Origin of the sequence: Carboxylicivirga mesophila (genome assembly GCF_018271975.1) — a bacterium.
Taxonomy (GTDB): Bacteria; Bacteroidota; Bacteroidia; order Bacteroidales; family Marinilabiliaceae; genus Carboxylicivirga; species Carboxylicivirga mesophila.
Genome location: NZ_JAGUCN010000024.1, coordinates 1 through 57,671 on the forward strand (window position 1 = coordinate 1; position 57,671 = coordinate 57,671).

General features: G+C 40.7%; 50 protein-coding genes and 1 riboswitch (1 of these 51 running past the window's edge). Of the genes, 25 read left to right on the forward strand and 25 right to left on the reverse strand.

What is annotated here, in order from left to right; translation table 11 throughout:
• Positions 1-255: 255 nt before the first annotated feature.
• From cobC to cobT, 3 genes are all read right to left on the reverse strand, one after another.
• Entirely contained in the window at positions 256-828 is a 573-nt protein-coding gene (gene cobC, locus KEM09_RS17565; RefSeq protein WP_212230273.1) for an alpha-ribazole phosphatase, read from the reverse strand.
• A gap of 6 nt (positions 829-834) precedes the next feature.
• The gene (locus KEM09_RS17570; protein WP_212230275.1) at positions 835-1,626 is read right to left on the reverse strand and encodes an adenosylcobinamide-GDP ribazoletransferase; all 792 of its coding nucleotides are present in this window, start codon (positions 1,624-1,626) and stop codon (positions 835-837) included.
• Between the two features lie 82 nt (positions 1,627-1,708).
• Entirely contained in the window at positions 1,709-2,746 is a 1,038-nt protein-coding gene (gene cobT / locus KEM09_RS17575) for a nicotinate-nucleotide--dimethylbenzimidazole phosphoribosyltransferase (RefSeq protein WP_212230277.1), read from the reverse strand.
• A gap of 84 nt (positions 2,747-2,830) precedes the next feature.
• Positions 2,831-3,030: riboswitch (cobalamin riboswitch) on the reverse strand.
• Positions 3,031-3,227: 197 nt separating this feature from the next.
• Here cobT and KEM09_RS17580 point away from each other — a divergent pair.
• Entirely contained in the window at positions 3,228-4,409 is a 1,182-nt protein-coding gene (locus tag KEM09_RS17580) for an outer membrane protein assembly factor BamB family protein (protein WP_212230279.1), read from the forward strand.
• Positions 4,410-4,530: 121 nt separating this feature from the next.
• Here KEM09_RS17580 and KEM09_RS17585 read toward each other — a convergent pair whose 3' ends face one another.
• From KEM09_RS17585 to KEM09_RS17605, 5 genes are all read right to left on the reverse strand, one after another.
• A complete protein-coding gene (locus tag KEM09_RS17585; protein ID WP_212230281.1) occupies positions 4,531-5,283 on the reverse strand; it encodes a hypothetical protein in 753 nt (250 codons plus the stop codon).
• Between the two features lie 23 nt (positions 5,284-5,306).
• Entirely contained in the window at positions 5,307-6,008 is a 702-nt protein-coding gene (locus KEM09_RS17590; protein ID WP_212230282.1) for a YkgJ family cysteine cluster protein, read from the reverse strand.
• Between the two features lie 91 nt (positions 6,009-6,099).
• Positions 6,100-6,648, reverse strand: a complete 549-nt coding sequence (locus tag KEM09_RS17595) for a DUF4136 domain-containing protein (protein ID WP_212230283.1) — start codon at positions 6,646-6,648, stop codon at positions 6,100-6,102.
• Between the two features lie 142 nt (positions 6,649-6,790).
• Entirely contained in the window at positions 6,791-8,095 is a 1,305-nt protein-coding gene (locus tag KEM09_RS17600; protein WP_212230284.1) for a M18 family aminopeptidase, read from the reverse strand.
• 155 nt (positions 8,096-8,250) lie between these two features.
• Entirely contained in the window at positions 8,251-8,442 is a 192-nt protein-coding gene (locus KEM09_RS17605) for a cold-shock protein (protein ID WP_212189250.1), read from the reverse strand.
• Positions 8,443-8,734: 292 nt separating this feature from the next.
• On the opposite strand from KEM09_RS17605, the gene KEM09_RS17610 reads away from it, so the two are divergent.
• The 7 genes from KEM09_RS17610 (at position 8,735) to KEM09_RS17640 (ending at position 21,141) form a co-directional block, all read left to right on the forward strand.
• A complete protein-coding gene (locus KEM09_RS17610) occupies positions 8,735-11,086 on the forward strand; it encodes a type IA DNA topoisomerase (RefSeq protein WP_212230285.1) in 2,352 nt (783 codons plus the stop codon).
• A gap of 109 nt (positions 11,087-11,195) precedes the next feature.
• The gene (locus KEM09_RS17615; protein ID WP_212230286.1) at positions 11,196-12,671 is read left to right on the forward strand and encodes an arylsulfatase; all 1,476 of its coding nucleotides are present in this window, start codon (positions 11,196-11,198) and stop codon (positions 12,669-12,671) included.
• A gap of 153 nt (positions 12,672-12,824) precedes the next feature.
• Positions 12,825-15,191 carry a LysM peptidoglycan-binding domain-containing protein gene (locus tag KEM09_RS17620; RefSeq protein ID WP_212230287.1) on the forward strand — a complete coding sequence of 789 codons (2,367 nt, stop codon included), beginning with the start codon at positions 12,825-12,827 and terminating at the stop codon, positions 15,189-15,191.
• Positions 15,192-15,281: 90 nt separating this feature from the next.
• Positions 15,282-17,231 (forward strand): ABC-F family ATP-binding cassette domain-containing protein, encoded by a 1,950-nt coding sequence (locus tag KEM09_RS17625; protein ID WP_212230288.1) that lies wholly within the window; start codon positions 15,282-15,284, stop codon positions 17,229-17,231.
• A 1-nt stretch (position 17,232) separates the two neighbouring features.
• The gene (gene rlmB, locus KEM09_RS17630) at positions 17,233-17,979 is read left to right on the forward strand and encodes a 23S rRNA (guanosine(2251)-2'-O)-methyltransferase RlmB (protein WP_212189255.1); all 747 of its coding nucleotides are present in this window, start codon (positions 17,233-17,235) and stop codon (positions 17,977-17,979) included.
• A gap of 328 nt (positions 17,980-18,307) precedes the next feature.
• Positions 18,308-19,369, forward strand: a complete 1,062-nt coding sequence (locus KEM09_RS17635) for a uroporphyrinogen decarboxylase family protein (RefSeq protein WP_212230289.1) — start codon at positions 18,308-18,310, stop codon at positions 19,367-19,369.
• A 236-nt stretch (positions 19,370-19,605) separates the two neighbouring features.
• Positions 19,606-21,141: a SulP family inorganic anion transporter gene (locus tag KEM09_RS17640; RefSeq protein WP_212230290.1), complete on the forward strand. Its 1,536-nt coding sequence runs from the start codon at positions 19,606-19,608 to the stop codon at positions 21,139-21,141.
• A 189-nt stretch (positions 21,142-21,330) separates the two neighbouring features.
• Here the strand turns inward: KEM09_RS17640 and KEM09_RS17645 are convergent, their stop codons facing one another.
• The 6 genes from KEM09_RS17645 to KEM09_RS17670 form a co-directional block, all read right to left on the reverse strand.
• Positions 21,331-22,125: a TPM domain-containing protein gene (locus KEM09_RS17645; RefSeq protein ID WP_212230291.1), complete on the reverse strand. Its 795-nt coding sequence runs from the start codon at positions 22,123-22,125 to the stop codon at positions 21,331-21,333.
• A gap of 14 nt (positions 22,126-22,139) precedes the next feature.
• Entirely contained in the window at positions 22,140-22,574 is a 435-nt protein-coding gene (locus tag KEM09_RS17650; protein ID WP_212230292.1) for a TPM domain-containing protein, read from the reverse strand.
• A gap of 11 nt (positions 22,575-22,585) precedes the next feature.
• Positions 22,586-23,164 carry a LemA family protein gene (locus tag KEM09_RS17655; RefSeq protein WP_212230293.1) on the reverse strand — a complete coding sequence of 193 codons (579 nt, stop codon included), beginning with the start codon at positions 23,162-23,164 and terminating at the stop codon, positions 22,586-22,588.
• A 61-nt stretch (positions 23,165-23,225) separates the two neighbouring features.
• The gene (locus KEM09_RS17660; protein WP_212230294.1) at positions 23,226-23,837 is read right to left on the reverse strand and encodes a fumarylacetoacetate hydrolase family protein; all 612 of its coding nucleotides are present in this window, start codon (positions 23,835-23,837) and stop codon (positions 23,226-23,228) included.
• Between the two features lie 6 nt (positions 23,838-23,843).
• On the reverse strand, positions 23,844-24,611 hold the full coding sequence (locus tag KEM09_RS17665) for a 3'-5' exonuclease (protein ID WP_212230296.1): 768 nt from the start codon (positions 24,609-24,611) through the stop codon (positions 23,844-23,846).
• A gap of 61 nt (positions 24,612-24,672) precedes the next feature.
• Positions 24,673-26,226, reverse strand: coding sequence for a CDC27 family protein (locus tag KEM09_RS17670; protein ID WP_212230298.1), 1,554 nt, complete (start codon positions 26,224-26,226; stop codon positions 24,673-24,675).
• Between the two features lie 157 nt (positions 26,227-26,383).
• Between KEM09_RS17670 and KEM09_RS17675 the strand changes: the two genes are divergently transcribed.
• The 3 genes from KEM09_RS17675 to KEM09_RS17685 all read left to right on the forward strand — a co-directional run bounded on the left by KEM09_RS17675 (position 26,384) and on the right by KEM09_RS17685 (position 29,716).
• The gene (locus KEM09_RS17675; protein WP_212230300.1) at positions 26,384-27,127 is read left to right on the forward strand and encodes a superoxide dismutase; all 744 of its coding nucleotides are present in this window, start codon (positions 26,384-26,386) and stop codon (positions 27,125-27,127) included.
• Between the two features lie 78 nt (positions 27,128-27,205).
• Positions 27,206-27,796 (forward strand): glutathione-regulated potassium-efflux system oxidoreductase KefF, encoded by a 591-nt coding sequence (gene kefF, locus KEM09_RS17680; RefSeq protein ID WP_212230302.1) that lies wholly within the window; start codon positions 27,206-27,208, stop codon positions 27,794-27,796.
• A 30-nt stretch (positions 27,797-27,826) separates the two neighbouring features.
• The gene (locus KEM09_RS17685; RefSeq protein ID WP_212230304.1) at positions 27,827-29,716 is read left to right on the forward strand and encodes a monovalent cation:proton antiporter-2 (CPA2) family protein; all 1,890 of its coding nucleotides are present in this window, start codon (positions 27,827-27,829) and stop codon (positions 29,714-29,716) included.
• A gap of 249 nt (positions 29,717-29,965) precedes the next feature.
• Here KEM09_RS17685 and KEM09_RS17690 read toward each other — a convergent pair whose 3' ends face one another.
• A complete protein-coding gene (locus tag KEM09_RS17690; RefSeq protein ID WP_212230306.1) occupies positions 29,966-31,135 on the reverse strand; it encodes a DUF418 domain-containing protein in 1,170 nt (389 codons plus the stop codon).
• 201 nt (positions 31,136-31,336) lie between these two features.
• Here KEM09_RS17690 and KEM09_RS17695 point away from each other — a divergent pair, with 201 nt between their 5' ends.
• Positions 31,337-32,125 (forward strand): DUF4382 domain-containing protein, encoded by a 789-nt coding sequence (locus KEM09_RS17695; RefSeq protein WP_212230308.1) that lies wholly within the window; start codon positions 31,337-31,339, stop codon positions 32,123-32,125.
• Between the two features lie 85 nt (positions 32,126-32,210).
• Here KEM09_RS17695 and tpiA read toward each other — a convergent pair whose 3' ends face one another.
• The 4 genes from tpiA to KEM09_RS17715 form a co-directional block, all read right to left on the reverse strand.
• On the reverse strand, positions 32,211-32,966 hold the full coding sequence (tpiA, locus tag KEM09_RS17700; protein ID WP_212230310.1) for a triose-phosphate isomerase: 756 nt from the start codon (positions 32,964-32,966) through the stop codon (positions 32,211-32,213).
• Between the two features lie 16 nt (positions 32,967-32,982).
• Positions 32,983-34,191 (reverse strand): BT_3928 family protein, encoded by a 1,209-nt coding sequence (locus tag KEM09_RS17705; protein ID WP_212230312.1) that lies wholly within the window; start codon positions 34,189-34,191, stop codon positions 32,983-32,985.
• A gap of 13 nt (positions 34,192-34,204) precedes the next feature.
• Positions 34,205-34,762 (reverse strand): DUF1599 domain-containing protein, encoded by a 558-nt coding sequence (locus KEM09_RS17710; protein WP_342344011.1) that lies wholly within the window; start codon positions 34,760-34,762, stop codon positions 34,205-34,207.
• 279 nt (positions 34,763-35,041) lie between these two features.
• Entirely contained in the window at positions 35,042-35,284 is a 243-nt protein-coding gene (locus KEM09_RS17715) for a hypothetical protein (protein WP_212230314.1), read from the reverse strand.
• Positions 35,285-35,444: 160 nt separating this feature from the next.
• Between KEM09_RS17715 and KEM09_RS22100 the strand changes: the two genes are divergently transcribed.
• Positions 35,445-36,086, forward strand: a complete 642-nt coding sequence (locus KEM09_RS22100; protein WP_212230316.1) for an energy transducer TonB — start codon at positions 35,445-35,447, stop codon at positions 36,084-36,086.
• 9 nt (positions 36,087-36,095) lie between these two features.
• Here KEM09_RS22100 and KEM09_RS17725 read toward each other — a convergent pair whose 3' ends face one another.
• The gene (locus tag KEM09_RS17725) at positions 36,096-38,090 is read right to left on the reverse strand and encodes a PAS domain-containing sensor histidine kinase (RefSeq protein ID WP_212230318.1); all 1,995 of its coding nucleotides are present in this window, start codon (positions 38,088-38,090) and stop codon (positions 36,096-36,098) included.
• A gap of 200 nt (positions 38,091-38,290) precedes the next feature.
• Here KEM09_RS17725 and argS point away from each other — a divergent pair, with 200 nt between their 5' ends.
• Together argS and KEM09_RS17735 are read left to right on the forward strand one after the other, a co-directional pair.
• Positions 38,291-40,084 (forward strand): arginine--tRNA ligase, encoded by a 1,794-nt coding sequence (gene argS / locus KEM09_RS17730; RefSeq protein WP_212230320.1) that lies wholly within the window; start codon positions 38,291-38,293, stop codon positions 40,082-40,084.
• Positions 40,085-40,270: 186 nt separating this feature from the next.
• Positions 40,271-40,864 carry a hypothetical protein gene (locus KEM09_RS17735; protein ID WP_212230322.1) on the forward strand — a complete coding sequence of 198 codons (594 nt, stop codon included), beginning with the start codon at positions 40,271-40,273 and terminating at the stop codon, positions 40,862-40,864.
• A 361-nt stretch (positions 40,865-41,225) separates the two neighbouring features.
• On the opposite strand, the gene KEM09_RS17740 is transcribed toward KEM09_RS17735, so the two are convergent.
• From KEM09_RS17740 to KEM09_RS17750, 3 genes are all read right to left on the reverse strand, one after another.
• A complete protein-coding gene (locus KEM09_RS17740; RefSeq protein ID WP_212230324.1) occupies positions 41,226-43,169 on the reverse strand; it encodes an LTA synthase family protein in 1,944 nt (647 codons plus the stop codon).
• Between the two features lie 92 nt (positions 43,170-43,261).
• On the reverse strand, positions 43,262-43,666 hold the full coding sequence (locus KEM09_RS17745; RefSeq protein ID WP_212230326.1) for a hypothetical protein: 405 nt from the start codon (positions 43,664-43,666) through the stop codon (positions 43,262-43,264).
• The gene (locus tag KEM09_RS17750) at positions 43,651-44,163 is read right to left on the reverse strand and encodes a hypothetical protein (protein WP_212230328.1); all 513 of its coding nucleotides are present in this window, start codon (positions 44,161-44,163) and stop codon (positions 43,651-43,653) included. Before KEM09_RS17750 ends, KEM09_RS17745 begins: the two co-directional genes overlap by 16 nt.
• Positions 44,164-44,219: 56 nt before the next feature.
• On the opposite strand from KEM09_RS17750, the gene KEM09_RS17755 reads away from it, so the two are divergent.
• Positions 44,220-44,636, forward strand: a complete 417-nt coding sequence (locus KEM09_RS17755; RefSeq protein WP_244825088.1) for a DsrE family protein — start codon at positions 44,220-44,222, stop codon at positions 44,634-44,636.
• Between the two features lie 41 nt (positions 44,637-44,677).
• On the opposite strand, the gene rocD is transcribed toward KEM09_RS17755, so the two are convergent.
• A complete protein-coding gene (gene rocD, locus KEM09_RS17760; RefSeq protein WP_280516755.1) occupies positions 44,678-45,904 on the reverse strand; it encodes an ornithine--oxo-acid transaminase in 1,227 nt (408 codons plus the stop codon).
• 213 nt (positions 45,905-46,117) lie between these two features.
• Between rocD and KEM09_RS17765 the strand changes: the two genes are divergently transcribed.
• From KEM09_RS17765 to KEM09_RS17785, 5 genes are all read left to right on the forward strand, one after another.
• Entirely contained in the window at positions 46,118-46,807 is a 690-nt protein-coding gene (locus KEM09_RS17765) for a DUF554 domain-containing protein (RefSeq protein ID WP_212230330.1), read from the forward strand.
• A gap of 23 nt (positions 46,808-46,830) precedes the next feature.
• The gene (locus KEM09_RS17770; RefSeq protein ID WP_244825089.1) at positions 46,831-48,267 is read left to right on the forward strand and encodes a RapZ C-terminal domain-containing protein; all 1,437 of its coding nucleotides are present in this window, start codon (positions 46,831-46,833) and stop codon (positions 48,265-48,267) included.
• Positions 48,268-48,423: 156 nt separating this feature from the next.
• The gene (locus KEM09_RS17775) at positions 48,424-49,140 is read left to right on the forward strand and encodes a nucleotidyltransferase family protein (RefSeq protein WP_244825097.1); all 717 of its coding nucleotides are present in this window, start codon (positions 48,424-48,426) and stop codon (positions 49,138-49,140) included.
• 10 nt (positions 49,141-49,150) lie between these two features.
• On the forward strand, positions 49,151-50,530 hold the full coding sequence (gene nhaA, locus KEM09_RS17780; RefSeq protein ID WP_212230334.1) for a Na+/H+ antiporter NhaA: 1,380 nt from the start codon (positions 49,151-49,153) through the stop codon (positions 50,528-50,530).
• Positions 50,531-50,617: 87 nt separating this feature from the next.
• On the forward strand, positions 50,618-51,526 hold the full coding sequence (locus tag KEM09_RS17785) for a DMT family transporter (RefSeq protein WP_212230336.1): 909 nt from the start codon (positions 50,618-50,620) through the stop codon (positions 51,524-51,526).
• Here the strand turns inward: KEM09_RS17785 and KEM09_RS17790 are convergent.
• Positions 51,523-52,233, reverse strand: a complete 711-nt coding sequence (locus KEM09_RS17790; RefSeq protein ID WP_244825090.1) for a phosphatase PAP2 family protein — start codon at positions 52,231-52,233, stop codon at positions 51,523-51,525. The genes KEM09_RS17785 and KEM09_RS17790 overlap by 4 nt on opposite strands.
• A 158-nt stretch (positions 52,234-52,391) precedes the next feature.
• On the opposite strand from KEM09_RS17790, the gene KEM09_RS17795 reads away from it, so the two are divergent.
• The 4 genes from KEM09_RS17795 to KEM09_RS17810 all read left to right on the forward strand — a co-directional run.
• Entirely contained in the window at positions 52,392-52,829 is a 438-nt protein-coding gene (locus KEM09_RS17795; RefSeq protein WP_212230338.1) for a hypothetical protein, read from the forward strand.
• Positions 52,830-52,912: 83 nt separating this feature from the next.
• Positions 52,913-53,185 carry a hypothetical protein gene (locus tag KEM09_RS17800; RefSeq protein WP_212230340.1) on the forward strand — a complete coding sequence of 91 codons (273 nt, stop codon included), beginning with the start codon at positions 52,913-52,915 and terminating at the stop codon, positions 53,183-53,185.
• A gap of 84 nt (positions 53,186-53,269) precedes the next feature.
• Complete coding sequence (locus tag KEM09_RS17805) at positions 53,270-54,775, forward strand: efflux RND transporter periplasmic adaptor subunit (protein WP_212230342.1); 1,506 nt, start codon at positions 53,270-53,272, stop codon at positions 54,773-54,775.
• Positions 54,776-54,786: 11 nt separating this feature from the next.
• Positions 54,787-57,671: the 5' portion of an efflux RND transporter permease subunit gene (locus tag KEM09_RS17810; protein ID WP_212230344.1), read on the forward strand. Its footprint extends 226 nt past the window's final position; the window shows 2,885 of its 3,111 coding nt (coding positions 1-2,885); it begins with the start codon at positions 54,787-54,789; its stop codon lies beyond the right edge, outside the window.

Genomic DNA, 57,671 nt, shown 5'->3' on the forward strand with positions numbered 1-57,671 from the left:
TATCTACAAATATTTATCTCCGCTGGAGATAATAAAACAACTTCGGAGAAGTTGAATATTTATAGAAATAATAAGCCTACCCTATTAATAACAATACCGGCGGGATTGCATATCATATAGGCGTTTCAATGTTTTTTACATTTTTAATCGGTCTGTAATGCTTTTAAAAATTAACGTTTGGTATTATGCCGATATATTAATGAAGAGCGTTAAGAAGTATGCGCACTTAACGCTAAGTTCATTAAATAATCGGTGTTACCCTTTTATAAATTTTACTTGTTGATAATCCGTTGTGTGAATAATGATTTTTACCACGGCTCCGTAGCTGAGTTCGAGGCTAAACACTTTACTGGCCGGTATGGACAGGAAACGCGACAGCAAGGCCCTGATGACACCGGAGTGTGTTACCACTGCTACTTTGGGGTGTTGCTTGAGCAATAATTCATCCATAAAACTATTGACGCGCATCAATAGCTGGTTGAAGTGCTCACCATCGGGTGGTGCTTGTGTCAGAAAATTATCACCCCATTGTTTAAGCAGGTCAGCGTTTATTGATTCCCATGCCTGACCTTCCCATTGGCCAAAGTTGAGCTCCATTATGCGTTGGTCAGTCACGGCTTCCTGCGAGGTAAAAAGTAGTTTGGTAAGCCTTGTGCATCTGCTTAAAGGGCTGGTGTATACAGCATCAAACAGTCCACCTGGCAACTGCTTTCTGATGGCTTCAGCCTCATCAATAAAACGGTCTGTTAAGGGCACATCCAGCTGACCGTAGCAGGTGCCCTTATTAACTCTGGGCGTTGTGTGTCTGATTAACCAAATCTCCGTCATGCCTCTTTATTTAAACAGATGAAAAGTAGCCTCATTGGCCTGGTAGGTGAATATAGCCAGCAGTCCGAGGTAGATAACTATTTCGCTCACCTGCTGGATAGTGCCCAGGCAATCGCCTGTATAGCCACCAATCCATTTTTTGAAGTAATGCTCCAGCCACACTTTGGCTATAAAAGCCGGGATGAGTATCAAAAAGACCATCCAATCGGCGAATAGCACCAGTGACAGCAAGGCGATGCACATGGCAATTACCAGGTCGGGGCTTTGCAGCGACTTAGTGATGGGTTTTGATTTACTCTTTTCATCGTCGCGCACATAGGCCAGCGAGTGCATGGTCCATACAGCCATCATACGACTGAGCATATGACCAGCTATCAGCACCTTAGCCATTGCAGCAGCCGGCATTTCATTCAGCGTTGTAAATTTCAGAAGTAACAACAGCAAGATGCCAATTGCACCATAGGCACCCACCCGTGAATCCTTCATGATATCGAGGATTTTCTCCTTTGTCCAGCCGCCACCAAAGGCATCACACACATCAGCAACCCCATCCTCATGAAAAGCGCCGGTGAGCAGTACCGAGGTAATCATCGATAATATCACAGCCACTGCATGGGGTAGTAACAATGATGACAGGTAAAAAATCAATCCGCTTATGCCACCAACTACCAGACCCACCAAAGGCAGGTAACGGTTACATTTATTGAGGTTCTCCTGCGAAAACGCAACGTTAAAAGGCACCGGTATGCGGGTGAAAAAGCCAAAGGCAGTTAGCAGGAGATTGAGTTGTTGTTTCATGTGTTTTGGTTTATGAGGAAATGCCTGGAATAGAAATAAGCTATTAGCCAATAGCCAATAGCCATCAGCTAATAGCTTTATTTTACTCTTTATTACTCACGCCGGCATCCTCAAAGCTACTCATTTCATTCATAAAGCACACGGCCGATTGAACAAGCGGATAGGCAACAGCCGAGCCGGTACCTTCGCCCAATCGCAATCCCAGGTGCAGGATGGGTTCGGCCTTCAGGTGTTTAAGCATCAGTTTATGTCCCTGCTCGTTCGACTCATGGGCAAACAGGCAATAATCCGTTACATTCGGATTGATGGCATGAGCTGCTATTAGGGCTGAAGTGGCAATAAAGCCGTCGGAAAGGATGACCATTTTTAGCTCGGCTGCTTTAAGTATGGCACCGCAAATGGTGGCAATTTCATAACCGCCAAAGGTAGTCAGTATATCAAGCGGATGGCTTATTTCAGCATGTAGCTGCAGTGCCTTATCAATCACACTGGCTTTGTGTAGTATGCCCTCGGCATCAAGCCCTGTGCCGGCTCCGCTGGCCTCATTCGCCGAAATGCCTGCGTATTTACACAGCAATGCCGTAGCGGCCGTGGTGTTGCCAATGCCCATCTCTCCAAAGCCAACAATATTGGTGCCTTCCAGGTGCAGTTGTTCTATCACTTTAGCACCATTCATCATGGCTGTTTGGCACTCTTCGCGAGTCATGGCTGGCTCAACCGCAAAGTTACGGGTACCCTTTCTTACTTTCAGATCCAACAATTGCTCATTGGCTTCAAAATCAAAGTTAACGCCCGTATCGGCTACCAGCAGTTGAATATTGTTCTGACGGCAGAATACATTGATGGCAGCTCCGCCACCTAAAAAGTTCATGACCATCTGAAAGGTCACCTCCTGCGGAAAGGGGCTCACCTTCTCCTGTGTGATGCCATGATCACCGGCACATACAAGTATGGCAGGTTTCGATAATTGTGGTGCGGTGGTTTGTTGAATCTGGCATACTTTGAATGCAATTTTTTCAAGCATTCCCAGTGCCCCAAGCGGTTTGGTTTTAAGATCGATTTTTTGCTGTATCGCCTGGTTTAGTTCGGTCGAAACAGCATTGATTTGTAGCTCCTGCATTGTTTAAATAATTAATTGTTCAACAAGCTTCAGGAGGATCGATGAAAGGTATCTGCATCCAGCAAATAGTTTTCACTTTACCCCGAAGTATTTCATGTTAAGGCAGGTCTTCTGGCTTACCTCGGTATGGCTGCCTTCCCATCCCAAACAGGGATAGTGGCATTTAGCAATACCTGCTTTATTCAAGCAAGAGGCTTACAGCTACGGGGATAGCTCCGGAATTTATATGGCTATAGCACCGGATTCCCATTTTAAGCATGAGCACCTTAACGGCTGCAAAAGTATAAATAATCAAGCGAGAAAGTGTGCGAATATCGAATTCTTTCCGTTTGTGACAAAAATATCAAAACGACTCTATACGTATGTTTTTGCTATTTTAAACGGTTTTATTGCTTATTTCTGAGAACCGAAAGGTATAATAGGATAAGGGTAAATGGCCAGTTTAACTGTCCTATTAGCATAATTCAATTAAATCCAAATTATGAGAATTGTTATTGCTTTGTTTTTATTATGTATTTCACATTATATCAGTGCGCAGGATACTCTGTTGTGGCAATTTAAAGCTGAGTCTGGTATTTATTCATCCCCTGTGGTTGAGGATTATATTTATTTTGGGGATAATGCCTCCAACTTATATGCGCTGAGCAAACAAACAGGAAAGCCTATTTGGACAGCACGCGTAAAAGGAGCGATTAAATCCAAACCATGTGTTTATAATGAGCTTATTATTATTAACGATGCCAGTGGTTCCATTCAGGCGTTTGACCGGTTGAGCGGTAGCGAGATATGGACGTTTACTATGGATGATGAGAAAACGGTGGATATGTGGGATTATTATTTGTCGTCACCTGTCGTTCATAAGGGGATAGTTTACATCGGAAGTGGCGATCAGCATGTTTACGCCCTCAATGCTGAAAATGGTGAGTTGGTCTGGAAATACCGGACTGTTGGAGTTGTGCATGCCTCAGCTGTTATTTACGATGAAAAAGTACTGATTGGTAGTTTTGATGGCTATTTCTATGCTTTAGATGGTGATACGGGACAATTAGTGTGGAAATTCAAAACGGTTGGAGACAAGTATTTTCCCAATGGAGCCATTCAAAAAGCGGCTTGTGTCTACAAGGATAAAGTTATTTTCGGTAGTCGCGATTTTAATGTTTACGCCCTGGATGTGACCAGCGGACGAGGCCATTGGAATTACAAAGAGCGTGGGAGCTGGGTGATTGCCACGCCGTTGCTAATAGATGATAATTTGTACTTCGGTACTTCGGATACGCATCGTTTCTATTGTTTCAATGCCGATGATGGTGCTGTTCAGTGGCAAAAAGAATTGAATATGCGCGTGTATGGCACTGCTGCTGATTGCAATGGTATTGTGTATTTCGGATGTTTCAACGGAAAGCTTTATGGCATGTCTGCCCAATCAGGTGATGTTGTTTTTGAGTTTCAGACAGCCGAAAGCCATCAGCGTTATGCACAATTATTTAAGTCAGAAACTGAATTTGCTGATGGTGTTGAGTTGTATGGTGCCGATAGCAAAGAAGTGGAGCAACAGATCCTTGGGTTAGGTGCTTTTCTGTCAAGCCCTGTTATTGAAAATGATATCCTCTACATAGGAGATGCTAATGGCAACTTCTATGCGATTTCAGTTAAGCAAGACTAGGGGATAGTGCAGATAGGCCCATTTGTTTGCAAACATTATCACCCTATTGGTAAAAATGTTGTTTGGGACCCTTAATGAAGGTACTCTTTTGGAAGCACTTCACTAAGGACCTTAAACAACTTTACCAGTTCTTATCAAGTATGAATTCCTTTTTGGGATTATCTTTCTCTACTACCGAAATGTGGATGTGTTTGTCGGTTAGTTGTTTATTCAGCTGTTGGTGTAATATTTTTGAAGGCATGGCATCGGTGGAGAAGTCATTCAGGTAATGATAGACTGCATGCAGGTAAACCGTATCATTGCTGGTTTTAATAATGTAATAATCAACCAGTGAACCCATGTTAAACTTGATATTATCTATTGCGTCAGTCATTATTGCTGTCGTCCTTTCTGAAGTATTATCCGATAAGTGGATAGCGTTGTCTTCCGATGTCTGGATAACCCTCGATGCTTTATCTTCGTAGTCCGTAATGGTGTTGATATGCTCGTTATACCTTATCAGAAAGCCATCTTTGCAGTCGTAGGTGTAACGCTTTGAATCGTCGCGGTAAACTTTATCAACCATATGCTTGGGTGGATAGGGTTTTAATACACGCACCGCTATCGAATCTCCCAGCTGCAGTTCCTGGCCTATCACGTAGTCAACCTTATCAAAGTAGGTGCTGTTGTTGTGCTGGTAATAGTATTTCAGTGTGTATACCTCATACCTGCCACCTTTTACAGTGCTTTCACCATACACTTTGCCGTGCTCAATGGCATTAAAAACCAATACGAAATAATAGAGATATGTGCCGGTTACGGCTGCAATTAGTATTGTTGAAATAAGAATTGTTCGGGTAATAAATGCTTTTCGTTCTTTTTGTGGGTTATTCATCAGGGGGAGGTTTGGTTGGTAAATTAGTACTTTTTAAAAAGTGGATGATTACTGAGATTGTTTTCATCGATTGGGTCACCATTGTTGTGCGCAATTAGCAGACCTTCTTCCATGAGGTATTCATTATTAATCAGCCCGGTTGGCTTAAGACCTTCAGTAAAGCCTTCGTTCATCATTTGTCCGGCTCTTAACGGAAATTCCAGCAGGGCCGGGTAGTTGTTTTCATCTTCCGGACTGTCGTGGAATCTTTTACAGCTCTCTTCAGACATGGACAGGTAAATTCTACAGGCCATCGGACGTGCCGGGTAGGCACTGCAGGCGCCATCCTTAAGCAAGGGGCATGGTAACTTACTTTTGTTTAACTCATCCTGCGAAAGGCGGCCTCTCTTCTGGTAATTGTCAAATGCTCTTTGCAATACACCCTGTCGTTCATTTTCGCTCATGTTGAGTTCTATAAATTTCCAGAGGTAATGAAATTCGTGTGAAACACCAAAGATAGGCTGGTGACAGCACCAACTGCAGCCTTTCCGGCAGTCAATAGTGATATTTTGACGTGCTGCCTCACTGCTTAGGGCTTCAATAAGTCCTTCAATAGCGTCTTGTTCCTGCCTGGTGGCCTGCCAAAGCTTATTGGCTGCGGGTTGATTATTTGTTGCTGCTTCAGCCAGGCGTAATCCATCCTGAAAAAAAGCTTTATCTGTCTCCGAAAGTTCGTGTTTGTCCATGCTTATCTAAAATGTACAAGTGTGATTCGTTGAAAGAAAAGGGTGAAAGGCCATGTGCTGACCTGTTCACCCTTTTAGTAAGATTGTAATATTATTGCTTTGGCGCTAACGGATAAGTGACAAAAATTTTCTCAATAAGCTTCTTAACAGCTTCTTCAGTAAGTTTTTTATCGTTTTTTGCTGCACCAGATGCGCTGGCCTGCCAAATCAATTCTTTCTTTTCGCGGTCAATAACATCAATGATAATTGTGCCTTCGGTATGAGTGTTGTACTCAACTCTGTCAACGCCTGTATTAAGTCCCCAGCCATAAGGATAATAGGTGCTGCCCCAGTAAAACTTATCATTCCGTTGTAACGAAGTGGTTTCTTTCGTTTTTGATTTAATCATAATTTTCACGAGTAAATCAGGGCTTTTACTTTCGGAATAGCCCCGGTTTTGCATCTGCTCTTTGATGGCGCTGTGCAGCCATAATTTAGTATCTTCTTTGATGGGTATTGAACGCATGTGTTCAAGTACCATGAAGTTGCTATAGCTGTCGAACTTAGCACTCGGATCGTGATCGGAATATACTTGTGCAGATTTACATGCTGGCAGGAGCGTAATTGTTAATAGTAAAATTGCTAATTGAATTAATCTCATAAGATTGAGTTTGTGGTTGTAAATAAGTTTACATTTTTAAATAATAATTTTTCTCTCCAAACGGAATGGTAAATGTACACTTTTTGACAAAAAAAGCAGCACCTGAAAAGTGCTGCTGCTATCTAATTGAGTTGTGATTGAACTAGTCAAGATTATAGAAAGTAGTAAATGCTTTGGCTACATAGGTGTGATCTAAAGTACCTCCAAGCTCTCTAACCGAGTGCATGCCTAGCATTGGGTTACCAATATCAACTGTTCTTATGTCGATTTTACCAGTGGATACATTGCCCAGTGTTGAGCCTCCAACCATATCAGAGCGGTTAACAAATTTCTGCACCGGCACATCGGCTTGCTTGCAGATTGTTTCGAATATAGCTGCGCTCTCACCATCAGTGGTGTACTTTTGATTGGCATGAATTTTAATGACCGGTCCTTCATTCATCAACGGATTCAAAACAGGATCATGCTTTTCGGGATGGTTAGGATGAACAGAGTGCGCCATATCTGCCGAAATCATAAACGATTGATAAATACACCTTTGGTATTCCTCCTGCGATTTACCCAATTTCTCCATGATGCGTTCGATGATGTTGCGTAATACAGGAGAGCCGGCACCCTGCTTGGTCACGCTTCCCACTTCTTCATTGTCAAATACGCAAAGTATATTGGTGGCAGCCGTGTTGGTTTGAGTAGTGATTGCTTTAAGTCCGGCATGCACCATAGCTAAATCATCCAACTTAGGTGAAGAGATGAATTCCTGGTTAGGACCAACCAGGCAGCCCTTTTCAAATTCATAAACGAACAAGTCGAAGTCAAGTATTTCAGTTGTATCCACCTTTAGTTCGTCAGCAATCATCTTCAACAGGTAATTGTCCTTTTCAAGGGTGTCATTAACAATGCACATCAGCGGCAACATATCAACCTGTTTGTTAAGCTCTATACCATCATTCACGCTTCTGTTAAGGTGAATGGCTACACTCGGGATTACCAATAATGGCTTTCTGAAATCTATTAATCTTGATTCTGGTGTTAATGTATGCCCGCCTTTAAGTAAAACCCGTCCGGCCAGTGAAAGAGGTCTGTCAAGCCATGTCATCAAAATAGGACCGCCATATACTTCGGTATTCAGTTTTAGGTATTTGTCGTTGACCAGCATTTCGGGCTGTGGCTTAATTTTAAAGCCCGGTGAGTCGCTATGAGCACTAATCAGCCTTAATCCGCTCTCTTCTGGGGCATCGCTACCAATCTGAAAAGCAAAAAGGGCCGAATCGGCTTTAGTCGTGTAGTATTTTCCACCTTTTTCAATGTTCCACTCTGAGCGAATGTCAAGGTATTCAAAGCCATTAGCCTCAAGTTCTTTAGCTGTGTTGGCAACTACATGAAAAGCAGTAGGGCTTTCATGTATGAAATCTATCAGTTGTTGTGCAAATTGGATTTCCTGTGTCATTATATACTGTTTTATGATTCTCAAAAAAAGGCAAGATATATAAATTGACAAAAGAAGATAATGAGAAAGGTCACTTTAAGTGTGGCTATTAAACGAAAAAAAGCTGCTTCATATCGAAACAGCTTTTAATAATCTCATTTAAATATAAATCTAATCTATGCTAGTTTTACATTTACCGCGTTTAAACCCTTACGGCCTTCTTGAAGCTCGTAAGTTACTTCGTCATTTTCTTTGATCTCGTCAATAAGACCTGTAACGTGCACAAAATACTCTTTGTTGCTTTCTTCATCCTTAATGAATCCGTAACCTTTTGAATCATTAAAGAACTTAACTGTACCTTTATTCATTTAAAAAAAATTGTGAGGCATTGTTTGTAATAAGGAGCCTCTTGTAAATAATTGTTCAGGAACAAATGTAGGAACATTTTTCACATAAGCTCAACTTTTTTTGAGTATTTCCCGAAAAAAAGGAATAAAATTCACAATAAGTTCATTTTGGAGGTGTAAGTCGATAATCTCATAGCATAAAGTATTTAGATTATCAACTATTTAAGCTGATTTGTTGATAACTCCTGCAGCTATTTTTAAAGCTATTTTTTTAGGAAATTGTATATTCGCTATCAATTTTTACCGATACCGCATGATTGTTTGTATTGCCGAGAAACCGAGTGTAGCTTTTGAAATTGCCCAGATTGTTGGTGCGAAATCAAAGCGTGATGGCTATTATGAAGGCAACAACTATCAGGTTACCTGGACATTTGGTCACTTGTGTACGCTAAAGGAGCCCCATGAATATTTGCCCGAATGGAAACGGTGGAGCTTGGGGTGGTTGCCAATGATTCCTTCCAGGTTTGGCATTAAGCTGATTAATGACTCTGGTATCGAAAAGCAATTTAATACCATCCAAAAACTGGTACAGAGCGCCGATGAGGTGGTTAACTGTGGTGATGCTGGCCAGGAAGGAGAACTCATTCAGCGATGGGTATTGCACAAAGCAGGCACAAAATGCCCGGTTAAGCGCCTATGGATTTCGTCCTTAACCGAAGAGGCTATCAGGGAAGGTTTTGAAAAGCTACGTTCGGGTGATGATTTCAAAAACCTGTATGCGGCCGGTAGTTCACGTGCCATTGGCGATTGGCTGTTGGGGATTAATGCTACAAGGTTATACACTCTTAAATACGGACAACAGGGCCAGGTGCTTTCTATTGGGCGCGTGCAAACTCCTACGCTGGCATTGATTGTTGATAGGCAGAAGGCTATTGATAATTTCAAGCCAGAACCGTTTTGGGAATTGAAAACCAAATACAAAGAGGTTGTTTTTTCGGCTACCAAAGGGCGTTTTAGTCAGAAAGAAGAAGGAAACGCTTATCTGGAAACCATCAGGACAAGTGATTTCGAAGTAAAAGATTTCTCTAAAAAGAAAGGCAAAGAAGCGCCACCTCGTTTGTTTGACCTGACGTCGTTACAGGTGGAGTGTAACAAAAAGTTTGGTTTCTCTGCCGAAGAGACTCTGAAGACTATTCAATCACTCTATGAGAAGAAGCTGACTACTTATCCGCGTGTAGATACTACATTTTTGAGTAATGATATTTATCCGAAAGTGCCCAATATATTAAAGGGTATGAAAGATCATCAGCATTTGACTGAGCCATTACTAAAGGCTAAGTTGAAGAAATCGAAAAAGGTGTTTGATGATAAAAAAGTGACTGATCACCATGCCATTATCCCAACGGGCGTGCATGCCAATAATATGAGCCGCGACGAGAAGGTGGTGTATGAGCTGGTAGCAAGGCGTTTTATTGCTGCTTTTTATCCTGATGCAACCATCTCCAATACGCAGGTAATGGGCGATGTCAATGGTGTTGAGTTTAAAGCGACTGGTAAGCAGTTATTAGATCCGGGCTGGCGCATTGTTTTCATGGACGGGAAGGAAGAGAAGAAGCCGGATGATATTATGCCCGAATTTCAGGTGGGTGAAAAGGGGCCACATGAGCCGTTGCTGATTGAAAAAGAAACACAAGCTCCTAAACCCTATACTGAGGCAACACTTTTGCGAGCCATGGAAACTGCGGGTAAGCAGGTGGATGATGAAGAGCTGCGTGATGCTATGAAAGAAAATGGCATTGGCCGGCCGTCAACGCGTGCCGCCATTATCGAAACCATCTTCCGACGTAAGTATATTACTAAAGTGCGTAAGAATTTGCATCCTACCATTACCGGTATGCAATTGATTGATACCATTAAGAATGAATTGTTGAAGTCGGCCGAGTTAACCGGAATTTGGGAAAAAAAGCTGCGTGAAATTGAGAAAGGACAGTATGATGCTGGTGAGTTTATGAACGAACTGAAGCAAATGGTATCTGACATTGTATTTCATGTGAAGCATGATCGCACAGAGACAAAAATTGAAGTAGTTGAAGAATCTGCTGATCAAAAATCCGAAAAGTCGCCAAAAAAAGAAGAGAATCAAGAGCTGCTTTGTCCGAACTGTAAGCAGGGAAGGATGCTTAAAGGCAACTCCGCCTGGGGGTGTTCCCGTTTTAAAGAAGGATGCAAAACGCTTATTCCTTTCGGGTTTATGGGTAAAAAACTGACTGATAAACAGGTACAGCAATTAATTCAAAAAGGAAAGACATCTAAAATTAAGGGTTTTAGTGAGGGCGATACCAAAGTAGATGGTACTGTAGTGCTGGATGAGGCCTTTGCTTTAAAACTGGAAAAAGCAGAGCCGGATGTGTGGACATGTCCTTTATGCAAGGTGGGAACTGTGGTGAAAGGCAAAGCCGCTTATGGTTGTAATAATTTCCGGAACGGTTGTCGATTGCGAATTCCTTTCGAATTTATGGGCAAAAAACTTACTTCAAAGCAGGTGGAAGCATTGGTGCTCAAACAAAAAACCGGAGTTATAAAAGGTTTTGTTCATCCACAATCAAACGAGGTGCTTGATGGCCGCGTTGTACTTGGTGCAGATGGCCAACTGACAATTGACTGAGTAGTCTGTAAATCCCTTCATTGTTCAATTCTCCTCAATTTTGAACATACAATTGCTTTATACATCTGCATTATATTCCAATTTTGTTTGGTAACAAAAACCATGAGATATGAAGTACATTTTTTGTCTGTTGTTGTTTATTGCCGTATGGCCTGTCAGTGCACAGGATCAACCACATATTTTCCTGATAATGACCGACCAGCAAAGAGGTGATTGTTTGGGAAAAGAAAATTCACTAATTAAAACACCACACCTTGATGCATTGGCTAATGATGGTGCTTGGTTTTCAAATGGGTATAGTTCAGTGCCAAGTTGTACACCTGCCAGAGCCGGTTTGCTGACTGGTATGTCACCATGGCAACATGGGATGCTAGGGTACTATAAAGTTGCTGAAAAGTATGACTATGAGATGCCACAGATGCTCAGGGATAATGGCTACTACGCCATCGGCATAGGTAAAATGCACTGGCATCCTCAACGTAACCTTCATGGTTTTCACCAAACACTGCTAGATGAAAGTGGAAGAGTGGAGTCTGAGGGTTTTGTTAGTGATTATCGCCAGTGGTTTGCAACAAAAGCACCTAATGTGGATCCTGACGCAACGGGTATAGGGTGGAATGAGCACAGGTCTGGTACATATCTGCTTGCTGAAGATTTACACCCTACATACTGGACAGCACAAACAGCCATTGATTTCGTAGATGAATATAATCAGGATGAACCATTGTTTATGAAGGTGAGCTTTGCCCGTCCGCACAGTCCATATGATCCGCCTAAGCGTTACCTCGATATGTATGAGGGAGTCGATATACCTGAACCGTATATGGGCGAATGGGCAGAACGTTTTGCCAATTACCCTGAAAATAAAGATGCTGCTTTCGGCGATTACGGGGTCGAACATGCCGTTAATTCACGACGACACTATTATGCTGCCATTACATTTATTGATGATCAGATTGGTCGCTTTATCACTGAGCTGAAAGAGAAAGGCATGTATGATAATGCATTAATAATATTTGTGTCTGACCATGGCGATATGATGGGTGATCATAACCACTGGCGCAAAACATACGCTTATGAGGGCTCGACAAGGGTGCCTTTTATTGTGAAATGGCCAGGTAGTGTCAACAGTGAGGTGCAAAAGGGAAGTGAGCTATTGCAATGCGTTGAGCTGAGAGATATTTTACCAACTATGCTTGATGTGGCAGGCGTTCAGCAACCTGAAAGAATGGATGGTCTGTCGATGATGGACCTGGTTAAAGATGAAGCTGCCGAGTGGCGCCAGTATATTGACCTGGAGCATGCAACCACCTACGATGAGCATAATTACTGGTGTGCACTAACTGATGGCGAAACAAAATATGTTTGGTTTTTCAGAACAGGTGAGGAACAATTATTTGATCTCATTGCCGATAAAGGTGAAGAACGAAATCTGGTTGAGAACAAGCAATATCAAAAGACGCTTAAGGCATGGCGTAAGAAAATGGTTGCGCACCTTAAAGAGCGTGGAGAGCCCTATGTGAAGAAAGGAAAGCTTCAGTCCTTTGACAAAAATATACTCATCAGTCCAAATTATCCACAATAACATAAGCCTATGGCTTGATTCGTCAAGCTGTGAAGAATTATTAAAGCGGTGAATCCTTTATTAGGTTTCACCGCTTTTTTTTACTTTTGAGCTTTCTTCGCTATTGACGCATAATCATCATGTGTCAGCTTGCGATTTTAGTATGTGTAAAATATGAAGAAGATTATCATCTTATTAAACCTGTTTATTGCTCTTTTTACGATTTCAGAATCTGGTATGCTGGCACAGGAAGGTATTCCCCAAGGCACCGAAAAGATAATCATTGACGGGCAAGAGTATTACCTGCATAAAGTCAGAAAGAGCGAAGGCTTGTATCGCATTAGCGTTTCTTATGGCGTCTCCCAGAAAGAGATTCTGGAGGTCAACCCATCGGCTGCATTAGGGCTAAAAGAAGGGCAATTGATTAAAGTTCCGGTGATAAAGGGACGTAACAGTACTGAGGAGCAATTAAATACCGGACAGTATATTTATCATACAGTGGAAAAAGGGCAGACTGCCTATTATATTTCAAAACGCTACAAAGTAGATTTACAGGATATCTATGAAAACAATCCTGGCAGTAATCAGCAGCTGCTGGTAGGTGCCATGATTAAGATTCCAAAGAAGGATGTAGTGAAGCATGACCACTCAGCCATTGAGGAAGGGTATCATCTGCATAAAGTAGCACCAAAAGAGACACTCTATGCCATAGGCCGCAAATATGATGTTGATATTCGCGACATCATTAAGCACAACAAAGGGCTTGAGTCTGGTATATTATCTGTTGGTTCTTATGTAAGAGTGCCAGTCAAAAAAGCTGATGAAGAAAAAGTGGTGGAGCCTCAGCTGGTCGATGGCTCTGAGGATGCAATTTATATCTACCATAAGATTAAAAGCGGTGAAACCTTATATAGCATTTCGGAAAAATATAATGCCCGATCGCAGGATGTGATTGTGGCCAATTCTTCCATCAATGCCAATGATTTACCTTTGGGCTATTTGGTTCGCATACCTAAAGCGAGCATTCGTCAGGCCAAAAAACAAGATCCGTTTAAGGATGCTGTTCTGATTGACCATAAAATACGGAAGCGCGAGAGCTTATACGATGTAGAAAAGACGTATGGCGTGCCTGCCGAACTGATTGAGAAAGTGAATACTTCATCAGGTATTGATTTAAATGACTGGCGAAAAGGTATGATTATTAAGGTGCCAAGTAAAAAATGGGTGGAAGATTATTATGAGTCAATTCGTATTGTAGAGACTGATGAGGCTGAGAGCGGTACGGAAGATACTTTCGCCTTTGAGAAGCAAGCTTGCGATACTTATGACTACAGTATCTCAAAACCATCTATTGCCGTGGCTGTTTTGTTGCCATTTAACTTTGAAGCAACCAACGCAATTAATTATACTTTTGAAGAGGTTGATGGCGATACCATACAGGTTGAGAATGAGAAACGCAAACTATCCAATCGTTCCAAAGTGTTTGTCGAATTTTATCAGGGTACTTTATTGGCATTAGATGCTCTGAAAAAAGAGGGCGTTAATGTGGACTTGTTTGTGTATGATACCGCTCCTGATAGCAATAAGGTGAAACAGATACTTAACAAACCTGAATTGCGACATGCTGACCTTATTATTGGCCCGGCATATTCATCCAACCTTAAATTAGTTTCCGATTTCTCAAGGGTGAATAACATACCGATGGTTTATCCTCTATCAACCAGTAATAGTGAGCTGGAGAATAATCCACTGTTGTTTCAGGCCAATGCACCGGATACCCTGATGATTGATATAATGGCTCAAAAGATGATTCAACAGTCGATGGGTAAGCGCCTGGTGATGATTCGCACGGAAAGTAAAGACAATGTTTTTGAACAGAAACTTAGTCAGCTTATTCGTGATAAAGTTTATTGGGAAAGCTTTAAAAATGGCCAGGTGCCTGACTTTGTTGAGTATAACTTTAAGCAGGATGACCTGGTAAGCATGGAGCGTATGTTTGCGAACGATAAGGAGAACGCCGTAATTATTCCTTCGATGGAAGAGGCGCAGGTCAATCGTATTATTACGACTGTAAAGGGCGCCGCCGATAAAACGAAAACACCAGTTACGCTATGGGGCTTGCCCGAGTGGATGAAGTACAATACCATTAATCCTGAGGATATACATAAGCTCAATGGCCATATATTCAGTTACTATGCGGTAGATTATACTGATACGATTAACAATGAACGCATCAATACCTACCGAAGTTGGTTTGGGACAGAGCCAATGGCAATATCTCCGTTTTTCCAGACAGCATCTGTGAATTCTAACTTGAGTCGTTATAGTTTATGGGGGCATGATGTAACCTATTATTTCGTAACAGCACTCCGAAATTATGGTGCTAATTTTACACACTGTATCCAGCATCATCAGCCACATACAATTCAATCAAAATTGGATTTTGTTCGTATGGCTAATTGGGGTGGTTTCTTTAATAGGGGCTTGTATGTTGTAAAGTTTAACCCTGATTACGAAGTTACTATAGAGGAAGTAGAGTAGTTGGGTAATTAATTATAACTGAAAAATCTCACAAAGCTGACAGCTGATACTGTCGGCTTTTTTATGCTATCTTTGCACAAATTTTAATGAATGGTTTCAATTAATCAGTTAACAGTTGATTTTGGTGGTTTCAAACTCTTCGAAGAGGTTTCATTCCTGATAAACAATAAGGATAGGATTGGCTTAATCGGTAAAAATGGAGCCGGAAAATCAACCTTACTTAAAATTATAGCAGGTCATCAGGAGCCAACCAGTGGTATGGTTACCATGCCAAAAGGCATGAAGCTTGGCTATCTGCCTCAGCACATGAAGTACAATGATACGCGCAGTGTGGTCGAAGAGGTGGAACTGGCGTTTTCCGAATTAAAAGCACTGGAACAACAGATTGCTGAGATTACCACTGAAATAGGTGAGCGTACCGATTATGAGTCAGAATCTTATTTGGCTCTCTTGGATAAGCTAAATGAAAAAACAGAGCGCTTTAACCTGATGGGAGGTAGTAATCACGAAGCATTGATTGAAACCACCTTGAAAGGGTTGGGTTTTGAGCGAAGCGATTTTAATCGTAATACAGGTGAGTTTAGTGGTGGCTGGCGTATGCGTATTGAATTAGCTAAAATATTGCTTGAACGACCCGATGTTTTTCTGCTGGATGAGCCAACTAACCACCTGGATATTGATTCCATTCAATGGCTCGAAGATTTCCTGAAAACCTATGGAGGGGCAGTGGTGCTCATTTCCCACGATAAAGCTTTTCTTGATGCCATAACAAACCGTAGTATTGAAATATCCTTAGGTAAGATTTACGATTATAGAGCCAGTTACTCAAAGTTTATTGAACTGCGCAAGGAGCGTCGTGAGCAGCAACTCAATGCTTATGTCAATCAGCAGAAGAAGATAGAAGATACCGAGAAATTCATAGAACGATTTCGCTACAAGTCAACCAAAGCTGTTCAGGTGCAGTCGCGTATTAAGCAACTTGAGAAGCTGGATCGTATTGAAGTCGATGAATTTGATAATTCAGCTTTAAATATCAAATTTCCGCCAGCTCCCCGCTCAGGTACCGTGGTGGTAAAAGGTGAGGAAGTTTCCAAGTCGTATGGCGATTTGCTGGTGCTGAATGAGGTGGATTTGACCATCGAAAGAGGTGAGAAGGTGGCTTTTGTGGGGCGTAACGGAGAAGGAAAAACCACCATGGCGCGTATCATTATGAATGAACTGGCGCATCAGGGTAAACTCACCATGGGGCACAATGTCAAAATCGGGTATTTTGCACAGGATCAGGCTGAACGGCTGGATGAAACTCATACGGTACTTGAAACGATTGATTTAGTTGCCGTTGGCGAGATACGTACTAAGATAAGAGACTTACTGGGAGCCTTTATGTTTTCGGGTGAGGAAGTAGACAAGAAAGTGGCCGTGCTATCGGGAGGTGAACGTACGAGACTGGCTATGGTACGATTGCTGCTGGAGCCAGTAAACTTGCTGATACTTGATGAGCCAACTAACCACCTGGATATGCGATCAAAAGAAATTCTGAAGCAGGCATTGAGGGATTTTGATGGAACCGTTATTCTGGTTTCACACGACCGGGAATTTTTGGATGGCTTGGTTGATAAGGTCTATGAATTCAGGCATCAGAAAATAAAAGAGCACATTGGAGGTATTTACGATTTTCTTGAAAAGAAAAAGCTGGAGAGCCTGAATGAACTCAACGCATCCATTGCTTCGAAGAAAAATGAGTCGGTTAAGAAGGAGGGCTCTCAGGCAAAACTATCATTTGAGGAGCGTAAGGAGCTCAATAAGAAAATAAAAAAGACAGAGCGGCAGGTAGAGGATTGTGAGGCAAATATTGCGAATTTAGAGGAAAAACTTGAACAGTTAACTGAAAAAATTAGCGTACCTGAGAATGCTTCCGATACCAGCTTATTTGCTGAATATAAAGAGGTAGAAACAGCATTGAATACAGCTATGGCAGCCTGGGAACAGGCACATGAGGAATTAGAGGAACTACAACTGCAAAAATCGGAATTAGATTAATATGGCAAAGCAAGAGAAAGAACAACAGATGGTGTTCGGCATACGTGCCGTTCAGGAGGCAATCAGTGCCGGTAAAGAAATAGAAAAGGTAATGATTAAGAAGGGCTTGCAGGGTGCTCTTTTTCAAAGTTTCTTAGACGAAGTAAGGGCACACCAGGTACCATTTCAGTTTGTACCAATGGAAAAGCTTAACCGCCTGACTCGCCAGAACCACCAGGGAGTGATTGCCATGATTTCACCAGTGACTTATCAGGATATTGAGCAACTTGTGCCCATGTTGTTTGATGAAGGAAAAGAACCGTTTGTGCTGGTGCTCGATCATATTACCGATGTGCGCAATTTTGGTGCCATTGCACGCACTGCCGAATGCGCAGGCGTTGATGCTATAGTTATTCCCGAAACTGGTGCTGCTGCTGTTACTTCAGATGCCATTAAAACATCGGCTGGGGCATTGCATAAAATTCCTGTATGCCGGGTGCGCAGCCTTATATCTACCGTCGAATTTCTTCAAAACAGTGGGTTAAAAGTGGTGGCCGCTACCGAAAAAGGGGCGGTTGATTATAACCAGGCTAACTATCGAGGCCCAATTGCCTTGGTGATGGGAGCTGAAGATAGAGGTGTTAATCCTAAAATACTGGCAGCTGCAGAAATAAAAAGTAAGATTCCGCTATTGGGCGAGATTGAGTCGCTTAATGTATCTGTTGCAGCCGGCATACTGATGTATGAGATTGTAAAAGTACGTCAGTAAGCCCAAATGCAAAGTGTTACTCTTGAATGGTATTTTACTTGATCGGGTTGGCCTTTCGGTTTATTAGTTAATGCTATGTTTTGACATATAATCGCTTGTGAAAGTCAGGTTTTTGTTATTATTGATAAACAAACAAAAGTTTTAACATTTCTATCGCTCTAGTATTAAAACACCTGTAAACATTGGGGAAATGACAAGTTATTGCGGGTATTTTCATCAGGTGAAATGATGCTTTGGTCCTAAAAAATTTGATTTTTGTCATATCTTTTCTAAATTCGACAAGTTTTGCGATGAGAAAAATCTTATTTTTTAATCAAAAGCAACGCTTATGATTCACAAGGAAAGAGTCCTGAAGGCACTAGACCGCGAACCAGTGGATAGAGTGCCGTTTTTTTATTGGGACGTCCCCGAATTTGGTGTGAAGTTGATGGAACACCTGGGGTTTCAGAATCGTGATCAGCTATTGGAGTATCTGGATGTTGACTTTCGTTGGGTTGAGCCAGATTATGTAGGTAAAAAACTTGTTGAGGGTGATGGTCTGTCAAAGACCGATATATGGGGTGTTGGTTATTCAAAAGTAAAATACGGTGACTTTGAGTTTTGGGAAGCCACGGATTTTCCTTTAGAAGGACAAACAGACCCGCTTGCGTTGGAGGATGTTGACTGGCCTACCACCGGTTTGTTTGATTTTGATTCGTTACCTGAGAAGATTAATAAGTACAAAGACTACGCCATTATGACTGCGCCCGGGTATTCATCACCCGGATTATTTCGCATCATACAACGATTACTTGGTAGAGATAGCTTTTTGGATGTTATCATGTATCATCCTAAGTTTTTTGCCGCATTGGTCGAAAAAGTCAATACCTTCTACCTCGATTTTATTAAAGAGTTTTTTGAGAAAGCCGGTGGAGGCATCGACTTTATTAGGATTGCCGATGACTTTGGTTCACAGGCTGGATTATCTATTAGTCAGGATATCTGGGAGCAATATTGTAAGCCAGCTATCGAAGCCTTTGTAAAGGTACCCAAGGAGCATGGTGCCAGGTTTTATATGCACTCATGTGGCGGTGTGCGAAAACTACTGCCTGAGTTTATAAGCATTGGTGCCGATGTACTGGATCCTATTCAAACAAGGGCAAATGGTATGCAACCGGATGGTCTAAAAGCCGACTTTGGCAATTATATTACTTTTTGTGGTGCACTGGATGAAGAGTTGTTGCTGAGGCAAGGGACCCCGGAACAAGTAAAAGAAGGGGTGAAGCAGTTGCTTGATACCATGGCACCAGGTGGTGGTTTCATTCTTGGACCATCGCATAAATTAAAGGTGGAAACACCTGTTGAAAATGTTCTTGCTATGTACGAAGCCGCTAAAGAGTGGAAATATTAAAGTAAAAATTATCGCAATTCTATAAGCCTTGATTCTTGAGTGGAAGAATCAAGGCTTTTTTAATGCTTTCCGGTTTTTTCATGTTGTGAATAGAATGCCTATCTTTGCGGCCGCTAATTCAATATCCTTTTATGTTTGCTTTTTAGCAATTAATCCCCTTGAAGATAAGTTTGGTATTTATGCGCTAGTTAGAGTAGTGCAGTAATGGTTTTGTGTAATTTTTAAAATAACTATACATGGTTTTTATTGAAAAACTACGACAAGGTTCTAACCTGAAAAATGAGATTTTGTCTGGATTAACAGTTGCTTTGGCGCTTGTACCTGAAGCTGTTGCCTTTTCATTAATGGCGAAGGTAAGTCCGCTTATAGGACTTTATTCGGCTTTTATTATTGGTTTAATTACCGCAGTGTTTGGTGGAAGACCTGGTATGATATCAGGTGCAACGGGCGCCATAGCTGTAGTCATCGTTAGTTTGGTGGTGAGGCATGGAGTTGAATACCTGTTTGCCGCCGTTGTACTTATGGGGATCATCCAGATTCTGGTGGGCGTGTTAAAGCTTGGTAAATTTATTCGTTTGGTCCCTCATCCGGTTATGTTTGGATTTGTGAATGGATTGGCCATTGTAATTTTCATGGCTCAGCTAGACCAGTTTAAGGTACCCAACCTGGCTGGCGATCTGGAGTGGATGAGTGGAGCAGCTTTGTGGATGATGCTAGGTTTTGTTGGACTTACCATGCTAATTATTCATTTTTTGCCAAAAATTACAAAAGCTGTACCTGCTGCTTTAACTGCTATTGTCGTTGTATCAGCCCTGATTCTGACATTAGGCGTTGAAACAAAAACGGTAGGCGATATTGCTTCAATCTCGGGAGGATTGCCAAAGTTTCATTTACCAATGATTCCTTTTACATTGGATAATATTCTCATTATTTTACCATACTCACTTGTAATGGCAGCCGTGGGTCTCATTGAAAGTTTGTTGACCTTATCGGTTATTGATGAGATGACCGAAACAAGGGGCAGGGGTAATAAAGAGTGTATTGCTCAGGGGTCAGCTAACCTGGTATGTGGCTTTTTCAGTGGTATGGGTGGTTGTGCCATGATTGGACAAAGCATTATCAATGTGAGTTCGGGTGGCCGTAAACGACTATCAGGTATTGCAGCTGCAGTTGGTTTGTTACTTATCGTTCTGTTTGGGTCATCATTGATTGAAAAGGTGCCGATGGCTGCGCTTGTAGGCTTAATGTTTATGGTAGCGATTGGGACGTTTGAATGGGCCAGTTTAAAGATTTTTAAGAAGGTGCCGGCTATTGATGTGATTGTAATGATTGTGGTGGCCGGTGTTACCGTATTCTTCCATAATTTGGCAGTGGCTGTCTTTATTGGGGTGATTATTTCTGCACTGTCTTATGCCTGGGAAAACGCCAAACGTATCAGGGCACGTAAATATGTTGATGATGAAGGTATCAAACACTACGAGATATATGGACCTCTTTTCTTTGGTTCAGTTACTGCCTTTCAGGAAAAATTTGATGTAATGAATGACCCGGATGAAGTGATTATTGATTTTGCAGAATCGCGAGTAGCTGACCATTCAGCTATTGAAGCTTTAAATAAAGTAACTGAGCGCTATGCCAAGCAAGGTAAAAAGGTGCATTTACGCCATTTAAGTGCCGATTGTCGACGTCTGCTCGATAATGCTTCAGCTATCATTGATATTAACTTCTACGAAGATCCAAAATACAAAGTAGCGGTTAACGAGCTGGGTTAATTAGCTACATGGTATATGAAAATTGCCGGTGAAATAACACTTCACCGGCAATTTTTTTGTCTACAATATTCAGATATTATGCCTTGGTTTTCTAGCACAGTCCATAGTTGTTGGAGATAGTCAATTCACTTATATGAGATTGACAAAGCTATACATAAAGCTTTTTGATGAACTGGCAATGAAGGTGGCTTACCAACTGCCACCGGCACCTCCGCCCCCAAAGCTTCCACCTCCGAAGCCGCCAAAACCGCCTCCGCCAAAGCTTCCACCTCCGCTTGAGAAGTTACCAAAACTGCCACTATGTGATCGGTTACTGCTGCTTCCCATCATTGACATAAGGAGCCAGAAGGGCAGGCTTGAGCCCCCCAGTGAATTACGTCTTCTTCCTCCAGCCGCTTTCATTATGAATGAAACAATGATAAAGAAGAAGATGATACCTATGAAGCCAATACCACCGCCATTGCCTGTCTGATCCAGGTAATCATCAGCGGTGTATTCGCCCCTTGTTAGTGCCATCAGGCGGTTGGTTGCTGCTGCAATGCCCGAGTAGTAATCGTTCTGTTTAAAGTAAGGAATCATCTCGTGATCGATTATGCGATTGGCTACAGCATCGGGTACGGCTCCTTCCAGTCCATAACCTGTGGCAATAAAAGCTTCTCCACGTGAGTTGCCAATACGAGGCTTAATAACAACCACTATACCGTTGTTCTTTCCTTTTTGGCCTATACCCCACTTTTCACCTACTTTAAAGGCAAAATCCTCGCGCGAAGTGCCTCCAAAATCGTTAACCAGTAATATGGTAATCTGGGTGCTTGTTTCGCGTGCGAAATTGGCCAGGTGATTTTCAATTTGTTGTTCTTGCTGAGCAGATAACAGACTGGCATAGTCATTTAGCAATCGTGGAGGATTAGGGCGTTCAGGTATATCCTGCGCATTAGCCATTATCGACCATAGTGCTATAAGAATTAAAATATATTTATTCATCGTCTTTTGTTTAATTAACTGCCAAATGAAATGTCGTCAGATAACTCATTGACATCATCTGATTGATAGGGGAAGTGGACTTTTAGTTGTTTTCCACTTTCAATAATGCCATTGGCCAGGCCTTTGGCAAATTCACCTTCTTTGAAATCGGCAATCATCTGGTCTTTAATCGAGTTCCAGAAATCATCTGGTACTTTTTGGTTGATACCAGCATCGCCCAGTACGGCAAACTTATGGTCCTCATGCGCCAGGTAAAACAATACCCCATTGCGTTGTTCTGTTTTGTGCATCTGAAGTTTTTCGAACCAGTAAGCAGCACGGTCAAGCACATCTTCGGGGCATGTTTTATCCAGATGAACCCGTATTTCACCCGATGTATCAAGTTCTGCAGCTTTGATAGCATCAACAATCTGCTGACGCTCAGCGTCACTAAAAAAATCTTTAGCCATACTTTGGTTGATTAAAATTCTACTTTAGGTGCTTTTTCAGATCCTGCTTCGGCTTTGAAGTATGGTTTCTTTTCAAAATCAAACCAGCTGGCATAAATGACGCGAGGAAACTTTTTAATGTAAGCATTATAATCCCTTGTGGCATCATTGAATTTTTTGCGTTCTACAGCAATGCGATTTTCGGTGCCTTCCAGTTGGGCTTGCAGATCCATGAAGTTTTGATTGGCCTTTAAGTCCGGATAACGTTCCATCACCACCATTAATTTAGAAAGAGCTGAAGTAAGACCATCCTGGGCTTGCTGGAATTGAGCCAGAGTCGCCTCATTCAGGTTATCAGCATTAATATTAACACTAGTGGCTTTTGAACGGGCCTCAATCACACCTGTTAGTGTTTCCTGCTCATGTGCGGCATAGCCTTTTACAGTGTTTACGAGGTTAGGGATTAGATCAGCCCGACGCTGGTATACGTTTTCGACCTGTGCCCAGCTGGCATCAACCATTTCGCTTTTTTCAACCATGGTGTTATAGCCGCAACTGGTAAAGAATGGAATTGCAAAGGCAATCAGTAGTAGGTGTTTTAGAGTTTTCATATGTACTAGTTGAATGTTTATTTGTTTAACAGTTGATAAGTTGAAGAGTTTATGTTGTGAGCTATTTCACTAAAAAGTCAAACATCAGCTCATCTTCTATGTAGCCCTTCAATCTGTCGTTAATGGCTACAGGACCAACGCCCGCCGGAGTGCCAGTGTAAATTAAGTCGCCAATTTTCAGAGTAAAAAACTGTGATACATGAGAAATTATCTGGTCAATAGGGAATATCATATGCCCTGTATTGCCCATTTGGACAGTCTCATTGTTTTTTTCAAGATGGAAGTTGATGTTTTGGATATCATCAAATCTTTCTTTGCTGATGAATGCAGATAATACAGCCGAGCCATCAAAAGCTTTAGCTTTTTCCCATGGCAAGCCTTTACTTTTTAGTACAGCCTGCAAATCACGGGCTGTAAAATCAATTCCCAGGGCTACTTCATCGTAATAGCGATGTGCAAACTGGGGCGCAATGTTTTTTCCTATGCGGTTGATTTTTACCACCAGTTCTACCTCGTGGTGGAAATCACTGGCAAAATCAGGAATGAAAAATGGCTTGTTTTTCAAAAGTAAAGCAGAATCGGGTTTAGCAAAAATAACTGGTTCCGATGGTACCTGGTTATTAAGTTCCTCAATGTGCTTTACGTAATTGCGGCCAATGCATAAAATCTTCATAGCTGTTTATTTATTAAAACTGCGAAGTTTAATGTTTGTCAATACTTTTTTGGTGAACAATGGAAAGTCGCCATTCATCATCCAGCCATAATAGGATGGGTCTTTCTTAAGGACTTCTTCAACGCTTTTCCCCTTGTATTTTCCGAAGTTAAATACTTCAAGGCCCTTGTCGTTAAAAATAATTCGGCCAATAAAATCGGCATTGCGATTAAAAGAAGAAAAGTCATTCAGGAATTCAATATTGTTCTCCAACTCTTCGTAGCGATCTAATTGAGCTTTTAATACTTCGTAAGTTGCTTTAGTGTCGGCTTCGGCTGAGTGGGCGTTGTTTAAATCTTTATCGCAATAGAATTTGTAAGCCGCGGATAAAGTACGCTTCTCCATTTTGTGGAAGATGGTTTGCACATCCACAAACTTGCGTTTCTTCATGTCAAAATCCACATCGGCGCGGATAAATTCTTCAGCAAGCAATGGTACATCAAATTTATTGGAGTTGAAGCCTGCAATATCGCAGCCTTCTATAATTTTTGCCAACGTTTTGCCCAGTTCCTTAAAGGTGGGGGCGTCTTTTACATCTTCATCATAAATGCCATGGATTTCTGAAGTAACCTGGGGGATTGGTATTTCGGGATTGACTTTATAGCAGTAGGATTCTTCTGAACCGTCTACATTCACTTTCAGAATAGCTATTTCTACAATTCGATCATTAGCAATGTTTATGCCCGTTGTTTCAAGGTCAAAAAATACAATAGGATTTTTAAGATGAAGCTTCATGCTTTATTTTGTTTTTATGTGTGTTCATTAGCAAAAATAGGCAAAACGTCTGTTTTAATGCTTATTTGACAGTAATATCTGCCGGTTTCGGAACTACGATCAATTGAAGGCGGTCTGCCACTGACACATAGCGATTATCAGGTATAATGAGTAAATATTCCAGAGGAGTAATTTGTTCGTGTGTCACATGTATTTTGTAGGTGCCGGCTGTCAATGCTAATACAAAGTCAGCTGAATCTTTGGTTGGTTTATAGGAGCCAATTAAATTATCCAATGTATCCGTAACACTTATGTTAGGGCTGAAATCAGGTATCTGCACCTTTCTATCTTTTCGAATACGAATATTGGCTTTTATAACAGCGGTATATGGTAAGGTTTGGTTAAATACTACCTTGTATATATCATATTTGCCTGCGCCTTCGGGTCTGATGGCAGATACATAAGCAAACCTTTCATCTTCGACCCACGAAATATTGTAGTTGTGATAGGTGTCGTTAATGGGGTAGCCCATATTGATTGGAGTTCCCCACTCGCGTTTATTAGAATCCCAGTCAGCATAAAACAAATCATAACCACCCATCGAACGCAGGTTGTCGGAAGAGAAGTAAATGCGTTGCCCGTTATGTGCCAAAACCGGAAAGTTCTCATTGTGTGTAGATGAATTAACCTGTCCCGGCAGTTCGCGGGCTTCACCCCATTCTCCAGTTGGTAATTTTATGGCATAATAAATATCTGTATTGCCTTGCTGATTTTCTGATGCAAATAGGATGGTATCTTTGCCTGCCGTCATCCACATGCCATATTCCGATCCTTTGGCATCCAATGGCGGACCAAAATTTGCCAATGGCTCAAAGCGATGATTGCCAATGTAACTGGAATAGCCCATGGTTTCGTCACCTTCGCGGTTATGGAAAGCAAACAATTGTGAACCGTCGGGTGTAATACCTGCCACCATTTCGTCAAATATTGAGTTAAGCTGCGAACCAATGGTTTTGCCTTTTTCAAAGTTTAGTGCCTGCTTCTCAGCAACACAGATATTGTAATAATAGATGCCAGCATAGCTGTTATACCGCTTATCAGAAGAGTAAAAAAGTGATTGTTCATCTGCGCTTATATAAGGGCTGACTTCATTTCGGGTAGTATTTATTTCGTTGCCCAGGTTGATAAATTTTACATCCAGAGCATGAGAAATTAGGAGCTTAGCGTTATTGATGTTACTCTTTAGAGTGGTAATTTGCTTCAATAGGTCGATAGTACTACCAGCAATAGGTTCTATTTCTTGCAAGATTGAATAGGCCTCATCAAACTTATGAGAATGGAACAAAACGAGTGCTTTATTGAATTTAGCTTCCAGGTTATTGGGCTTTAATTCAAGCAACCTTTCAATGTATGGTAGTGCTTCATCTTTTAGGGTGTTATCTTTAATGTAGCAGCTGATAATCTTTTCGAGCAGCTCTATGTTATCCTTGTCCTTACGCCATAATCTGCCGTAATCTTTAAGTGCCTTTTCGTAGTTATAATATTTGTAGTAATTATCCGCTCGTTTTTTATAATTCTGAGCCTGGCATAAGCCGGTTAATGAAGCAATTAGTAAAGCTAATATGGTTGTTTTCATTGGTGGATTCAGTTAATGATTTAAAGAAAGCAATTTTTAGCAGAATGCTCATGAATTTTTTGATGAATAGTTAAATGTTACTCTCTAACTTTTATACAGGTTGCATGAACAATCACATATTGTACTTGTTAATTTGTTAAAATGAATGCCTATCATTATGAAAAGAAGACAATTCATCAGTTTAATTGGTATGGGCACAGCCGCTGCCTGTACGCCCGGTGCTAAAAGCAGTACAAATTCAAATAATTCAGAGAACAAAATGAAAAGTGCACCTATATCAGGGCATTTCTTTCCAGCCTTGCCTTATAGTTACGATGCACTGGAGCCGCATATAGATGCTACAACCATGGAGCTTCACTACGATAAGCACCATAGAGGGTATTATAAAAAATTCATGGCAGCTATTGATGGTACAGCCTTGGAAACAACAGCTATGCCAGCCATTTTTGCCGATGTAGCAAAACATGGTGAGGCAATACGCAATAATGGCGGAGGTTACTACAACCATATGTTATTCTGGGAAAACTTAAGTCCAGAAGGCGGTGAGCCATCGGCCAAATTATTAAGTCATATTGTAAAGGATTTTAAATCGTTTGATGCTTTTAAAGATGTTTTCTTTAAGGCTGCCAAAACACAATTTGGTAGTGGCTGGGCCTGGTTAGTCCTAGATGAAGAAAGAAACCTTAAGGTGGTAGCAACACCTAATCAGGATAATCCGTTAATGGATGTTTCCGATGTAAAAGGTATTCCGTTGTTGACGATAGATGTATGGGAACATGCTTATTATCTTAATTACCAAAATAAACGCGGTGACTATATTAATGCATTTTGGAATGTGGTTAACTGGAAAGTGGTAAGTAAACGACTAGAAAAGGCTCTTAAAGGAGAATGGCTTGGATAGGTTGTTTTTCGATATTTTTTAACAAGCCCTTTTTCTTTGAAAAGGGCTTTTGTTATTTTTAGGGTTCAATTTCCACAAATGAAGAAGATACTCATCATATATGCACATCCAATAGAACATAAATCGCGCGTTAACCGGCAGCTGATTAGTGCAGTAGAAGGGATAGAGCATGTTACTGTCAATAATTTATATGAGAAATATCCCGATTTTTTCATTGATGTAAAGTATGAACAGGAGTTATTATTAGAGCATGATATAATTATCTGGCACCATCCTTTATATTGGTACAGTGCTCCAGCTTTGTTGAAAGAATGGTTTGATTTGGTGCTGGAACATGGTTTTGCTTATGGACGCGAAGGGAAAGCTTTAAAAGGTAAGTGGGCTATTAACAGCATTACAACGGGAGGGCAGCAGGAAACCTATCAATCAGATGGTTTAAACAGGTACGATATCAAACAGTTTTTATTACCTTACGAGCAATCAGCCTATTTGTGTAGGATGAAGTACCTTTCCCCCTTTGTAGTATTCGGTTCACATTTGCTTAATGAATCCGAAATAGACAAAAAAGTAGTTGCATACGTCAAGTTAATAAAAGGCTTGCGTGATGATGAATTTACTATAAGTACTCTTCAATCGCGGAAGATTGTTAATGAGCTTTTGCAAGAATAGAACTGATTTAATCACCACTAAATATTATGCATGCACCTGGACGAAATATTTTTTAGAATTATGATTTACCTGCTGGCAGCTGTTGTGTCAGTGCCCATTGCAAAAAAAATAGGTCTGGGCTCTGTGCTTGGTTATTTGATTGCAGGTATTGTCATTGGTCCTTTTGCTTTGGGCCTTGTGGGGAGTGAGGGCGAAGGTGTGATGCATATCGCTGAGTTTGGAGTTGTTATTATGCTCTTTATTGTTGGTTTGGAGTTACATCCCGGCATGTTATGGCGTATGAAACGGCTGATTTTCGGATTAGGGGGGATGCAAATTGGTTTCACAGCTTTAGTATTTGCCTTAATTACAGCCCTTTTTTGGCTGGATACAGCTCAGGCCATTACTACGGGCCTTATCTTAGCTCTATCATCTACAGCGATAGTTTTACAGACACTGACGGAAAAAGGTATGCTGCAAACCAGAGGTGGGCGACATAGTTTTTCGGTATTGTTGATGCAGGATATTTCTGTTGTACCGATTTTTGCCATTATTGCTTTACTGGCCAATCAGGTGGTTACAGACTCAACAACTGTTGAAACTGCAGATGCCGTCAGTGGATGGTACCAGTTGTTGATTATTTTGGCAGCAGTAGCAACCATCATCATCGGCGGGCGATATTTGGCAAATTATATCTTTAAGTTCATTGCTGAAACAGGATTGCGCGAACTTTTTACCGCCACGGCACTCTTATTGGTTATTGGTATTGCTGTGTTTATGGATGCAGTTGGCCTTTCGCCTGCTTTAGGAACTTTCCTGGCTGGTGTTGTTCTGGCTAATAGTGAGTATCGTTATGAACTGGAGAATAACCTTGAACCGTTTAAGGGATTATTATTAGGGGTGTTCTTTATTTCAGTAGGGGCCAGCATCAATTTTCATTTACTTCTCAATCACTGGATGCTGATATTGGTGATTCTGACGATATTGGTTAGCGTAAAGCTGATTATTTTATGGGCACTCGGCAGGCTATTCAAGCTGGAGCAATCACATAATATGTTGTTTACTTTTAGTTTGGCTCAGGCCGGCGAGTTTGGCTTTGTATTAATCACTTTTGCCACCCAAAGTGGCGTATACGATGAATTTACTTCAGGCATATTGCTGATTGTTGTGGCTTTATCGATGCTGATTACACCAGTTTTGTTTATTATTAATGAGCAAGTGATACAACCCAGGTTGATCAAATCATCCAAACATGATGAAGATGAAGTTGAGGATAATGGCCACCCGGTAATTATTGCAGGATTTGGGCGCTTTGGCCAGGTGCTTGGGCGCTTTCTTAATGCCAATGGTATAAAACTCACCATTATCGATAACAATCCCCATAATGTGCAATACTTAAAAAAGTTTGGATATAAGGTCTATTTTGGAGACATAACCCGAAGAGATATGCTGGAAGCCGCAGGTGCCGGCCATGCCAAGGTACTCGCCATAACAATGAGCGAACGGGATCAGATAGATAAACTGGTAGCTTTGGCACAAAAGCATTATCCAAACCTTAAACTAATTGTAAGGGCTGTTGATGTGGCCCATGAGTTGGCGCTACAAAACATTGGTGTGGATGGTCATCGACAGGCTATTTTTGATTCGGCCATTGAACTAGGTACAAGTGCACTGGTTACTATGGGACATAGTAATCATCAAAGCTACCGTTCGGCATTAACCTTTAAGCATCTCGATAAGCGCTTTATGAAGAATCTTCAGCAGCGTTATTCAATTGATGATCCTCACTTTTTAATGGAGACTAAGAAGTTTGCTGAGCACCTTGAGAATATACTTCTTATGCAGCAGAAACACCCTTATCAGGAGATGGATTGTGCCTGGGATACGGATTCACTAATTGAAGAGGCACGCGAATATAATGAACAAATAGAGGGTAAATAGTTGCAGAGGCTTATTTTGGTATGATAATTGCGTTCATTTCGTAAAATGAGGGCATATGAGAAGTAAGGAGAGTTATCAAATTATCAAAGATGTAGCTGTAGAAATGATCCTTGTTTTATTGATTTCATTCATAGCTGCTTTAGTTTTTTATATTACTATAATAAAAAACGTTCCTTTTTAATATTCTGAATTACCTATATTACATTCATGTAAAACTAAGCAGGGGCTGTTTGAAAGCCCCTGCTTTTTTTATTTCCTGGTACCAATCCAGGTTAATTTGTGCCAGATGCCTTCAAGAGGTCCATGCTTATAATGTTTCGCCCACCAGTGACAGAAAATGCCTGTAAAAGCGGTGAGTAGAATAGCAATTAAGAAACTGTAAGTAGCACCTGTGTATTGGTATAGAGCCAATCCATACCCATAATAAATACTTGAGCCTAATACTGACTGCATCATGTAATTGCTTAAGCTCATTTTGCCCAATGGTGCAAAAAGCATCAGGAAACCTTGCCATCTGCCTTTTTGAAAGAGAAGCGTAATGCCAGAAACCCATACCAGCATTAAGGCAATGTCGGTCCACGGAGTAAACATGGTCATCACTGAACGTTCAATAGCTGCGCTTTCAATCCAACCAGGTAAAACGATTCGTATTGGATATAAAATAATAAAGGCCATAGTAGCTGCTATCAGAACTTTCTTCCAGAATTTATTTGTGGTCTCAGTGTTGACAAATAGCTGTTTTCGACCAGCAACTATTCCAAATAAAAACATAGCGAAAATAATAAAGAAGCGACCATTTTCCCAGTTCCAGAGCAATACAGCCTTTTTTCCATTTGTAATATTACCTACCCAGGTGTTAATGATTGAGCTTTCCGGTATATACTCCTGCATCTTTCCAAAATAGGTCCATGAAACAGGATTGCTGATCTCCATTGTCGGGTTTTGAATAGCTTGAATTAAACCCATCCACTCTAATGGTTGTAGCAGCATAACAATGGCTATACCAACCAAAACTTTATTAGGAAAGTTAGCTAAGGGAATTAGTAGGAAACCAATGACCGCATAAATAGTTAAAATATCGCCTTGGAAGAATAGAGAGTTTAGCATGCCAAAGGCAAATAAAATCACCAGTCGCCAGGCGAAGCGCCCCCTGAAATCTTTTCCTTTCAGCTGTTGATTATTGGACTGTATGAAAAATGTTAGCCCAAACAGTAAGGCAAATATGGAGTATGATTTACTTGCGAACAGAAAGAATAAAGTATCCCAGATTGTTTGATCAAGTTTCACCATCCATTCGGGCAAATCGGGCGGTAAAAAATAAAAATCGAAATGTTCGAGGTTGTGCAGTAGCATGATAGCTACGATGGCAAAGCCTCTGAGTGCATCAATTACGTGCAGGCGTTGAATTTGAGGTTTCATATTAATTTGTTTGTGTAAGGTTTTAGATTGTAAACGTAATAAAACGAAGTCAATTAGCAAGATATCAAAAATCTAATTTGTTAAGAGTAGTGAGAGTAATGTATACAGAAACGTTATTGCGCTTTTTTGTATATTTACCGATGGAAAACAATTTATTCTTGCTGGAAAATTAGGGTGGCAAGAATAGCAAACTTTGGACGAATGAAAAATTTATTAAGTGTGGCTTTATTAAGCCTGACAATGGTTCTTTTCTCTTGTTCTGATGATAACAAGCAGGCAAGATTATCAATCCGTTTAACCGATGCTCCTGGTGATTATCAAGAGGTATTAATTGATGTGCAGGATGTAATGATTAATGTTTCTGGAGATGAAAACAATGGCTGGCAATCACTATCAAGTACACAAAAAGGAGTGTATAACTTACTTGATTTTACTAATGGTATGGATACGCTGTTAGTTGACGAATTTCTGCCTGCTGGCAAAATTTCACAGATGCGACTGGTATTAGGAGACAAGAATCAAGTAAAGATTGATGGTAAGTATTATCCCATAGAAACTCCTTCGGCTCAGCAATCCGGATTAAAGTTTAACATCCATGCCGACTTAAAGGATGGTATAACCTATAAGTTATGGATTGATTTTGATGCAGGACGTTCGATTGTTGCTAAAGGTAATGGTGGGTATTCACTTAAGCCAGTCATTAGAACTTTTACAGAGGCTACCAGTGGTGCCATTAAAGGAAGCGTAATGCCAGTGGAAGCCACGCCTTATATTATGGCTGTTACCGCTGACGAAGAAGATACAGTTGGAACTTATGCTGATGCTGAGACTGGTTTCTTTATGTTGAGAGGGGTGGAGCCCGGTAGCTATACAATCACAGTACAACCAGCAGAAGGTTATCAGGAAACAACGCTTGAAGATGTGAAGGTTGAATTGGGGCAGGTTACTGAACTTGAAACAATCACTATTGAAGAAGTTGTAGCTGAATAAGGAAAATTTAATATCAAAAAATAAAAGGACCGCCGATGAGCGGTCCTTTATTCTGAAAAACTATTTTGAGCTTATTATACTCTTATTAAAATGCGGCGATAATTCCGTGAAAATCTTCAGCTTTCAACGAAGCACCACCAATTAAACCTCCATCTACGTCTGGGTTTGCGAATAATTCCTTGGCATTTGAAGGCTTACAGCTTCCACCATAAAGGATGCTTGTTTCATTAGCAACTTCAGCACCGTATTTGTTAGCTAAAGTTTGACGAATGAAAGCATGAATTTCTTGAGCTTGCTCTGGAGAAGCAGTTTTACCTGTTCCAATAGCCCATACTGGTTCATATGCCAATACAACTTTACCGAATTCTTCTGCTGAAAGATGGAATAAAGCTTCTTCGATTTGCTCTTTAACAACCTCAAAATGCTTACCAGATTCACGCTCCTCTAATACTTCGCCAATACAGAAAATTGGTGTCAGGCCATTAGCTAAAGTTAAATCTGTTTTTTCTTTTAAAATGGCATTTGTTTCACCATAGTAAGCACGTCTTTCTGAGTGCCCCAGAATAACGTACTGCGCACCAGTTGACTTCACCATTGAAGCTGATACTTCACCAGTGTAAGCACCGCTTACCTTATCAGAACAGTTCTGAGCTGCAACGCCTACTAATTCTGCGTCAACAGTTTTAACGACTTCAGTCAGGTGAATAAATGGTGCACCCAATACAACTTGACAATTAGGCTTGTTGGCCTTCAAGATTTCGTTCACTTCTTTGGCTAATGCCACACCTTCTTCTAAGGTGTTGTTCATTTTCCAGTTCCCTGCAACAATGTTTTGTCTCATTGATAAAAATTTAAGTTTATTTGAATTTGTATATGATAATGATTAACCCTGTTATAACTGATAAGCATAGCCAAAGCCATATTTTATCATGGGCCCTTTGCATTGACTGAATCGATTGTGAAAGTGGATTCTTTAAGGTTTCTGCATCGGGTAGTTGGGTGTAGCTGTATTTTGCAATAATTGTACCCTTTTGAATAATAACTAAACCAGGATTGGCTCTGATAATGGTTTTAAGGGTGGTTTCATCACATTGGGCATATTCAAAGGCAGCCTGATGCGCCATATCAAATTTGTAGCAATCCTCCGTTAATGAAGCTGTGGCCAAGTAAAAATAGCTACCGTGTTTTTGAGCTACACTTTTAATATTGATAAACTGTTGGATATTATCTGTTGATGTATTTTCTACTTTAGGCGCCACCATCAAAAATACTGGCTTCTCATTATTAATAATGGCATCAGTAATGTCGTCTCCTTCAGTAGAAGTAAAATGTAAGGCCGTAACAGGCGGTTGATAACCTTCGCGAATTATTTTTGTTTTGCTATCGATAAAAATCCAGGTACTGTCGTTATACGGATAATCGTCAACACCAAATTCTTTTCTTTCTCCTTCTTTCTCCAGTATGAATGTAGTTTCGTATTCACCTTCATCGGCCCCTTCAGGTATGCTCATTTTTTCAGGTATGTTAGCGCCAATGTGGTAAGGCCTGAAATCAAGAAGAGGCAAGTAATACATGCTATACACAGAGATGCCAATGATAAAAAGAAGTCCGGTACTGGTCAGTAGAAATTGGCGCCCGCCAGACAAATTAGACTTATAATCATTTCTTCTGTAGTAGACAATTATACTGAATGGAAGAATGATAAGGTTTTTGCTTAATGTTTCCCAGTTGCTGAGCTTGATGGCATCGCCAAAGCACCCGCAATCCGAGACCGGTTCAAATATAGCTATGAAAAAAGTGATGATAGTAAACCCAGCCATAAAGAGCAATGCTGGCAAGGCTACTCGCTTTAATCTGAAGCCGAGTAGTAAGTGAAAACCCAAAATAAACTCAATAGATGACAAAGCAATTGATAAGATGATGGAAATTCCATCACTGTTATGTATTCCTATAAATTCAAGGTATTCGGCTATTTTTATAGCACTTCCTTTGGGGTCAATAGCTTTAACGAACCCTGAAAAAACAAATACTGCCCCTGTTAGAAGGCGACTTATCAGCTTGAGCATCTAATTATGGTGTTTATATGTTTTCTTCGTCTTCCGGAAATTCAAGTTTAATAAGGGCAAAAATGGCATAATTAATCATGTCCATATAGTTGGCATCAATGCCTTCAGAAATAATTGTCTGCCCCAGATTATCCTCAATCTGTTTGGTGCGGTGAAGCTTCATAAGAATAAGGTCGGTGAATGAACTTACGCGCATTTTTCGCCAGGCCTCGTCATAATCATGGTTTTTATTTTCCATGAGAGCCTTAGCACTATATATATTATTGAGGTACATTTTCAGAGCTTCATCGTGGTCCATCTCTGGTTGTTCGGCGGGTTTAAGTTCGAGCTGAACAAGAGCCATAGCACAGTAGTTTACAATGCCAATAAACTCATCCCTGATGCCTTCATCCACCTTTGAGGTGCCCTTTGTTTCGATGCTTCTGATACGCTGGGCTTTAATAAATATTTGGTCGGTCATGCTTGATGGCCTGAGGATGCGCCACGCTGTTCCGTAATCTTTCATCTTTTTCTCAAAGATGTCTTTGCAAATATTAATGACGTGATTGAATTGACTATCTGTTTTTGACACGTTATATGCTTTTTTGAATGGAGGCGTAAAATTATCAAAAAATGATAAATATTGAGGTATAATTAATTAGATTCTAACGATTGAATCGCATTATTTATATTGAATTGATAATTAGGAAGTATTGTAATAGAAGAAAAAACTAAAGCGGCTTTTGGCCGAAATCGACCCACGGGCTGCTGTGATGGAAATGTCCTTGCCAGAAGGAAATTCCAGTCAAAAGCCAAAAGCGAATATAGTGCTTTGTTTTTGCATATTTATACAATAAGTAACAATGATGCATTATTTTTTTGCCAAGCGAATAACTATCCCAACTACAGCGCCGATACCACCACAGATAGCAATATTATTTCTGACTTTTGCGATGCCCGATATTTTTTGCCCCAGTGACACGAGTTCATTAGATGCAGGCTTTAGTAAAGTGCTTATGCTGACATATTCACCCGCAATTTTACCAAAAAACAGGTAGCCGATAATAAGACCGAGAAGGGCAAAAATTAATACACTAACAATAGAATGTTTCATAATTCTGAAGGTTTATTTTAAATAAGTTGCACTATTGTGGTGGGCTAAGTTAGGAATTATTGACAGGCAATTGCATATTTTAGCAGTATTTACTGGCTTATTGCATGTGCCTTCCAAAATTGTTGTATATTCAGCAAATGACTACCAAAATGTATTTAAAGTGAAACAAACAGGCTGGTTATATATTAGCATTTGCATTAGTTTAATGGCTTTGGCCAGCACGGTTGTTAGTGCCCAGGATAGAGAGTTGGTGACAAAAGAGCGGGGACTTTTTAAAGAAGTTTGCTGGGTAGATGTCAATGATACGGCTATTCGCAACGGACAAAGTACAACGTATTACAAGGGTAAAGTTATTGAGCAGGGGCGATACTTGAAAAATTCACGTGTGGGACGATGGCGCTTTTATAATCTGGAGAGTATCCTTGATTATGAATATGATTTTGACAGGAACGAACTTGTTATGATGAGTGGTCAGGATAGGCATGAATTAAAAATGAAAACACCTTGCCTGTTTATGGGTAGCCCTTTAATACCTTATCTGTTTTTAGTTAATAATTTAAGTTATCCCCGAAGCGCTGTGAATGAATCTGTTGAGGGTAGGGTGGTTTTAGCTTTAAGGGTTGATGAAACAGGTCATGTTATCGGCTTTTATATAGCAGAAAGGTTACATCCAACCATTGACAGGGCTGTTGTTGAAGTGGCTAAAACGATGCCTGATAAATGGCGTTTCATTGCGGCAACAAACATGGGACATCCAGTTGCCAGTGAATACCATATTGCCATTGAATTTCAACTGGAGTAGTGTAATCGGTTAACTTCGTTCGATGCACTTACTGATGTATTTCTTAAGTTTTAGTTTATCAGTCAGTAGTCGGCCTGTTTCTCCTTCTGCCGGACTATAAACGATTTCTGATTCGTATTGTCCTACTTTAATCAAAGAAGCTTTCCTAACTTGCGGAATAGCAAGTAGCAGATTCATCTCTTCCGACTTTAAACTTGCATCAATTAGTATGACTGGACAGGTGTGAGCTAGTGGTACATTCAAAAGCGCCTGAAACTGAAACAGACAAAGTACCTTTGTGTCTTCGATAGCAACGGGTGCATCCTGTGGCTTGTTGGAGTAAAACAGTATTGTGTTAGCTGTTTTACTGTCCTGTGCAGAATGTCCGTCAGCCGGTATAACAAAATGAAATTCAGAGCCTACTTTTTCGACTGATGTTACCCAAAGGAATCCACCAAGTGCATTGGCAAGATGCTTACAAATGCTAAGCCCTAGTCCTGCACCGCCAAAGTCTCTTGAATTTTCATCATTTGCTTGTCTGAATTTATGAAAGATATTGGGTATTTTATGCTTCGGAATACCAATTCCAGTATCAGACACAATGAACTCAACTGAATTATCTTTTCGGTACTGATAGCTTAAAGTAACAGTACCACTGTAAGTAAATTTCAACGCATTATCAATTAAGTGTCTGAGCGTTTGTTTAACACGTTCTTTATCGGTAATGATTGCGGGTGTGTCAAAACCAATTGGCTCTTGTACCCGAAACTGCAGGTTGGCATTGTTCGCCACAAGAGGGGCTGCATATTCACTAAGCTCATTAACTATTTCATGGGCATATGTACAGTTTAAATCAAGGCTTATTAAGCCCGACTCAATTTTGGAGAACTCCATAATATCATTCAGCAGTCTCAATAATTCATTGGAACTTGTTTTAACAATGTTATGAAACTCTTTTCGCTCAGGGCCTGTAAGCTGGTCGTCGCACATTAGTTCAGTAAATCCCATGATGCTGTTTAGGGGTGTTCTAACTTCGTGAGACATGTTTGCCAAAAATGAAGATTTAAGACGATCAGATTCCTCAGCACGTTGAGTAGCTTTTCTGACTTCATTCTGCATTTGTACTCGCTCAGAGATATCGATTAAAATAAGTAAATTATTGGTCTTGCCATGGTTCAAAAGTTCTATTTTAAAGACCTCTACTGGCTGGGTGGTATTATTAGGGGTAAGTAAATGAAATACTAAAGGTGACTTATACGAAATATCTCCATTAAGGAGTTGAGAGATGGCGACATGTTCATCCTCAATAATAATATCGGTCAGTACTTTTTGGTGTAATGTCTGCGAATCAGTTTTTAATAGATGTATGGCACTGTGGTTAAAATCAGTAATAGTATTGTCCTGATTAAGCAGTAGTATGGGTAATTGAACGCTAGCAATGCTAGCTGTGAGTTGATGTTGTTCCTGTTCGCTTATGTACTGATGGCTGATCTCCTCTATAATAACGGTAAATAGCTGGATGCTTACATCACTTATTTGTACAGGTCGTATCGCAATCTTATAATACCTCGTATCTTCACTTTGGGCAATCACATCACCAGAAGAGTCCAGTTGCAGTTGTTGTGCATTCAGTTTTAGTTGTTTGTCCCAGTGATGCGATTCTGTAATTTTTTGATGCTTTACTAATTGTTTGTATAAGGAGTTACAATAAATGACTTTCTGTTTTTCGTTTGAGATACAAGCCGGGTAGGGGATAAGCTCAATCATTTGCTGAAGGTTACCAGCAATTGTTTGGGCTTCATGATTGATATTAATGTGGGCTTTTCGCGTACTTTGTTTTTTACTGTTGTTTCTGAAATTGATATATAGATAGACCATCAGAGATAGCCCCAGTAGAGCTATAATTTGGTAAAACAAACTTTGGACATCTTCTACATCCAGTTGGCCATTGTCGGCCAAAGCATTGGTAAAAGTTGCCAGAAAGAAGAATAAGTTATAGTAGCGAACAGCCTGTCGGTTGAACATCAATTAAAATTTTCATTGGTCAATTAAGCAACAAAAGTATTTCTTTATAGACTCGTTACAATAAAAGTGTTTGAAAAAAATCAAAGTCAACTTAAAATCCCATAATTATACAGATATTTCGAATATTCTTACAGTCCATAAACGTTAACTTTATTAACTTTGCCAGTCAGAAAATTAACGAGCATATTAAATATACGAAAATGATAATTGAAAGTCAGATAAAAGCTTCGGTAGTAAAAGCAGTGAATGATTTATATGGAGCCAGCATTACAGAAGAGGCCGTTCAATTGCAGTTGACACGTAAAGACATGAAGGGCGATTATACTGTTGTTGTCTTTCCACTTTTGAAAATCTCTAAGAAGAATCCGGTTGAAACAGGTAATGATCTTGGAAACTATATCAAAAAGGAATGTGTTGAAGTGGCCGAATTTGAAGTAGTGAAAGGCTTTTTGAACTTGCAATTATCAACAGCATACTGGTTGGGGCTTTTAAATGAGCATGTGCATAATGCCGAGTACGGAAAAACCGAAGCAACGGACAAGTCGCCTTTGGTGATGATTGAATATTCATCGCCCAATACCAATAAGCCACTTCACCTGGGACATATTCGTAACAACCTTTTGGGGTATTCATTATCCCGCATTGTTGAGGCAAACGGTAATAGAGTGGTAAAGACCAATATTGTCAACGACCGAGGTATACATATTTGTAAATCTATGCTCGCCTGGAAAAAGTGGGGTGAAGGACAAACACCAGAATCTACAGGCAAAAAGGGTGACCATCTGGTTGGGGATTTCTATGTAAAATTTGATCAGGAATATAAGAAAGAGCAAGCTGAATTGATGGCAGCCGGCCAGTCAAAAGAAGAAGCAGAGGCCAACTCTCCTTTGATGAAGGAAGCGCGTGAGATGCTTTTAAAGTGGGAGGCTCACGATCCTGAGGTTTATGCACTTTGGCAGCAAATGAACCAATGGGTTTACCAGGGATTCGATGTTACCTACAAGCAGATGGGTGTAGATTTCGACAAGATTTATTACGAATCAGATACTTATAAGGTAGGTCGTGATATGGTGCTGGAAGGCCTGGATAAGAAAGTGTTCTATCGTCGTGAAGATAACAGTGTGTGGGCTAACCTTGAGAATGATGGCCTGGATGAAAAGCTGTTGCTGCGTGCCGATGGTACCAGTGTGTATATGACACAGGATATTGGTACAGCCAAGCTGCGCTACGATGATTACAATATCGATAAAATGGTTTACGTGGTGGGTAATGAGCAAAACTACCATTTTAAAGTGTTGGCCATCCTGCTTGATCGTTTAGGCCTTGAATGGGGTAAGGATTTGGTACACTTTAGCTATGGAATGGTTGAGTTACCCGAAGGCAAAATGAAGTCGCGTGAAGGAACAGTGGTTGATGCTGATGATTTGATGGCAGATATGATCAATACTGCCCACGATATGTCAAAGGAACTGGGTAAGCTGGAAGGCTATAGTGAAGAAGAAGCCGAACGCGTTTATGAAACCATTGCGCTTGGAGCCTTAAAGTACTTTATTCTTAAAGTTGATCCAAGGAAGAATATGACTTTCGATCCTAAAGAATCGATTGATTTTAATGGTAATACCGGACCATTTATTCAGTACACTTATGCCCGTATACAGTCCATCTATCGTAAAGCCCAAGCCAACGGCATTGAAGTGCCTGACGCGATAAGTGCAGAAACGGCTATGTCGGAGAAGGAAATTCAGTTAATGCGCATGATTAGCAATTTCCCATCCGTTGTAGCAGAAGCTGGTAAGGTTTATAGTCCGGCTTTAATAGCCAACTTTGTTTATGATTTGGCCAAAGAGTTCAATCAGTTCTACCACGAATCGCCAATTGCGGTTGAAGAGGATGAAGTTAAGCGTGCCATGCGTCTGCTACTTTGTCAATCAGTAGGAACTGTTATTAAAAATGCGATGTGGATGATGGGTATTAATGTCCCTGAAAGGATGTAGAAATAATTGAAAACTAGACAAGAGCCTGCTGTTTGCAGGCTTTTTTATTATAGTACAACTTTTTTTAATGGTTAATTATTAAGGAATAATCAATATATTTGGTTAACCTAAAGTGGCAAGAGCAATAAATCGCCGTGTCAACCCGTTTGCAGAGTATATTAACACCCACAAATAATACTATTTAAAATGAGATTTTTTTCGCTGGTTTTTACTACGATGTTGGTTGTTCAGTCAACTAATTTGTTTGCACAAAATGATTTGGCTTCAAGGTTCGACTCATTATCCTTAAAAGCACAGTTCGATTACGTTTATGAGAAATCAGAAACATACGAGCGCTATAAGGTTATTAAAATTGATACCTATAAACTACTAAAAAGTAATTCGCTTGATAGTGTCAATGTGTACCGTAGTGATTTAACAAAACGAATTGATGAGATTGCGGGGCTGGAAAAAACGCTGGCGGTAAAGGATGAGACGATTAGTACATTAACTGCCGATTTAGAGTCTACAAGGAATAGTAAAGATAGCATGCAGTTTTTAGGTGCTGAGTTAGCTAAAGGTGCTTATAACTCATTGATGTGGGGTTTGGTTTTTGGCTTACTCGCATTGGCCGTTATTTTATTCCTGATGTTTAAGCGTAGTCATGCCGTTACAAATGAAACAAAGCACCGCTTAAGTGAGGTTGAAGAAGAATTTGAGACGCATCGCAAATCTGCTTTGAAACGTGAGCAGAAGTTAGCCCGTGAGTTAATGGATGAACGCCTGAAGCATAAGTTTTAAGCTGCTGAACGATTAGTTAGTAGAATATCCAAGGAGGCTCAAACAGCCTCCTTTTTTTTCTGAAAGTCTCAACGACTTGCTACACATCTTGAGATGCGAAGCAAGTTTTCTTTCATACCTGTTGGTGTTTCCGTGTGTCATGAATGTTTTTTATGAGATAATCCGCTGCCTCTTTGTAGAGGAAGCCCTGCTCATTCCAATGACAACTCCACCGACTCATGACCAACTCCCGCAGGCAGGATTCGACTTGGGCTACCAATCGATTATGCTATAATCGCTGAGGGAAGTTTGTTTCGCTATAAAACGGCCTTGCGAAAAAGAAAGCAGATACTTGTATATCAGTGAGATGAATGATATCAACTTACTCTACGATCAGCCTGTCTTCAATCATTCGGTTGTTGTATTGCTGAATGATTCCTTTTAATAATGGTAAGCTGTTTTTGTAGCCGCTATCAGTATTTTTAAGATTGTGCTTTAAGTATGGATCTTCTGCAATATTAAAGGCACTAATGAGGTTCTCACCATCGTAATGCAGTACGTAGTCTCCATGCACCATCTGATAGCTGTTGTTGGTATAGTTAATGGCAAATCTGTCGTTCTCAGGATGCAATAAGTCTTTTCCAAACGCTATATAAGGCTCTTTATTGAAACCAATGTAGTTAAGTACCGTTGGCATAATGTCAATCTGTTGTGCCAGTTCGTTGTTAACGCCTCTTAACGTGCTGTCGCCCGGGCTATACAATATCAGCGGAATCTGGAACTTATTAACGCTGGTTTGCGAAATATCATAATGTGCCTGTGTGCTATGGTCAGCCGTGATAACAAATAGTGTATTGTTATACCACGGCATCTGTTTAGCACTTTCAAAAAACTTTCTCAATGCATTATCGGTGTAGCCAATACCTTGATGCACTGGTAATGTACCTTTGGGGAATACATCGGTATATTGCTCGGGTACTTTAAACGGGTGGTGCGATGATAATGAAAAGAGAGAGGTCATAAAAGGTTCCTGCATCTTATTCATCTCATTGGCAAAAAACTGGAAGAATGGTTCATCCCAAATGCCCCACATGCCATCGAATTCATCATCGTTGTTAAATTCAGTCATGCCCTTGTAGGCATCAAACTTAGCCACATTAGCAAAAGAGTCAAATCCCATTGAACCGTTGGGTGCTCCATGGAAAAAGGCACTGTTATAACCATCCTTCTTTAATAAGTAAGGTAAGCCATTAATGTGGTTGGATGAATATTCAGATACAACGTATGGCAATACCAGGGCTGGTATGCTGGCCAGTACCGATGGCATTGCATCAATTGACTTGCGGCCGTTGGCATAGGTATTCGGAAAAATCAGTGCATGCTGAGCTAAAGAATCAAGAAATGGCGTATAACCTTTGTAGGACCCATTGTCAAGTTCAGGATTGAATGAACCCAGAAACTCTCTGTTAAAGCTTTCCAGAATGAAAATAACAATGTTCTTCTTCGGTTTGTCAGTAATGCTATCGGTTAAAACAACCGGGTTGAATGCTTCGTTTAACTCCTCCTTTGTTTCAAAATAATCGTAGGCTGTAAAGCTCTTTTTACCCCAGGTGCGAATCATACAAAATGGGGTGTTCAGCACAATAGACATTTCGTCAGGTGTATTAACGTATTTGCCGGCATTAGCCATGTTAATTGGCCGGGTTGAATGACGGTAGCCGCCACGCATGCCCACAATCGAAAAACCAGTAAATACAGTAAGGGCTATGACAGATAGGGCCGGATAAAACCAGCGATTCGAAAACTTAAAGGCTCTTGGCTTAATGAATGAATAACTTTTGGCTAATAAAAATACTGAAGCGATGAAAATAATGGCCACATACCAGTAATCGATGACGAACTGGCCCCATAGTTTGGTCATGTTTGTTTCGTTTTCCAGTATGTTAATCACATTGTAGGTGGTACGTTTCAGAATGAATCGATAATAAATCAGGTCGATGCTGTTAAGTGCCAGGCCAATGCTGTTAATCAGCACGAATAAGGTTTTTAAGAAAATCTGGTAGCCTTTATGAAACTTAAACGGAAGAGGTAGTAAAAACAGTAAGGCATACAGCCCGTTTAAGTATAGCATGGCACTTAAATCGAACAACAGCCCGCCTTTCATAATGGTTAAAAAGCCACTGAAAGTGATATTAGGAAACAGTTCAGTATTGAAAAGGTAAAAAAGAATACGAAACGCACTATAGAATGCCATTATTAACAGCAATCTGTAGGTGAGTACAAGGTATTCGTTCAGCTGCTTTCCTTCTTTTCCAGAAATCTTCATATTAACTTAAGCTTGTCAAAAAAATTTGGACAAAGTTAATAATGAGATTAAGTTTTTTAGAGTTTTTTGTATTAAGAATCGTTAACGACCACCTAATCAGTATTAAGCCATTTTAAAGCTGCCTCTTTGGTGGAGAATTGTTCACGTTTTATTTTTGAGTTCTCCGGCAGCCACGAAAATAGCATGGCATAGGCGGTAACTTTAGGATCCTGCACGCAAAAAGCTGTTTTAACAGATTTGCATTGCAAAGTTTTTTCCTCTGCTTTTTTCGATAGCAGGCTTATTTCATCTAACCTTAAGTCAATGGATGCATTTCTTAGATCATAAAACACCTTTAATTCATCGGGTAAAGTATGCAGACTGCCTAACTCATCCAGAAAATCATACAAGTCATAAATTGTAGAAGGGCCATCGATGGAAACGTGAAGTATATCATTAATAAAGGCGTATGAAATCATAGGTCGCGCTATAAGTATTGGTTCTACTGTGTTATCCATTGTTTAAACTCTTTGGACATGAGCATCTGCTGGATAATATTGATGAGAGTTTGGTTGGGCAGATCCTTTAGAAACATTTGAACTTCGTCTTCTGATACATTGGCTTTTGTTATTAAAGCTTTTAACCGCTTTAATGAGGCGCCGGTTAATTCATCTTCAAAGGGTAACCACAAAAAGCTAAGATTGTTTAAATCTCCTGCGTTACTCAATTCTGTTGATGATTCCAGCTTTATTTTTAGTTCCTCAATGATTGTGGACAGTGTTGTTTTGCAATCTGTTTTGACCGGATCTGTGGTGCCTGATTCGTCTCTCAACGCCCAGCTGCTGTAAGCATAATCTATTTTGTCAAGCGCCGCTACCTGTGGCGAATTGCTGCCAAAGCACGAGGCTGTTAAAAGAATTGTTGCTTTCTTCCAGGAGATCAAATCAAACTCACGGTCGTCAATTTTAGAAAGTTGTTGTTGCAATAAATTCAAATAGGAGGCAGCCGTATTCATAATTGCGTTTTTCGTTTAATACAATGATATTGAGTTCTAAATTAAAAAATTAAAAAATGAAGCATTTAATAGTTACACTGTTTTTGATGACGGTACCTTTATTTGGGACGACAGCTAATAAAAAGGAGATGAGGGAAGCAGACAAGCTAATGATAATTTGGAGCAGTGGCGACAGAGATGTGGCACTGAAGGTGTGTTTTATGTATACTAATGCTGCGAAAAAAATGCAGTGGTTTGATGAAGTTTACCTGATTGTGTGGGGACCTTCTGCACAGTTGCTGGCTAATGATAAAGAGCTGCAAGAACAATTGAAAATAATGCAGAATAACGGTGTTGTGGTTGAAGCCTGCGTTAATTGTGCCGATATGTACGGCATTAGTGATGAGTTGAGAGCCTTAGGCGTTGAAGTCAAAGGAATGGGCAAGCCTTTAACCGAACGATTAAAAGCCAATTGGAAGCAGTTGAATTTCTGACAAGAAAAAAGCCGACCATGGAGGTCGGCTTTATAATCTATTTAAGCAAACTGTGCTAATGTTTTTTTAATAATGTCAATAGCTTCGCGCAATTGTTCTTCGTTAATTACCAAAGGAGGAGCAAAGCGTATAATGTGCTCGTGTGTAGGTTTGGCAATCAGTCCGTTTTCTTTCATTGCTACACATACATCCCAAGCTGTTTTACCATTTTTAGGCTTGATAGCTACCGCATTTAACAAACCTTTACCACGTACCAGCTCTATCATATCGGATTCGATGCTTAGCATTTCTTCACGGAAAATTTTACCAAGGCGCTCAGCATTTTCAGCTAGCTTCTCGTCTTTAATAACGTCAAGAGCTGCAATGGCCACTTTACATCCAAGTGGATTTCCGCCATATGTTGAGCCATGCTCACCTGGTTTAATTACCAGCATTACATCGTCATTGGCCAATACTGCTGAAACAGGGAATACACCACCCGAAATAGCTTTACCTAAAATCAGTACATCTGGTTTAACTCCTTCGTGATCGCAGGCCAGTAATTTACCTGTACGTGCAATACCAGTCTGTACTTCATCAGCAATAAACAGTACATTTTTAGCCTTACACATCTCATAGGCTTTCTTCAGATAGCCTTCATCTGGTACAAAAACCCCTGCTTCACCCTGAATAGGTTCTACCAGAAAACCAGCTACATTAGGATCTTCTAATTCTTTGGCTAGTGCATCCAAGTCATTGTATGGTACAGTTACAAATCCAGGGGTATATGGACCGAATCCTTTGTACGAATCAGGATCGGTTGACATTGAAATGATTGTAATAGTACGGCCATGAAAGTTATCGGCACAAACGATGATTTTTGCCTGATTCTCAGGAATACCTTTTTTGTCGTATCCCCAGCGACGACAGAGCTTTAGTGCAGTTTCATCAGCTTCTGCACCGGTATTCATCGGTAATACTTTATCATAACCAAAGTATTTAGCCATGTACTCTTCAAACTCACCTAATACGCTGCTATAGAATGCTCTTGATGTTAGTGTTAGCTGTTGAGCTTGTTCAGTTAGTGCATTAATGATTTTAGGGTGGCAGTGACCCTGATTTACCGCCGAGTAGGCTGAAAGAAAGTCAAAATAACGCTTGCCTTCAACGTCCCACACGTAAATACCTTCGCCTTTTTCAAGTACAACTGGTAGTGGATGGTAATTGTGTGCGCCGTACTTATCTTCACGAGCAATATAATCTGCAGGTGTCATTTTCTTGTCGGTCATAACAAAGATTTAAAAAGGTTATTATTCTCTAATTTATTTGGTTTGCTAGCAAAAATAGGAGAATTAGCGAGAAAAAAATGCCTTGAAAAGCTGAGTTTTATCATATTCGATGAGATTGCATCACGTAAAATAGATGCGCTGAAATGAAAAACAATTTCGCATTTAGTTGATATTAATTTATTTTTATCGGATTAATCACGAAAAACTAATAGAATGCTGTTTGGAGGAACACTGGTAAATGTGCTAACAGTGCTGGCAGGAAGCGCCATTGGAATACTGATAGGAAATCGCATTCCTGAAAAAATGACGAAAACTGTTTTTCAGGCTATTGGGCTTTTTACCATTGTTTTGGGCGTTGGTATGGCTGTTAAAGGACAAATGCTATTGATTATAGTGTTTAGTCTCATCATTGGTACCATTTTAGGTGAGTTGATGTCGCTGGACAAGCAAGTTGATGAGTTATCAGGAGTACTTAAAACAAAATTACGCTTAAAAAATCCAAAGTTCGCTGAAGGTATGCTAACAGCGTTTTTGCTTTATTGCGTAGGATCGATGACGATTGTGGGCGCAATAGACGAAGGTATGGGCAATGGGTCAGAGGTATTAATGACTAAGGCACTTATGGATGGCTTTTCATCCATAGCTCTGGCTTCTGTTTTTGGAGTAGGAGTTAGTATGTCGGTGGTGCCTCTCCTTATTTTTCAGGGTGGTATAACGTTGCTGGCCTATTGGTTGGGAGACTTTATAGGCAAGGATGTGATTACTGAATTAACGGCTGTAGGCGGTATTTTGTTAGTTGGATTGGGAATTAATATTTTAGAAATAAAGCAAATACGAATAATGAATATGTTGCCATCGTTAATTGTGGTGGTAGTACTGATTTGGCTTAATGCCTATCTGTAAACAGATTAATAAAACAACACACCTTGGAAAAAGATACAAAGTCAATATTGATAGGGCTATTTGAGAAATGGGCTGGTGAAGAAGCGCGGTCTTTTGTTATGTTACCTCCTTCGGGTTCTTACCGTGAATACTACCGGATTGCCGGTCGCACCAAATCAGCCATGGGAGCCTATAATGCCGATGCAAAAGAAAATCAGGCATTTTTGGAGTTTTCAAAGCACTTTAAGAACAGACAACTGCCAGTACCTGCTATTTATGGTGTTGATATGGATCATCATGTCTATCTGCAGGAAGATTTGGGCGATGTAACGCTCTATAGTTTTTTGCAAGGTATACGCAAAGGCAAAGCTTTTCCTGAAGAACTGGTAAGTTTCTATAAAAAAACCATTAAGAAGCTTATTTGCTTTCAAGTAAAAGGTGGCGAAGGGCTTGATTACAGCAAGTGCTATCCACGGCAGGCATTTGATAAGCAATCGATGTTATGGGATTTACACTATTTCAAGTATTACTTCTTAAAACTGGCGCGGATTCCTTTCGATGAGCAAGCGCTGGAAGATGATTATCATCGTTTGATCGACTTTTTATTGGAGGTGGATCATGACTATTTCCTCTACCGCGATTTCCAGTCGCGTAATGTGATGGTGGTGGATGATGAGCCTTGGTTTATTGATTATCAGGGAGGCCGTAAAGGTGCCTTGCAGTATGATTTGGCTTCATTATTATTTGATGCCAAGGCTGATATGCCGAATAGTGTTCGTGAAGAGTTACTTAATTTTTATGTTGAGGAACTGGGTAATCACATATCGGTTGATAAGCACGAGTTTAAACAACATTATCAGGGTTATGTATTAATTAGAATTATGCAGGCCATGGGAGCCTATGGTTTCAGGGGCTTTTATGAAAAGAAAGAGCACTTTCTAAAGAGTATACCTTATGCTATAAATAATCTGAAGTATTTGCTGGAGACGATTGATTTGGGCATTGAACTGCCTACGCTTTTTTCAGCTCTTACCAATGTTACTGAATCGGAGGAGCTCATGACCATTGGACAACGTAGCTCTCTGTTAACGGTGCGCATTAGCAGTTTTTCCTATAAAAGAGGTATCCCGGTTGATGTGTCTGGTAACGGAGGTGGCTTTGTATTCGATTGTCGTGCTATTCATAATCCCGGTCGTTATCCTGAATATGCTGATAAAACAGGCAAAGATGAAGAGGTGATTGCTTTTTTCGGTAAAGAACCTGAGATGGCTGATTTTCTGAATGATGTGTTTTCCCTTGTAGATAAGTCGGTAGAGAAATATATCTCCAGGGGATTTAAAAACCTGATGGTTAATTTCGGATGTACCGGCGGACAGCATCGTTCAGTCTATAGTGCCGAACAGTTGGCTTCCCATCTTCAACATAAATACAAGTTAAATGTTGAATTAAAACACGTAGAGCAAGATATGAAGAAGCGATAGTTTTGATATGGGAAAGAAGAAATGTAAAGATGTGGATAAGTTGAAAAATCCGATTATTAAAGACAGTCATAAGTACGAATGCAAAAAGTGTGGGCTAGGCTCTAAAAAAGAGGAAAACCTGTGCAAGCCAAAAAAAATTAAGAAGTAGTGAATGCCATGATATTTGCGGCGGGTCTGGGTACCCGTCTGAAACCTCTTACCAATCAACTCCCTAAAGCACTGGCTCCTTTCAACGGGCAACCTTTGTTGGCTCATGCCATCAATAGTCTAAAGGGTCTCAGTATTGAACGCATTGTAGTGAATGTACACCATTTTGCAAGCCAAATTATTGATTACATTGAAAGCAATGATTGGTGGACTGAAGTGCTCATTTCCAATGAATCAGATGAACTGCTGGATACGGGGGGTGGACTATTGCGAGCCCAATCTTTATTCATTCCAAATAAGTCAATACTAGTAAGAAATGTAGATATTGTCACATCTACAAATCTAGAAAGTTTCATATATTCGCATCAGCAAAATGGCAATGATGCAACTTTGATGGTAAAGAACCGTAATACATCACGTTACCTGCAGTTTAATAATGATATGCAACTTTGTGGTTGGCGAAATGCCAAAACAGGTGAGCACATCGAAGTGCTGGCTTGTGATCACCTAAAGGAAATGGCCTTTAGTGGGATACACATGATTGAACCACATTTGCTTAATAAATTAGGAGGAGAGCGGGTTTTTTCAATCATCAAAGCATACCTGCAATTGGCACAGGATTTGCAAATCAGGGGCTTTTCTGTAGCTGATGATGACGCCTGGTTCGATGTAGGAACCATTGAAAAATTAAGACAAGCAGAACAATATTATAAATCAGGGAAATAATTAGAACAATATGAACGAAATTCAAAGTGGAACCGGGAGGCGGAGGTTAGGCGACCCGCTTCAGCAATTTATTAAGTTTTTCACTAATGGTAGTGCCTTATTAATGATGGCAACTGCAGTAGCCGTTATCTGGGCTAATGTTGATCATGACAGCTACCACCATTTCTGGCATAGTACTTTTGGTATATCATCAGGATTGTTTTCTGTTGAAATGGGACTGACGCACTGGATTAATGATGGACTCATGGCCATCTTCTTCTTTGTGGTTGGTTTGGAGATTAAACGTGAGTTTTTGGCTGGTGAGCTAAGTTCTTTTAAGCAGGCTTCATTGCCAATATTTGCTGCTATCGGCGGGATGGTGGTGCCAATCATCTTATACTTCAGTTTTGGGTTTGAAGGTACAGCCTCTAAAGGATGGGGTATTCCAATGGCTACCGATATTGCGTTTTCATTAGGTATTTTGTCCCTTCTGGGAAAACGCGTTCCGCTGGCTTTAAAGGTGTTTCTGACCGCATTGGCCATTGTTGATGACCTTGGAGCTGTTTTGGTTATCGCACTGTTTTACGGTGGCGATTTGAACTGGACGTACCTGATGATAGCTGGTATTCTGTTATTGGTATTAACAGTTGCCAATCTAAAAAATATTCAAGACCTGAAGATCTACACTTTCTTAGGCTTTATTATTTGGTACCTGTTTTTGCAGTCAGGTGTTGATGGTCCGGGTTCAGGCTTACATGCTACTATTGCCGGTGTGCTTATTGCCTTTACCATTCCTGCTCGTCCAAAGGTACATATCAACGAATTTTTGGCACGCATCAAGTCCGGGCTGACACGCTTCGATTCGGTTCCTAAGAGTGAAAACGAACGTGTGTTGACCGATGATCAGTTGTACGCCATTAATGATGTTGAGTACAGTGTAAAAAAGGTTCAGAGTCCATTGCAATATATCGAGCACCAATTCCATGGTTTTATAAGCTTATTCGTCCTGCCAATATTTGCTTTGGCAAACGCGGGTGTTACCTTGGTGCATCATGGCGATGGAGGCGGTGACGTATTTACAACTTTATCGTTTGCCATAGCCTTTAGTCTGGTAGCCGGAAAGGGTATTGGTATCACGGTATTTTCATGGTTGGCTGTTCGATTGGGCTTTGCTGTAAAGCCTAAAAGATCATCATGGATGTCATTCCTTGGACTGGGTTTCCTGGGAGGTATTGGTTTTACCATGTCCATCTTTATTGCCAGCCTTGGCTTCAAGGAGAGTGCCGAACTGCTTAATCAGGCTAAAATAGGTATCTTTGTTGGTTCTATTGTGGCTGGTCTGTTTGGTTTTTATTTGTTGAAATACTCGTTGAAAAAAGACGAAGAGCGGAAGCCAATTCCAACACGATAATAATATCAATTAAAGGAGTGTGAATAACACTCCTTTTTTATTTGCTACGATTATCAGACTATATACATTTGCAACTTTACTAGCTTCATGAATCAATATATTACATCGCATTTGGGAGAGCTGGCAGCTCTGATTACAGCTGTATGCTGGACGTTTACCTCACTTTCATTTGAGTCTGCTGGTAAAAAGGTGGGATCAATGTCTGTTAATATCATTCGATTGGTAATGGCAATCGGTCTACTTGGTACACTGCAATATATTCGTTTTGGTTACTTCTTTCCTGAAGGAGCTACCAGTTATCAATGGATATGGTTATCAATAAGTGGCTTGGTTGGCTTTGTAATTGGAGATATGTTGCTGTTTCAGGCTTTTGTAGTAGTAGGGGCACGTATTTCAATGCTGGTTATGTCATTATCACCACCTTTGGCAGCGTTGTTTGGCTGGTTGTTGCTGGGCGAGCAACTATTGATGAGTCACATAGTGGGCATGGTGGTTACTATTTCCGGCATTGCACTGGTAATTTTAGGAAAGCCCGTCAAAGGCAAACGTATTGAGGTTAAGTATCCGGTTCGTGGAGTTTTACTGGCTTTTGGCGGTGCAACAGGCCAGGGGTTAGGACTGGTACTAAGTAAATTAGGAATGGGAGATTATGATCCTGCATCGGCCACTATGATACGCGTTATTGCCGGTACCATTGGTTTTGCAGTGCTCTTCATCTTTACGGGTCACTGGCCAAAAGTTATTAAAGCAATCACATACGGAGCTGCCATGGTGCGTATTTCCATTGGTGCTTTCTTTGGTCCATTTCTGGGTGTTTCATTTTCGCTGTTGGCCATCAAATATACTACAACAGGTGTTGCTTCGACAATTATGTCAATTGTGCCCGTATTAATTATACCACCAGCCATCTTACTGTTTAAAGAAAAAGTATCACTAAAAGAGGTGGCAGGAGCGACATTGGCTGTTTTGGGAGTCGCAGTGCTGTTTTGGTTCTAACCTGTAATTTTCAGCATCACCTTGGCTGCTGTGAGCAAAGTACCTGTCATAATGATGATGGTGAAGAAAATCAACCTGGCATCAGTGCCGAATGATTCAGCCAGTCCCGACTTCAACAGGCGTTTGTTATGATGCGATATAACCACAAACCGTGGTATAACTCTCAGGTAAAGGCCATATATAATTCGTCCCAGAATAATGCCCAGTAAGAATCCTCCAATGATATCGCCAGGGAAGTGTACGCCCATGTAAATGCGTGAATAGGCGTTAATCGTTGCCCAAAGGAAAATAAATAGGGTGTAAGCTTTGTTTCTGAATAGAAGTGATGTAAACATGGCTAAGCCAAAGGAGTTTGTGGCATGAGATGATACAAAGCCATATAAACCACCCCGTTTGCCATTTATTAAGTGTATCAGGTACTTTAGTTCTTCATCGTGCGAGGGGCGTAACCGTTCAACTCCGTTCTTAAACACATTGGTTGATATCTGATCGCATAATACGATTAATACTGCTATGGCTAGCATGGTAACTAATCCGCGTACACCATGGTTCTTAAAAATCACATAGGCGATGACTAAATATAGAGGTAACCATACTTCTTTACTGGTAAACATCCAAAAGAAGTTGTCCCAATAGCCATTGTGAAAACTGTTTAAAAATAGAAGAAGTTCTTTATCCAGTTCGATTAACGATTGCAAAAGCCCCATGTTTTTCAATTTAGATCCCGAAATTAAACTTTTCTAATTGAAATATCAGTTGTCTGATTAAGAATAATAAAATTTAATACACTCTTTCACTAAGTATTGCTGTTAAAAAGTTATTAAAATGTAACAAGGCTCGTTAAAAAAATTGTATAATTGCAACCATGCATAAGTGGCGTTCACATATGGCATTTCTTCTATTGGCGATATACAGTGTTGTTTTCGCCCATAATGTTATACCCCATCATCATCATATGGACTTGGGGGCCAATGTGGTGGCAATGTTTTGTGACGAAGATGCCACGCATCATCACCACGAAGGCCATGGCTCTCATCAGCATCATTTCTCCGGTATTCAGCATAGTGATGCTAACCTGACACATGAGCATAATAATGAGGAGCATGCCGCTTGCCATTTTGATGTGCGACCGGTGGCAGCTAAATCACTTGATTTTCATCCTTACCTGGTTGTTAATCATACTTTTCAGTTGCAGGTATCAGTAAAAGAACTTCCTAAATACGATATTGATCACAGCCCGATTAAGTTTCCCGAGGGCTACAATTTCGCGGTCCCGTTGAGGGCACCGCCTGTCTCTGTATGATTTGTTTCTAAGAAATTAACAACCATTGTATTCAATATAGGATGGTTGCAACTTACTATTTACTAACATTCAATCTTTAAATCATGCAGAAATTACTATTTATTCTGGCTGTATCAGCCTTAATTCTATCATCGTGTGGAACCAAAAAAGCAGAGCAAAAAGAAGGTACTCATGTTCATGAAGACGGAAGCGTTCATGAAGCACACGAGCATGCCACTCCTCAGCAGGAAACTTTCGAAGTTAAAGAGAAAGGTTGCTCGGCTGAATGTGCCAAAGATAGTTGCGACAGCGCAACAAAATCTGAAGAGAAGCACGACCACGACCATGAGCATGGCCATGATCATTCACACGAGTAGAAGGTATTAGCAAACTTAAGCAGGATTTGTACCTGTTTTAAGTTTGCTTTACACACGACAAAGATTGAATTAAAAAATATTTTGATGAAAATACATTATATAATTGGGTACCTGTTGATGGCTGTTATCTTATCAGCATGTAACAACAGTCCCCAGTCAACACATGATGCACATAGTCATGATGATATGACTATTCCATACACCGGTTATTCAGAGAGTGTGGAAATTTTTGTGGATGCACAGCCTTTAGCCGTTGGGGCTAATTCGCAGCTGATTGTGCATATAACGGACCTGAAATCGTTTAAGCCTGTTGATATTCAGGATATAACCATATCACTAGTTATTGGAACAAAAGGTGTGAGGATTAAAAGTGAATCACCTGTTCAGCAGGGTATATTCAAAGTTGTAATTCAACCAACAACCGCTGGTGCCGGGCAACTCCGTTTTGAATTTAATAAGGATGGGGCAGTGCATCAGGTGCTTATTCCTGACGTAAAAGTATATTCTAATGAACACGATGCTGTTCACCTGGCAGAAGAAGATCTGCCATCATCTCCCAATGCCATTGCATTTACTAAGGAACAATCCTGGAAGGTTGAGTTTGAAACCCGGCAGGTGCAACGCATACCTTTTGGTGCTGTTATTAAGGTGCCGGCTAAAGTAAGTGCATCACCCATCAATCAGCGAATTGTGGTGGCCAAATCATCAGGTATTGTTCTGTTTACCTCAGGTATTATATCTGTTGGTCAAAAACTGAACAAAGGGGAATGGGCATTTACTATTGCCGGACAAGGCTTAACGGAGAATAATTCAGTTCTGCGTCTGCAAGAGGCCAAAGTGGAATATGAGACTGCGAAATCTGATTATGACAGGGATAGACGCTTGTATGAGAAAAAAATTGTTTCAGAACGCTCACTGCTTGAGTCAAAGGCGCGTTATGAAAAGGCATCAACACAATGGAATAATCTTCAAAGTGCTATTGGAACAAAGGGTGAGAAGGTGCGGGCTCCTGGTAAAGGGTTAGTTCATGCGGTTCATGTACAGAATGGAGAGTTTGTATCGGCTGGTACGCCCCTGTTTACTATTGTTGAAAATAAACGAATGCTGTTAACTGCAATGGTAAGACTAAGTAAGGTGGCCGAACTGTCTGCCATTAATGACGCTACCATCGAAACGAATTCGGGAGAGGTGTATGAGCTGCAGGATTTAAACGGACGGATTGTTTCTGTTGCCCAGTCAATTAACGAAGAGGCTTATTTATTACCTGTAACAATTGAAGTTGACTATAATCACGATCTTTTAAGTAGTGGTTTTGTAAACGTGTACTTGAAATCTGATGAAACAAATGAAGAGATAGTTGTCCCGGAAACGGCTCTCGTTGAGATGCAAGGCTTATTCTTTGTATACGTGCAGTTAACTCCTGAACTGTTCGAACGTCAACAGGTAAAGCCTGGAAAAAGTGATGGCCGGAATTGTCTTATTCAAGCGGGTTTGACAGGCAGGGAGCGTATTGTAACCAAAGGAGCTACCTTGGTGAAACTGGCAGCTGTATCTAATACTGTTGACGCCCATGCCGGGCATGTACATTAGGAGGACAAGCTATGTTAGATACAATCATAAAATTTTCGCTCCACAATAAGCTGATGGTACTTTTGGGAGCAGTAATCCTAATGTTGGGCGGCCTGTATACAGCCAACAATATGGATGTGGATGTATTCCCGGATTTGACTGCCCCAACAGTGGTGGTGATGACCGATGCCCATGGCAAGGCAGCTGAAGAGGTGGAGCGCCTGGTGACATTCCCAATTGAGACGGCTGTTAATGGCGCTACTGATGTGAGAAGAGTGCGCTCGGCCAGCTCACATGGCTTTTCGTTTGTATGGGTTGAGTTCGATTGGGGAACAGATGTGTTTAGAGCAAGGCAGATTGTCAGTGAGAAACTGGTGACTTTGGCTGGTCAACTGCCACTGGGTATCTCTCAGCCGGTTCTGGCGCCTCAGTCAAGTGTTATGGGGGAAATCCTGTTTATAGGTTTGCAATCTGATAGTACGGATAAGATGACATTGAGGACTATTGCCGATTGGCAGGTGAAGCCTTTGTTGCTGGCAACTGGCGGAGTCTCTCAGGTAACAATTATTGGAGGTGACTATAAACAGTATAAAGTACTGGCCGATCCGCATAAGATGATGCATTATGGTGTGACATTAGATGAACTGGCCAATGTGTGTCGTGGTATTAGCCAAAATAGTACCGGAGGAGTTATGCGGGAATATGGTAATGAATATGTTGTTCGTGGAGTCGGGCGAAGTGATGACCTTGAGGTATTGGGTAATTCGCTAATCAGACAAAATAACGGACAGCCTGTGTACGTATATGATGTGGCTGATGTTGTTATAGAACCTGCTGTTAAGATGGGGTACGCTTCTCAGAATGCTACACCGGCGGTAATCTTGTCAATATCAAAGCAGCCGAATACCAATACGCTCGAATTAACCGAGAGGATTGAAGCTAACCTGCATACACTGTCAGAAACGTTACCCGCTGACGTCAGACTGGATACAAAAATATTTCGCCAGGCTGATTTTATTGAAACATCAGTAAATAATGTGCAACGTGCTCTTATTGAGGGGGGATTGTTTGTTGTTATCATCCTGTTTTTGTTTTTGGGAAGCTTCAGAACCACAGTTATTTCATTGCTGGCCATTCCCTTGTCTCTGCTAGGCGCAGTGATCACATTAAAGTATCTGAACCTGAACATAAATACGATGAGCCTTGGTGGTATGGCCATTGCCATTGGTTCGCTGGTAGATGATGCCATTATTGATGTAGAGAATGTATACAAACGCCTGCGACAGAATCATCAGTTGGCCAAAGAAAAACGTGAATCAACGCTTACAATCGTTTATGAAGCATCAAAAGAGATTAGAGCTTCCATATTAAATGCGACTTTGATTATTATAGTGGCGTTTGTGCCGCTGTTCTTCTTATCTGGTATGGAAGGGCGTATGTTACGGCCATTGGGTATTGCTTATATTGTTGCTCTGTTCATGTCGCTAATCATAGCCATGACAACTACTCCGCTATTGTGTCGTTTATTATTGACGGGCGATAATTACCTGAACCGTAAAGAAAAAGACAGTCGCTTAACGCGATCTCTGCAAAACGGCTATCAAACATCATTGCATTGGGCTTTGAGGCATAAAGCAGGATTTCTGATAGTGTCTGTTATAGCGTTTATTGTATCAATGGGTGTTTTAGGCACTATGGGACGTAGCTTCTTACCTGAATTTAACGAAGGTGCTCTTACTATCTCAGCTGTCAGTCAGCCTGGTGTTTCTTTAGAGAAGAGTAATGAACTTGGTAATCTCATCGAAACCGAATTGCTGGATATACCTGAGGTCACCAGTACAGCCCGTCGTACTGGGCGCGGAGAACTGGATGAGCACTCACAAACAACCAATAGTGCAGAGATTGATGTTAATTTTATTGTTGGTGAGCGTGGGCAGGAAGCTTTTATGGCTGAAGTACGTCATAGGCTGGCTAATGTGCCTGGAGTAGCCACTACTGTTGGACAGCCATTGGGGCACCGCATTGATCATATGTTGTCGGGTACACGGGCTAATATTGCCATCAAGCTGTTTGGGCAGGATTTAAATCAACTGTTTGTGTTAGGTAACCAGCTTAAGGCAGCAATAAGCGATATTGAAGGATTAGTGGATGTAAATGTTGAACAACAAACCGAAGTTCCGCAGATTCAGATTAAGGCTGATAGAGGTAAGCTGGCCATGTATGGGATCACGCTTAATGAGTTTAATGAATTTATAGATGTGGCTTTTGCCGGAGAAAAGCTGGCTGATATATATGAAGGACAGCAGAGTTATGATTTGCTGTTACGCTTCAATCATGATTATACCAATTCAATTGAAGGTTTAAAGAAGGCTTTGATTGATGCCGGTGATGGCAAAAAAGTGCCACTCGAAGAAGTGTCTCAAATCAGCTCTGCTGCAGGACCTGGCATTATCACCCGCGAAAATGTTCAGCGTAAGCTGGTCGTATCCGCGAATGTGGCTGAACGTGATTTAAGAAGTGTAGTAAATGACATCAGGGAAGAGGTGAAGCAAAAAATAAGCCTGCCTGATGGCTACCGCATAGAGTATGGCGGGCAATTTGAGAGTGAAGCGAAAGCATCGCAAACACTGATGTTGACGTCTTTTATGGCTATCTGTATCATCTTCCTCTTGCTGTATCAGGAATTTAAAAACATGCAGTTGGCGGCTATTATACTTATCAACCTGCCACTGGCTTTAATTGGAGGTGTTTTTGCCATTAAGTTCACATCGGGTATTGTTAGTATTCCAGCTATCATCGGATTTATTACCTTGTTTGGTATTGCTACGCGTAATGGCATATTGCTGATATCCAATTATCAGCACATGAAGATAGATAAGTTGGGATTAACTGATCTGGTGGTGCATGGTTCGGTTGA

Bases quoted from the DNA above. Each gene is read 5' to 3' on its own strand.
- cobC (WP_212230273.1), bottom strand. From the start codon at position 828: ATGACGGAGATTTGGTTAATCAGACACACAACGCCCAGAGTTAATAAG.
- KEM09_RS17570 (WP_212230275.1), bottom strand. From the start codon at position 1,626: ATGAAACAACAACTCAATCTCCTGCTAACTGCCTTTGGCTTTTTCACC.
- cobT (WP_212230277.1), bottom strand. From the start codon at position 2,746: ATGCAGGAGCTACAAATCAATGCTGTTTCGACCGAACTAAACCAGGCG.
- KEM09_RS17580 (WP_212230279.1), top strand. From the start codon at position 3,228: ATGAGAATTGTTATTGCTTTGTTTTTATTATGTATTTCACATTATATC.
- KEM09_RS17585 (WP_212230281.1), bottom strand. From the start codon at position 5,283: ATGAATAACCCACAAAAAGAACGAAAAGCATTTATTACCCGAACAATT.
- KEM09_RS17590 (WP_212230282.1), bottom strand. From the start codon at position 6,008: ATGGACAAACACGAACTTTCGGAGACAGATAAAGCTTTTTTTCAGGAT.
- KEM09_RS17595 (WP_212230283.1), bottom strand. From the start codon at position 6,648: ATGAGATTAATTCAATTAGCAATTTTACTATTAACAATTACGCTCCTG.
- KEM09_RS17600 (WP_212230284.1), bottom strand. From the start codon at position 8,095: ATGACACAGGAAATCCAATTTGCACAACAACTGATAGATTTCATACAT.
- KEM09_RS17605 (WP_212189250.1), bottom strand. From the start codon at position 8,442: ATGAATAAAGGTACAGTTAAGTTCTTTAATGATTCAAAAGGTTACGGA.
- KEM09_RS17610 (WP_212230285.1), top strand. From the start codon at position 8,735: ATGATTGTTTGTATTGCCGAGAAACCGAGTGTAGCTTTTGAAATTGCC.
- KEM09_RS17615 (WP_212230286.1), top strand. From the start codon at position 11,196: ATGAAGTACATTTTTTGTCTGTTGTTGTTTATTGCCGTATGGCCTGTC.
- KEM09_RS17620 (WP_212230287.1), top strand. From the start codon at position 12,825: ATGAAGAAGATTATCATCTTATTAAACCTGTTTATTGCTCTTTTTACG.
- KEM09_RS17625 (WP_212230288.1), top strand. From the start codon at position 15,282: ATGGTTTCAATTAATCAGTTAACAGTTGATTTTGGTGGTTTCAAACTC.
- rlmB (WP_212189255.1), top strand. From the start codon at position 17,233: ATGGCAAAGCAAGAGAAAGAACAACAGATGGTGTTCGGCATACGTGCC.
- KEM09_RS17635 (WP_212230289.1), top strand. From the start codon at position 18,308: ATGATTCACAAGGAAAGAGTCCTGAAGGCACTAGACCGCGAACCAGTG.
- KEM09_RS17640 (WP_212230290.1), top strand. From the start codon at position 19,606: ATGGTTTTTATTGAAAAACTACGACAAGGTTCTAACCTGAAAAATGAG.
- KEM09_RS17645 (WP_212230291.1), bottom strand. From the start codon at position 22,125: ATGAATAAATATATTTTAATTCTTATAGCACTATGGTCGATAATGGCT.
- KEM09_RS17650 (WP_212230292.1), bottom strand. From the start codon at position 22,574: ATGGCTAAAGATTTTTTTAGTGACGCTGAGCGTCAGCAGATTGTTGAT.
- KEM09_RS17655 (WP_212230293.1), bottom strand. From the start codon at position 23,164: ATGAAAACTCTAAAACACCTACTACTGATTGCCTTTGCAATTCCATTC.
- KEM09_RS17660 (WP_212230294.1), bottom strand. From the start codon at position 23,837: ATGAAGATTTTATGCATTGGCCGCAATTACGTAAAGCACATTGAGGAA.
- KEM09_RS17665 (WP_212230296.1), bottom strand. From the start codon at position 24,611: ATGAAGCTTCATCTTAAAAATCCTATTGTATTTTTTGACCTTGAAACA.
- KEM09_RS17670 (WP_212230298.1), bottom strand. From the start codon at position 26,226: ATGAAAACAACCATATTAGCTTTACTAATTGCTTCATTAACCGGCTTA.
- KEM09_RS17675 (WP_212230300.1), top strand. From the start codon at position 26,384: ATGAAAAGAAGACAATTCATCAGTTTAATTGGTATGGGCACAGCCGCT.
- kefF (WP_212230302.1), top strand. From the start codon at position 27,206: ATGAAGAAGATACTCATCATATATGCACATCCAATAGAACATAAATCG.
- KEM09_RS17685 (WP_212230304.1), top strand. From the start codon at position 27,827: ATGCACCTGGACGAAATATTTTTTAGAATTATGATTTACCTGCTGGCA.
- KEM09_RS17690 (WP_212230306.1), bottom strand. From the start codon at position 31,135: ATGAAACCTCAAATTCAACGCCTGCACGTAATTGATGCACTCAGAGGC.
- KEM09_RS17695 (WP_212230308.1), top strand. From the start codon at position 31,337: ATGAAAAATTTATTAAGTGTGGCTTTATTAAGCCTGACAATGGTTCTT.
- tpiA (WP_212230310.1), bottom strand. From the start codon at position 32,966: ATGAGACAAAACATTGTTGCAGGGAACTGGAAAATGAACAACACCTTA.
- KEM09_RS17705 (WP_212230312.1), bottom strand. From the start codon at position 34,191: ATGCTCAAGCTGATAAGTCGCCTTCTAACAGGGGCAGTATTTGTTTTT.
- KEM09_RS17715 (WP_212230314.1), bottom strand. From the start codon at position 35,284: ATGAAACATTCTATTGTTAGTGTATTAATTTTTGCCCTTCTCGGTCTT.
- KEM09_RS17725 (WP_212230318.1), bottom strand. From the start codon at position 38,090: ATGTTCAACCGACAGGCTGTTCGCTACTATAACTTATTCTTCTTTCTG.
- argS (WP_212230320.1), top strand. From the start codon at position 38,291: ATGATAATTGAAAGTCAGATAAAAGCTTCGGTAGTAAAAGCAGTGAAT.
- KEM09_RS17735 (WP_212230322.1), top strand. From the start codon at position 40,271: ATGAGATTTTTTTCGCTGGTTTTTACTACGATGTTGGTTGTTCAGTCA.
- KEM09_RS17740 (WP_212230324.1), bottom strand. From the start codon at position 43,169: ATGAAGATTTCTGGAAAAGAAGGAAAGCAGCTGAACGAATACCTTGTA.
- KEM09_RS17745 (WP_212230326.1), bottom strand. From the start codon at position 43,666: ATGGATAACACAGTAGAACCAATACTTATAGCGCGACCTATGATTTCA.
- KEM09_RS17750 (WP_212230328.1), bottom strand. From the start codon at position 44,163: ATGAATACGGCTGCCTCCTATTTGAATTTATTGCAACAACAACTTTCT.
- KEM09_RS17755 (WP_244825088.1), top strand. From the start codon at position 44,220: ATGAAGCATTTAATAGTTACACTGTTTTTGATGACGGTACCTTTATTT.
- rocD (WP_280516755.1), bottom strand. From the start codon at position 45,904: ATGACCGACAAGAAAATGACACCTGCAGATTATATTGCTCGTGAAGAT.
- KEM09_RS17765 (WP_212230330.1), top strand. From the start codon at position 46,118: ATGCTGTTTGGAGGAACACTGGTAAATGTGCTAACAGTGCTGGCAGGA.
- KEM09_RS17775 (WP_244825097.1), top strand. From the start codon at position 48,424: ATGATATTTGCGGCGGGTCTGGGTACCCGTCTGAAACCTCTTACCAAT.
- nhaA (WP_212230334.1), top strand. From the start codon at position 49,151: ATGAACGAAATTCAAAGTGGAACCGGGAGGCGGAGGTTAGGCGACCCG.
- KEM09_RS17785 (WP_212230336.1), top strand. From the start codon at position 50,618: ATGAATCAATATATTACATCGCATTTGGGAGAGCTGGCAGCTCTGATT.
- KEM09_RS17790 (WP_244825090.1), bottom strand. From the start codon at position 52,233: ATGGGGCTTTTGCAATCGTTAATCGAACTGGATAAAGAACTTCTTCTA.
- KEM09_RS17795 (WP_212230338.1), top strand. From the start codon at position 52,392: ATGCATAAGTGGCGTTCACATATGGCATTTCTTCTATTGGCGATATAC.
- KEM09_RS17800 (WP_212230340.1), top strand. From the start codon at position 52,913: ATGCAGAAATTACTATTTATTCTGGCTGTATCAGCCTTAATTCTATCA.
- KEM09_RS17805 (WP_212230342.1), top strand. From the start codon at position 53,270: ATGAAAATACATTATATAATTGGGTACCTGTTGATGGCTGTTATCTTA.